The 44,695-nt window shown below is 70.7% G+C and carries 44 protein-coding genes; 32 read left to right on the top strand and 12 right to left on the bottom strand.

Features of this window, described 5'->3' with window-relative positions:
- Positions 1 to 2,594, top strand: a 2,594-nt coding sequence (locus tag VO99_RS25360) for a zinc-dependent metalloprotease (RefSeq protein WP_046115741.1), incomplete at its 5' end; no start/stop codon positions are given.
- A 38-nt stretch (positions 2,595 to 2,632) separates the two neighbouring features.
- On the opposite strand, the gene mpl is transcribed toward VO99_RS25360, so the two are convergent.
- The gene (gene mpl / locus VO99_RS25355) at positions 2,633 to 3,988 is read right to left on the bottom strand and encodes a UDP-N-acetylmuramate:L-alanyl-gamma-D-glutamyl-meso-diaminopimelate ligase (protein ID WP_046115740.1); all 1,356 of its coding nucleotides are present in this window, start codon (positions 3,986 to 3,988) and stop codon (positions 2,633 to 2,635) included.
- A 47-nt stretch (positions 3,989 to 4,035) separates the two neighbouring features.
- Here mpl and VO99_RS25350 point away from each other — a divergent pair, with 47 nt between their 5' ends.
- Both VO99_RS25350 and VO99_RS25345 read left to right on the top strand, forming a co-directional pair.
- The gene (locus VO99_RS25350; protein WP_232315540.1) at positions 4,036 to 4,458 is read left to right on the top strand and encodes a hypothetical protein; all 423 of its coding nucleotides are present in this window, start codon (positions 4,036 to 4,038) and stop codon (positions 4,456 to 4,458) included.
- A 22-nt stretch (positions 4,459 to 4,480) separates the two neighbouring features.
- On the top strand, positions 4,481 to 4,957 hold the full coding sequence (locus VO99_RS25345; RefSeq protein WP_046115738.1) for a DUF6152 family protein: 477 nt from the start codon (positions 4,481 to 4,483) through the stop codon (positions 4,955 to 4,957).
- Positions 4,958 to 5,504: 547 nt separating this feature from the next.
- Here the strand turns inward: VO99_RS25345 and hemL are convergent.
- Together hemL and thiD are read right to left on the bottom strand one after the other, a co-directional pair.
- On the bottom strand, positions 5,505 to 6,800 hold the full coding sequence (gene hemL / locus VO99_RS25340; protein WP_046115737.1) for a glutamate-1-semialdehyde 2,1-aminomutase: 1,296 nt from the start codon (positions 6,798 to 6,800) through the stop codon (positions 5,505 to 5,507).
- 20 nt (positions 6,801 to 6,820) lie between these two features.
- The gene (thiD, locus tag VO99_RS25335) at positions 6,821 to 7,780 is read right to left on the bottom strand and encodes a bifunctional hydroxymethylpyrimidine kinase/phosphomethylpyrimidine kinase (protein ID WP_046115736.1); all 960 of its coding nucleotides are present in this window, start codon (positions 7,778 to 7,780) and stop codon (positions 6,821 to 6,823) included.
- A gap of 178 nt (positions 7,781 to 7,958) precedes the next feature.
- Between thiD and VO99_RS25330 the strand changes: the two genes are divergently transcribed.
- The 6 genes from VO99_RS25330 (at position 7,959) to VO99_RS25305 (ending at position 18,417) form a co-directional block, all read left to right on the top strand.
- Positions 7,959 to 8,111, top strand: coding sequence for a rubredoxin (locus VO99_RS25330; RefSeq protein WP_046115735.1), 153 nt, complete (start codon positions 7,959 to 7,961; stop codon positions 8,109 to 8,111).
- 82 nt (positions 8,112 to 8,193) lie between these two features.
- Positions 8,194 to 8,610 carry a response regulator gene (locus VO99_RS25325; protein ID WP_310733676.1) on the top strand — a complete coding sequence of 139 codons (417 nt, stop codon included), beginning with the start codon at positions 8,194 to 8,196 and terminating at the stop codon, positions 8,608 to 8,610.
- A gap of 27 nt (positions 8,611 to 8,637) precedes the next feature.
- Positions 8,638 to 9,003: a response regulator gene (locus VO99_RS25320; protein WP_046115734.1), complete on the top strand. Its 366-nt coding sequence runs from the start codon at positions 8,638 to 8,640 to the stop codon at positions 9,001 to 9,003.
- Between the two features lie 21 nt (positions 9,004 to 9,024).
- On the top strand, positions 9,025 to 9,573 hold the full coding sequence (locus VO99_RS25315; protein ID WP_046115733.1) for a chemotaxis protein CheW: 549 nt from the start codon (positions 9,025 to 9,027) through the stop codon (positions 9,571 to 9,573).
- A 35-nt stretch (positions 9,574 to 9,608) separates the two neighbouring features.
- Positions 9,609 to 12,095 carry a methyl-accepting chemotaxis protein gene (locus VO99_RS25310; protein ID WP_232315538.1) on the top strand — a complete coding sequence of 829 codons (2,487 nt, stop codon included), beginning with the start codon at positions 9,609 to 9,611 and terminating at the stop codon, positions 12,093 to 12,095.
- Positions 12,096 to 12,126: 31 nt separating this feature from the next.
- A complete protein-coding gene (locus VO99_RS25305; RefSeq protein WP_046115748.1) occupies positions 12,127 to 18,417 on the top strand; it encodes an Hpt domain-containing protein in 6,291 nt (2,096 codons plus the stop codon).
- A gap of 25 nt (positions 18,418 to 18,442) precedes the next feature.
- Here VO99_RS25305 and VO99_RS25300 read toward each other — a convergent pair whose 3' ends face one another.
- Positions 18,443 to 19,918 carry a cryptochrome/photolyase family protein gene (locus VO99_RS25300; protein WP_046115732.1) on the bottom strand — a complete coding sequence of 492 codons (1,476 nt, stop codon included), beginning with the start codon at positions 19,916 to 19,918 and terminating at the stop codon, positions 18,443 to 18,445.
- Entirely contained in the window at positions 19,915 to 21,138 is a 1,224-nt protein-coding gene (locus tag VO99_RS25295) for a class I SAM-dependent methyltransferase (RefSeq protein ID WP_046115731.1), read from the bottom strand. Before VO99_RS25295 ends, VO99_RS25300 begins: the two co-directional genes overlap by 4 nt.
- An 82-nt stretch (positions 21,139 to 21,220) precedes the next feature.
- On the opposite strand from VO99_RS25295, the gene VO99_RS25290 reads away from it, so the two are divergent.
- From VO99_RS25290 to VO99_RS25265, 6 genes are read left to right on the top strand one after another with little or no spacing between them, the layout of a single operon-like run.
- On the top strand, positions 21,221 to 21,805 hold the full coding sequence (locus VO99_RS25290) for a YqgE/AlgH family protein (protein WP_046115730.1): 585 nt from the start codon (positions 21,221 to 21,223) through the stop codon (positions 21,803 to 21,805).
- Positions 21,802 to 22,224: a Holliday junction resolvase RuvX gene (gene ruvX, locus VO99_RS25285; RefSeq protein WP_046115729.1), complete on the top strand. Its 423-nt coding sequence runs from the start codon at positions 21,802 to 21,804 to the stop codon at positions 22,222 to 22,224. Before VO99_RS25290 ends, ruvX begins: the two co-directional genes overlap by 4 nt.
- Positions 22,221 to 22,733 (top strand): bifunctional pyr operon transcriptional regulator/uracil phosphoribosyltransferase PyrR, encoded by a 513-nt coding sequence (gene pyrR, locus VO99_RS25280; protein WP_046115728.1) that lies wholly within the window; start codon positions 22,221 to 22,223, stop codon positions 22,731 to 22,733. Before ruvX ends, pyrR begins: the two co-directional genes overlap by 4 nt.
- Before the next feature lie 5 nt (positions 22,734 to 22,738).
- A complete protein-coding gene (locus VO99_RS25275) occupies positions 22,739 to 23,692 on the top strand; it encodes an aspartate carbamoyltransferase catalytic subunit (RefSeq protein WP_046115727.1) in 954 nt (317 codons plus the stop codon).
- Positions 23,689 to 25,005: a dihydroorotase gene (locus VO99_RS25270; RefSeq protein WP_046115726.1), complete on the top strand. Its 1,317-nt coding sequence runs from the start codon at positions 23,689 to 23,691 to the stop codon at positions 25,003 to 25,005. The genes VO99_RS25275 and VO99_RS25270 overlap by 4 nt, the downstream gene beginning before the upstream one ends.
- 11 nt (positions 25,006 to 25,016) lie before the next feature.
- Positions 25,017 to 25,754 carry a lysophospholipid acyltransferase family protein gene (locus VO99_RS25265; RefSeq protein ID WP_046115725.1) on the top strand — a complete coding sequence of 246 codons (738 nt, stop codon included), beginning with the start codon at positions 25,017 to 25,019 and terminating at the stop codon, positions 25,752 to 25,754.
- 3 nt (positions 25,755 to 25,757) lie between these two features.
- Here the strand turns inward: VO99_RS25265 and gpmA are convergent, their stop codons facing one another.
- The gene (gpmA, locus tag VO99_RS25260) at positions 25,758 to 26,504 is read right to left on the bottom strand and encodes a 2,3-diphosphoglycerate-dependent phosphoglycerate mutase (protein WP_046115724.1); all 747 of its coding nucleotides are present in this window, start codon (positions 26,502 to 26,504) and stop codon (positions 25,758 to 25,760) included.
- A gap of 82 nt (positions 26,505 to 26,586) precedes the next feature.
- On the opposite strand from gpmA, the gene VO99_RS25255 reads away from it, so the two are divergent.
- From VO99_RS25255 to VO99_RS25240, 4 genes are all read left to right on the top strand, one after another.
- On the top strand, positions 26,587 to 27,009 hold the full coding sequence (locus VO99_RS25255) for a rhodanese-like domain-containing protein (RefSeq protein WP_046115723.1): 423 nt from the start codon (positions 26,587 to 26,589) through the stop codon (positions 27,007 to 27,009).
- A gap of 81 nt (positions 27,010 to 27,090) precedes the next feature.
- On the top strand, positions 27,091 to 27,348 hold the full coding sequence (grxC, locus tag VO99_RS25250) for a glutaredoxin 3 (protein ID WP_046115722.1): 258 nt from the start codon (positions 27,091 to 27,093) through the stop codon (positions 27,346 to 27,348).
- 89 nt (positions 27,349 to 27,437) lie between these two features.
- Complete coding sequence (gene secB, locus VO99_RS25245; protein WP_046115721.1) at positions 27,438 to 27,911, top strand: protein-export chaperone SecB; 474 nt, start codon at positions 27,438 to 27,440, stop codon at positions 27,909 to 27,911.
- Between the two features lie 34 nt (positions 27,912 to 27,945).
- On the top strand, positions 27,946 to 28,956 hold the full coding sequence (locus VO99_RS25240; protein WP_046115747.1) for an NAD(P)H-dependent glycerol-3-phosphate dehydrogenase: 1,011 nt from the start codon (positions 27,946 to 27,948) through the stop codon (positions 28,954 to 28,956).
- Between the two features lie 8 nt (positions 28,957 to 28,964).
- On the opposite strand, the gene VO99_RS25235 is transcribed toward VO99_RS25240, so the two are convergent.
- Both VO99_RS25235 and VO99_RS25230 read right to left on the bottom strand, forming a co-directional pair.
- Positions 28,965 to 29,435, bottom strand: a complete 471-nt coding sequence (locus VO99_RS25235; RefSeq protein ID WP_046115720.1) for a tRNA (cytidine(34)-2'-O)-methyltransferase — start codon at positions 29,433 to 29,435, stop codon at positions 28,965 to 28,967.
- A 14-nt stretch (positions 29,436 to 29,449) separates the two neighbouring features.
- Complete coding sequence (locus tag VO99_RS25230) at positions 29,450 to 30,154, bottom strand: ComF family protein (protein WP_052736623.1); 705 nt, start codon at positions 30,152 to 30,154, stop codon at positions 29,450 to 29,452.
- Positions 30,155 to 30,178: 24 nt separating this feature from the next.
- Between VO99_RS25230 and VO99_RS25225 the strand changes: the two genes are divergently transcribed.
- The 8 genes from VO99_RS25225 to VO99_RS25195 all read left to right on the top strand — a co-directional run bounded on the left by VO99_RS25225 (position 30,179) and on the right by VO99_RS25195 (position 36,576).
- On the top strand, positions 30,179 to 31,126 hold the full coding sequence (locus tag VO99_RS25225) for a class I SAM-dependent methyltransferase (protein WP_046115719.1): 948 nt from the start codon (positions 30,179 to 30,181) through the stop codon (positions 31,124 to 31,126).
- A 187-nt stretch (positions 31,127 to 31,313) separates the two neighbouring features.
- Positions 31,314 to 31,817, top strand: a complete 504-nt coding sequence (locus VO99_RS25220; RefSeq protein WP_052736622.1) for a DUF2244 domain-containing protein — start codon at positions 31,314 to 31,316, stop codon at positions 31,815 to 31,817.
- A gap of 2 nt (positions 31,818 to 31,819) precedes the next feature.
- Entirely contained in the window at positions 31,820 to 33,013 is a 1,194-nt protein-coding gene (coxB, locus tag VO99_RS25215; protein WP_232315546.1) for a cytochrome c oxidase subunit II, read from the top strand.
- Between the two features lie 30 nt (positions 33,014 to 33,043).
- On the top strand, positions 33,044 to 34,666 hold the full coding sequence (gene ctaD, locus VO99_RS25210) for a cytochrome c oxidase subunit I (RefSeq protein WP_046115717.1): 1,623 nt from the start codon (positions 33,044 to 33,046) through the stop codon (positions 34,664 to 34,666).
- Between the two features lie 2 nt (positions 34,667 to 34,668).
- Positions 34,669 to 34,797, top strand: coding sequence for a cytochrome oxidase small assembly protein (locus tag VO99_RS31560; protein ID WP_232315544.1), 129 nt, complete (start codon positions 34,669 to 34,671; stop codon positions 34,795 to 34,797).
- 60 nt (positions 34,798 to 34,857) lie between these two features.
- Positions 34,858 to 35,433 (top strand): cytochrome c oxidase assembly protein, encoded by a 576-nt coding sequence (locus tag VO99_RS25205; RefSeq protein WP_046115744.1) that lies wholly within the window; start codon positions 34,858 to 34,860, stop codon positions 35,431 to 35,433.
- Positions 35,430 to 35,654: a DUF2970 domain-containing protein gene (locus tag VO99_RS25200; RefSeq protein ID WP_046115716.1), complete on the top strand. Its 225-nt coding sequence runs from the start codon at positions 35,430 to 35,432 to the stop codon at positions 35,652 to 35,654. The genes VO99_RS25205 and VO99_RS25200 overlap by 4 nt, the downstream gene beginning before the upstream one ends.
- A 37-nt stretch (positions 35,655 to 35,691) precedes the next feature.
- On the top strand, positions 35,692 to 36,576 hold the full coding sequence (locus tag VO99_RS25195; protein WP_046115715.1) for a cytochrome c oxidase subunit 3: 885 nt from the start codon (positions 35,692 to 35,694) through the stop codon (positions 36,574 to 36,576).
- Positions 36,577 to 36,640: 64 nt separating this feature from the next.
- On the opposite strand, the gene VO99_RS25190 is transcribed toward VO99_RS25195, so the two are convergent.
- Positions 36,641 to 36,859: a twin transmembrane helix small protein gene (locus tag VO99_RS25190; protein ID WP_046115714.1), complete on the bottom strand. Its 219-nt coding sequence runs from the start codon at positions 36,857 to 36,859 to the stop codon at positions 36,641 to 36,643.
- A 48-nt stretch (positions 36,860 to 36,907) separates the two neighbouring features.
- Here VO99_RS25190 and VO99_RS25185 point away from each other — a divergent pair, with 48 nt between their 5' ends.
- The 5 genes from VO99_RS25185 to VO99_RS25165 are packed head-to-tail and all read left to right on the top strand — an operon-like array spanning position 36,908 to position 41,018.
- Positions 36,908 to 37,639 (top strand): SURF1 family protein, encoded by a 732-nt coding sequence (locus VO99_RS25185; protein ID WP_046115713.1) that lies wholly within the window; start codon positions 36,908 to 36,910, stop codon positions 37,637 to 37,639.
- On the top strand, positions 37,584 to 38,309 hold the full coding sequence (locus VO99_RS25180) for an SCO family protein (protein ID WP_046115712.1): 726 nt from the start codon (positions 37,584 to 37,586) through the stop codon (positions 38,307 to 38,309). The genes VO99_RS25185 and VO99_RS25180 overlap by 56 nt, the downstream gene beginning before the upstream one ends.
- The gene (locus VO99_RS25175) at positions 38,309 to 39,457 is read left to right on the top strand and encodes a COX15/CtaA family protein (RefSeq protein ID WP_375136419.1); all 1,149 of its coding nucleotides are present in this window, start codon (positions 38,309 to 38,311) and stop codon (positions 39,455 to 39,457) included. Before VO99_RS25180 ends, VO99_RS25175 begins: the two co-directional genes overlap by 1 nt.
- Positions 39,458 to 39,483: 26 nt before the next feature.
- Complete coding sequence (gene cyoE, locus VO99_RS25170; RefSeq protein ID WP_046115711.1) at positions 39,484 to 40,413, top strand: heme o synthase; 930 nt, start codon at positions 39,484 to 39,486, stop codon at positions 40,411 to 40,413.
- Positions 40,398 to 41,018, top strand: coding sequence for an SCO family protein (locus tag VO99_RS25165; RefSeq protein ID WP_046115710.1), 621 nt, complete (start codon positions 40,398 to 40,400; stop codon positions 41,016 to 41,018). Before cyoE ends, VO99_RS25165 begins: the two co-directional genes overlap by 16 nt.
- Positions 41,019 to 41,091: 73 nt before the next feature.
- Here VO99_RS25165 and rpoH read toward each other — a convergent pair whose 3' ends face one another.
- From rpoH to VO99_RS25150, 3 genes are all read right to left on the bottom strand, one after another.
- Complete coding sequence (gene rpoH, locus VO99_RS25160) at positions 41,092 to 42,027, bottom strand: RNA polymerase sigma factor RpoH (RefSeq protein ID WP_046115709.1); 936 nt, start codon at positions 42,025 to 42,027, stop codon at positions 41,092 to 41,094.
- A 132-nt stretch (positions 42,028 to 42,159) separates the two neighbouring features.
- Positions 42,160 to 43,842 (bottom strand): methyl-accepting chemotaxis protein, encoded by a 1,683-nt coding sequence (locus VO99_RS31925; RefSeq protein ID WP_310733675.1) that lies wholly within the window; start codon positions 43,840 to 43,842, stop codon positions 42,160 to 42,162.
- A 100-nt stretch (positions 43,843 to 43,942) separates the two neighbouring features.
- Positions 43,943 to 44,695: ATP-binding protein (locus VO99_RS25150; protein ID WP_046115708.1), on the bottom strand; the 753-nt coding region annotated here is incomplete at its 5' end.

The raw sequence follows: 44,695 nt of genomic DNA, 5'->3' as shown, positions 1-44,695 counted from the left end.
CCGCGGGGGCCTCGGCCCCGGCCGGTGCGTCGGCAGCCGGCGCACCGCCGCCTGGCGCCGCCGCCCGGCCCGACCCCGCCGCGCCGCGCCCCTTCGCCGACGTGATCCGCGAGGGCAAGGTCGACGACGGCTTCTTCCCCGTCTGGCGCAAGGACGAGAAGGTGTGGCTGGAGATCCCCTCCGACCGCTTCGGCAAGCCCTTCCTGCTGACGGCGGGCGTGAGCCAGTCGGTGGGCGAGCGTGGCCTGTACGGCGGCCAGATGGCCAACGGCTGGATGGTGGAGCTGCGCCGCATCGGCAACACCGTGCAGCTGGTGGCCAAGAACACCGATTTCGTCGCCTCCGGCGACCCGGCGCTGGCCCGCACCGTGCGCCAGAGCTTCTCCGACAGCCTGCTGGGCGCGGCGCCGGTGGCCAGCGCCGAGCATCCGCAGCGCAAGTCGGTGCTGGTGGACGCGGCCTTCCTGCTGTCGGACATCGTCGGCTACTCCACCCTGCTGGAAGCGGCCTACCGGCTGCCCTACGGGCTGGATCGCGGGAATTCATGGTTCGAGTCGGCCCGCGCCGATGGCAACAGCACCTCGCTGAATGCCAACCTGCACTTCGTCACGCCGCGCATCCCGGCGCCGCCGCTGGTGCGGCCGCCGACGCCCACGCCGATGCCGTCGCCGCCCACCACCACGCCCGACCCGCGCAGCCTGTTCGTCGGCATCGTCTACAGCCTGCAGCAGCTGCCGCAGCAGCCGATGGCACCGCGGGCCGCCGACCCGCGGTTGGGCCATTTCACCGATGCCTTCACCGACTACGGCCAGGAGCTGAAGCCCAACCTGCGCGTGCACCATGTGGCGCGCTGGCGGCTGGAGAAGAAGGAGCCGGACGCCGCGATGTCGGAGCCGGTGCAGCCCATCACCTACTGGCTGGACCGCAACATCCCGCAGCGCTATCGCGCCTCGGTGGAAGCCGGCGTGCTGGAGTGGAACAAGGCCTTCGAGCGCATCGGCTTCAAGAATGCGGTGGTGGTGAAGCAGCAACCGGACGACGCCACCTTCGACACGCTGGATGCCTCGCATGCCTCCATCCGCTGGTTCGTCGGCAGCGACGTGGGCTTTGCCCGCGGCCCCAGCGTGCGTGACCCGCGCACCGGCGAGATCCTGGATGCCGACATCGCGATGAGCGACGTGTTCGCCCGCGGCGCCCGGCGCTTCGCCACCGAGGACCTGGGCACCTCGCCGGCCAAGCTGCAGTCGTTTGCGCAGCCCTTCGGCCGCCACCAGCACAACGCCTTCTGCGACTACGCCGAGCAGAGTTCCGACGAGGCTGCCTTCGCCTTCGACCTGCTGGCGGCCCGCGCCGAGCTGCCGCCCGACAGCCCCGAGGTGGAGGCCATCGTGCAGGCCTACGTGAAGGACGTGATCATGCATGAGGTGGGCCACACGCTAGGTCTCAAGCACAACTTCAAGGCCTCCACCACCGTCAACCGCAACCAGCTGCAGGACAGGAGCTTCACCGAGGCCAATGGCATCGTCAGCTCGGTGATGGACTACACCCCGTTCAACATCGCGCTGGCCAACGAGCGCCAGGGCAACTACGTGACGCCCACGCTCGGCGCCTACGACTACTGGGCCATCGAATACGCCTACAAGCCCATCCCGCGCGAGCAGGAGGCGCAGGAGCTGGGCCGCATCGCCGCGCGCAGCACCGAGCCGCAGCTGGCCTATGCCGACGATGCCGATGCCGACTCCGGCCGCGGCGGCGGCATCGACCCCTACACCAACCGCTTCGACCTGGGCGACGACCCGCTGGCCTGGTACCGCAAGCGCTTCGCGCTCTCCCGCGAGCTGTGGGACCGGGTGCAGGCCCGCGGCGCGCGGCCGGGCGACGACCCGCAGCGCGAACGCCGGGTGCTGGCCAGCGGCTTCCGCCAGCTGCGCGACATCCCGCAGCTCACCGCCAAGTACGTGGGCGGCATGGTGGTGCAGCGCGACCTGCCCGGCACCACCGGACGGCCCACCTACAAACCGGTGGAGCCCGCCCGCCAGCGCGAGGCGCTGCGCTTCCTGGCCGACAGCGTGTTCAGCGTGGACAGCTTCCGCTTCCGCCCCGAGTTCCTGGCCAGCCTGAGCCCCGACTTCAACGAATGGGAGCGCGGCCAGCCGGTGAGCATCCCCACGCTGGTGCTGGGCCTGCAGACCCAGGCGCTGGACCGGCTGATGACCGCCGGCACCGCCCAGCGCGTGCTGGACCTGCCGGCCTACCTGACGGCCCGTGAACGCAACGGCGCGCTCACGCTCAACGAGGTGTACGGCACGCTGCAGTCGTCCATCTGGCGCGAACTGAAGCAGGGCGGCGAGATCGACGGCATGCGGCGCAACCTGCAGCGCGAGCACCTGAAGCGCGTGCAGGCGCTGCTGACGCGGCCCAGCGACCTGCCGGCCGATGCGATGAGCCTGGTGCGCATGCAGGCCACCGAGCTGCAGGCTCAGCTGAAGGCCAGTGCGGGCCGCAGCGGCGTGAGTGCCGAGACGCGGGCCCACCTGCAGGAAAGCCTGAGCACCTTGAACGAGGCACTGCGGGCCACGATGGTCCGCAGCTGAGGCCGGGCCTCATGCCCGGCGGCGCTGCATGGCGGGCTTCAGCCCTTGTGCAGCGCCTTCAGCAGCTTGTCATGCACACCGCCGAAGCCGCCGTTGCTCATGCACAGCACGTGGTCGCCGGGCTTGGCCGCACGCACCACGGCGGCCACCAGCGCATCGATGCTGTCGTGCACCGAGGCCTGCGCGCCCATCGGCGCCAGCGCTTCGCGCGCGTCCCAGCCCAGGCCGCCGCCATGGCAGAAGCTCAGGTCGGCCTCTTCCAGCGACCAGGGCAGCTGCGCCTTCATCGTGCCCAGCTTCATCGTGTTGGAGCGGGGCTCGAACACCGCCAGGATGCGCGCAAGGCCCACCTTGCGGCGCAGGCCGTTGACCGTGGTGCGGATGGCGGTGGGATGGTGCGCGAAGTCGTCGTAGACCTTCACGCCGCCGGCCTCGCCGCGCAGCTCCAGGCGGCGGCGCACGTTCTCGAAACTGCCCAGCGCCTTGCCGGCCACCTCGGGATCGACGCCCAGGTGCTCGGCCGCGGCGATGGCGGCCAGCGCATTGAGCTGGTTGTGCTCGCCCAGCAGCGGCCAGTCCACCCGCGCGATCTTCAGGCTGCCGCGCAGTACGTCGAAGGCATGCGGCTCGCCGCGGGCGCGCAGCGCGCCGGGCTCCTCGCGCGGCGGGCCGAAACGCACCGTCTCGCTCCAGCAGCCCATCTGCAGCACGCGCTGCAGCGCCGGCTCCCGCGCATTGACCACCAGGCGGCCGCTGGCCGGCACGGTGCGCACCAGGTGGTGGAACTGGCGTTCGATGTCCTCGATGCGGTCGAAGATGTCGGCGTGGTCGAACTCCAGGTTGTTCAGCACCGCGGTGCGCGGCCGGTAGTGCACGAACTTGCTTCGCTTGTCGAAGAAGGCGGTGTCGTATTCGTCGGCCTCGATGACGAAGGGCGCGCCCTCGCCCAGCCGCGCGGAGACGCCGAAGTTCTGCGGCACGCCGCCCACCAGGAAGCCGGGCTTCAGGCCCGCGGCTTCCAGGATCCAGGCCAGCATGGAGGTGGTGGTGGTCTTGCCATGCGTGCCGGCCACGGCCAGCACATGGCGGCCCTGCAGCACGTGCTCGGCCAGCCATTGCGGGCCGCTGGTGTAGGGCAGGCCGGCATCGAGGATGGCCTCCATCAGCGCATTGCCGCGGGTGACCACGTTGCCGATGACGAAGAGGTCGGGCTTGAGCTTCAGTTGCGCCGCATCGAAGCCTTCGATCAGCTCGATGCCCAGGCTGCGCAGCTGGTCGCTCATCGGCGGGTAGACGTTGGCGTCGCAGCCGGTGACCCGGTGGCCCGCCTCGCGCGCCAGGGCGGCCAGGCCGCCCATGAACGTGCCGCAGATGCCGAGGATGTGAATATGCATGGCGAAGATTCTAGGAGGCGGTCCATTGCCTGCCCGGGGAGGCCGCGGTGCAAGGATTGACCTGGATTGCGGAGCACGCCTGGCTGTATCCGGCGCTGGAGGTGGTGCACATCGCCGGCATCGCGCTGCTGGTGGGCCCGCTGGTGCTGCTGGAGCTGCGCGTGTGGGGCCTGGCCGCGGCTTTGCCCGTGGGGCCGCTGGCGCGGCTGGCGCTGACGGTAACGGTGCTGGGCTTCTGCCTGGTGCTGGGCAGCGGGCTGATGATGTTCGGCAGCCAGCCGGCCGAGCTGCTGGCCAACCGGCTGTTCATCGTCAAGCTGGGGCTGGTGATGCTGGCGGGGCTGAATGCGCTGCTGTTCCACTCCCGCGGCGGCCTGCAGCGGCTGGACGGCTTCGCCCGCGGGCAGACCGCGCTTTCGCTGGGGCTTTGGCTGGCGGTCATCATCTGCGGTCGGTGGCTGGCTTATTGACGCTTGCAAGCAAGGAGTACACATGCAACGCAGACAGGTTCTCGCAATCGCCGTGCCGGGCGCGCTGATGCTGGCGCGCAGCGCCTGGGCGCACCACGGCTGGAGCAGTTTCGACCAGCAGCGGCCGTTGTACCTGGAGGGCAAGGCCGTGCAGGTGGTCTGGCGCAATCCGCATGCGGAGCTGACGCTGGAACGCCCGCCGAACCTGCAGCTGCCGGCCGACCTGGCCCAGCGCCCGGTGCCGGCGCAGGCGTCGCCGGTGGACGGCCCGGCGCTGCTTCAGGCCGCCCGGCTGCCCACGCGCAACGACAGGCGATGGACCATCGAGCTCGCGCCGCTCACCCGGCTGCAGGCCTGGGGCATGCCGCCGATCGCCGAAGGCACCGACGTGGCGGTGCTGGGCTTCACCTTCACCGGCGAAAAGGGCGACCCGGTGCTGCGGGCGGAGTACGTGTGGGTGGGCGGCAAGGCCTACGGCCTGAGGTCGTCGCCGGCTTGAGGGCCGGGTGGCATTCGCCGTTGCTCCGGTTGCCTTCGGCCGCACAGGCCGCAGGTGCCGTCTTGTTCGGCCGCCACGCGGGGGGCGGTGCCCGGCGGGACTCATGCTGGGGTGGTCCGGCCCTGCGGGCCGGACTTCGCTGCGGTGCTCGCGCCGAGGTCGCGCGGCCCAACTCGCTCTCGTTCGCTTCGCTCACTGCCGCTCAAACAGTCGGCCGCGAGTCAGTTCACGAAGCGCGCTGCGCGCGCCGACCTCGGCGCTGCGCTCCTCGCCACCCCACAAATCGCCCCACCGGGCACCGCCCCCGCGCGGCTCTGCTCTGCCGGTGCGAAAAGGCTGCTGCCGCCGCCTCGCCGGCAAGCACGCTCTGCCGTGCCGTGCCGTGCAGCGGCCGACGGCGCAGCACGGTAGCGGCAGACCGTGGCGCCGTGCCAAGGCACCTCCGTGCGCAGCACCGACCGCGGAAGCTAAGCCCCCGGGCCGGCCCGCACGGCCCTGCGCAAACAGCGCACACCCGGCATGTCACCTCCGCGCATAAGCACGAGCCTCAACCCTCAGCCAGTGCCTCACCCGCCGCCGCCACCGTCGCCGCAATGTCGTCGGCCGTGTGGGCAGCGCTCACGAACCCGGCCTCGTACAACGCAGGCGCCAGGTACACGCCGCGATCGAGCATCGCGTGGAAGAAGCGGTTGAAGCGCTCCTTGTCGGTGGCCAGCACCGCGTTGTAGTGCTGCGGCAGCTCATTCGCGAAGAAGAAGCCGAACATGCCGCCCTGGTGGTCGAACACCATCGGCACGCCGGCCTTCTCGGCGGCACCTTGCAGGCCCTGCACCAGCTCGGCCGTGCGCGCGCTCAACGCGTCGAAGAAGCCGGGCTTGCGGATCTCGCGCAGCGTGGCCAGGCCGCAGGCCGTGGCCACCGGGTTGCCCGACAGCGTGCCGGCCTGGTAGACCGGGCCCAGCGGCGCCAGCAGGCTCATCACAGCGCGTGAGGCGCCGAAGGCCGCCAGCGGCATGCCGCCGCCGATCACCTTGCCGAACACGCTGATGTCGGGCTGGAAGCCCGGGATCAGTTGTCCATACAGGCTCTGGGCGCCGCCCAGCGCCACGCGGAAGCCGGTCATCACCTCGTCGAAGGCCAGCAGCGCGCCGTGCTGGGTGCACAGCTCACGCAGGCGCTTGACGAAGGGCACCTGCGCCCGCACGAAGTTCATGTTGCCGGCGATCGGCTCGATCATCACGCAGGCCAGCTGGTCGCCGTGCAGCGCGAAGGCTTCTTCCAGCTGCTCCAGGTTGTTGTACTCCAGCACCAGCGTGTGCTGCACCACCTCGGGCGGCACGCCGGCGCTGGTGGGGTGGCCGAAGGTGGCCATGCCCGAGCCGCCCTTGACCAGCAGCGCATCCGCATGGCCGTGGTAGCAACCCTCGAACTTGATGAGCATCGGCCGGCCGGTGGCGCCCCGCGCCAGGCGGATGGCGCTCATCGCGGCCTCGGTGCCGCTGCTCACCAGCCGCACCTGCTCCACGCTGGGCACCAGGGAGATGATCTCCTCGGCCAGCTCGATCTCGCGCTCGGTGGGCGCGCCGAAGCTGAAGCCCTCCAGCGCGGCCTTCTGCACCGCTTCCAGCACCGCGGGGTGGCCATGGCCCAGGATCATCGGGCCCCAGGAGCCGATGTAGTCGATGTAGCGCTTGCCCTCGGCATCGAAGATGTAGGGGCCCTGCGCGCGCTGGATGAAGCGCGGCGTGCCGCCCACGGCGCGGAAGGCGCGCACCGGCGAATTCACGCCGCCGGGGATCACGCGCTGCGCGCGTTCGAAGAGTTCAGCGTTCTTGTCGGTCATGGGTGCTGCAGGCGAAAGGATCAATGCACTTGTCTAGGCAGGTTGCTGCCGTCGGGCTCGCCCTGCGGGCCGGAGCCGGGGTCTTCGCCGGGCTCGCCTTCCTCTTCCTCGCCGGGTGGCAGGGCCCAGAAGAAGCGGTCGGGGATGACGTTGCCCATGCCGGGGCGGAAGCCCGCGTCCAGGCTGTTGTCCAGGAAGGCCAGGGCCTCGCCCACTGCGGCCTGCAGCTCGCTGCCGGCGGCCAGCAACGAGGCCAGCGCGGCCGACAGCGTGTCGCCGGCGCCCACGAAGCTGGCCTCGAAGCGCTCGAACTTCTCGCCGGTGAGCGCGCCTTGCGGCGAGGCCAGCACGTTGTCCACCCATTGCTCGGTGCCCTTGGCCTTGGCCGGCAGCATCACGCCGGTGACCAGCACGAAGCGCGTGCCGTGCTCGCCGGCGGCCACGGCCAGCTCCCGTGCCGAGGGTGGGCGCTCGTTGTCCCAGTCGGGCAGCAGGAAGTCGGTCAGCGTCTTGTGGTTGCCCACCAGCACCTCGGTCTGCGGCAGGATGAGCTCGCGGTAGGCGTCCACGTAGCTCTGGTGGTCGTCCTCCTCCAGCCAGCCGAGGTTGGGCATGTACGCCACCAGCGGCACGTCGGGGTAGTCGCTCAGCACCTCGGCCACGGCGCTCACGCCTTCGGCCGAGCCGAGGAAGCCGACCTTCCAGCCGGCGATGGTCACGTCCTCCAGGATGCCGCGGGCCTGCTCGGCCACCACGTCGCCCTCGATCTCGTGGCGGTCGAAGATCTCCGCCGTGTCGCGCATGACGATGGCCGTGACCACCGGCAGCGCATGGGCGCCCATCGCCGCGATGGTGGCGATGTCGCCGGCCAGGCCGCCGGCACCGCTGGCGTCGCTGGCGTTGAAGCTCATCACGCAGGCCGGTGCGACGCCTTCTTCGGCCACTTCGTCGGCCGGGGGCGGTTGGTTTTGGGGGTTCATGGGGTGGGATCCGGTACGTCCTCTCAAGGGCAGCAGCAGGGTGCCGATAACCTCCAGAGGAGTTTCAAGAATGTGTTGCATGTACCTGCACGGTCTCAGCTTTTGGCAAAACCGCGTGGCTACAATGCCCCTTTATTGTAGTGATTGACTGCATAACGTGAGCGAACCCGCAACCTGGATGTGCCTGATCTGCGGCTGGATTTATGACGAATCCGCCGGCGACCCCGAACACGGCATTGCGCCGGGTACCAAGTGGGCCGACGTGCCCATGAACTGGGTATGCCCCGAATGCGGCGCTCGCAAGGAAGACTTCGAGATGGTCCAGATCTGACGGACCGGCCCAGGAGGGCGGCCTTGCAGTCTGCCCGCCCCGCCGCAGCATCGGCGCCGGCGTGCGTGAAGGAGATTCGCCCGTGAGCGACCCGTTTCCCACCCTGTCCGAGACCGCTGCGCCGCCCACGGCGGCCAAGGTGCTCGTGATCGACGACAGCAACACCATCCGCCGCAGCGCAGAGATCTTCCTGCGCCAGGGCGGACACGAGGTGGTGCTGGCCGAGGACGGCTTCGATGCGCTGGCCAAGGTCAACGACCATGAGCCCGAGCTGATCTTCTGCGACATCCTGATGCCGCGGCTGGACGGCTACCAGACCTGCGCCATCATCAAGCGCAACCCCCGCTTCGCCCATGTGCCGGTGATCATGCTGTCGTCCAAGGACGGGCTGTTCGACAAGGCCCGCGGCCGCATGGTGGGCTCGGAGGACTACCTGACCAAGCCGTTCACCAAGGAACAGCTGCTGCGCGCCGTGGCGCAGCACCGGCGCCCCGCCTGACGCCCCGCCCGGCCAAGGAACAACGACATGACGATCCGCAAGATCCTGGTGGTGGACGACTCCAAGACCGAGCTGTACCACCTGTCGGACCTGCTGGGCCGCCGCGGCTATGCGGTGCGCACGGCCGAGAACGGCGACGAGGCGCTGCGCCGCCTGGGCGAGGACCTGCCCGACCTGATCCTGATGGACGTCGTGATGCCGGGCCAGAACGGCTTCCAGCTCACCCGCTCGATCACCCGCGACCCGCGCTTTTCCGGCGTGCCGGTCATCATGTGCACCAGCAAGAACCAGGAGACCGACAAGGTCTGGGGCCTGCGCCAGGGTGCACGCGACTACGTCGTCAAGCCGGTGGATGCGGACGAGCTGATCGCCAAGATCCGCGCCTTCGACTAGCCCGAGCGCGCACCGCACACGATGGCCAACCGCGAAGCCCTGCGCGAACTGCATGCCCGCCTGGCCGATCGCCTGCAGGCGGCCCGCACGCAGCAGCAGGTGGCGTCCTGGCTGGCGGTGGAGTGCCACGGCCATGGGCTGCTGTTCCCGCTGCAGCAGGCGGGCGAGATTTTCCCGCTGGCCACGCTGCTGCCGGTGCCGCATGCCAAGCCCTGGTTCGTCGGCGTGGCCAACCTGCGCGGCGGCCTGCATGGCGTGGTCGACCTGGCCGCCTTCCTGGGCCTGGGCCGCACCGAGACCGCCCGCGAGGGCACGCGCGACCCGGCCCGGCTGGTGGCGCTGAACGCGGCCGGCGGCCTGAACTGCGCGCTGCTGGTGGAGCGCCTGGCCGGCCTGCGCAACGAGAGCCAGCTCAAGCGCGAGAGCGCCGCTGCCGATGAAGCCCAGGGGCCCGTCCGCCCGGCCTTCGCCGGCGCACGCTTCCGGGACGCCGAAGGGCGCGCCTGGCAGGAGATCCTGCTGTCGGCCCTGGCCGACGATCCTCAGTTCCTTGCCATCGCGGGCCAGTAGCGCCCGAGCACACGAGTCAGCCCCGGGGTGAAGCAATGAGTTTTCTCGATCAGTACAAGACCAAGGGCGATGGACAGGCGGCAGACCCGGCAGGCCCGGTGACCCAGGTGGGCGAGGACTTCGGCCGGCCCACGCCGGAGGCGCCCGACATCGACCTGGACATGGACATCGGCGCGCCGTACCCGGCCACGCCGCTGCCCACGCGGCCCGCGCCGCTGGACGACGACGAGCCGTTCGCGGCCACCGCCACCAACTTTCCGCGCACCGGCGCCGGGCTGGCGCCGCCGGTCTCGGCCGGCCCGGTCGTCGCGCCGCGCGCGCCGGTGGCCAGCACCGCGTCGGCCCCGGCCGCGCGGCCCGCGCCGGCGCCTGCTCCCGTGGCCGGCCCGGCGTCGCTGATCGCCGAGAGCCGGCCGTCCGAGCTCGCGGACGACGACCTGGAAAGCCGCTTCAACGAACCGGTGCCCGCGCCCGCGGCCGGCGATGCCGGCAGCGGCCTGCCGCTGATCGGCCGCTGGCCGGTGTCGCGCCAGCGGAACATGCTGGCGCTGCTGATGCTGGGGGGCCTGCTGATGCTGATCGTGGGCGTGGTGCTGGCGCTGGGGTCGGCCAGCCGCGGCAGCCAGCAGCTCAACGCGGTGGGCCAGGCGCTGGCGCATTCGCAACGCCTGGCGCGGGTGCTGCCGCTGGCGGTGGCCGGCCAGGCCGATGCCTTCGCCGCCGCCGAAGCCAGCCGCGACCAGCTGGGCACCACCGTGCGCAGGCTGGCCCAGCCGCTGTCGGCCGAGCAGGCGGCCACGGTGCTGCCGCTGGCCGAGCGCATCGTTCAGAACACCGGCAGCGTGCTGTCGCAGCAGGAAGGCTTGCAGCAGGCCGGCCAGGCGCTGCGCCGCGTGGCGCGCCAGTCGGGCCAGCTGCTGGAAGCCGCGCAGGCGGTGGTCAGCGGCAAGGTGCAGGCCGGTGCCTCGGCTGCCGAGCTGGCAGTGGCCAGCCAGCTGCCGATGCTCACCCAGCGCCTGGGCCGCAGTGCCGGCGAATACGCCACGCCCGAAGGCCTGGGCCCCGAAGCGGTGGTGCTGCTGGGCAAGGATCTGCCGGCGCTGCGCGACACCGCCAACCTGCTGCTGGAAGGCAATGCCGAACTGGGTTTGCCCGGCACCCGCGATGCCGCGCTGCGCGAGCGCATCGCCACGCTGCTGGCCGCCTACGAGCCGCTGCGCGTGCAGGCCGAGGCGGTGCTGCCGCGGCTGCCGGCGTTGCTGGCCGCGCGCCAGGCCCAGGCCGCCGTGGTGGCCGACGTGGAGCCGCTGCGCCAGGCGCTGGAGGCGCTGCCCGGCGTCAGCGAAGGTGCCGCGGCCGCCGGCCTGGGCGCCGCGCTGCCGCTGATCGGCGGCGGGCTGCTGCTCGCGCTGCTCGGCGGTGGCGGCTTCGTGCGGCTGTATGTGCGCGACCAGGGCGAACAGGCCCGGCTGGCGCAGGCCCAGCGGGCCGAGGCCGAGCGCCAGGAGCAGCAGGCCAAGCGGGTCAACGATGCCAACCAGGCCGCCATCCTGCGCCTGATGAACGAGCTGCAGCTGGTGGCCGAGGGCGACCTGACGCAGCAGGCCACGGTGACGGAGGACATCACCGGCGCCATTGCCGACTCGGTGAACTACACGGTGGAGGAACTGCGCTCGCTGGTGGCCCAGGTGCAGGCCGCCGCCGGCCGCCTGACCGAGACCACGCAGAAGGTGGAGGACACCTCCACCGAGCTGCTGGCCGCATCCACCGAGCAGCTGCGCGAGATCCACGAGACCGGCGAGGCCGTGCTGCAGATGGCCGGCCGCATCAACGAGGTGTCGGCGCAGGCGCAGCAGACCGCCGAGGTCGCAGCCCAGTCGCTGGCGGCGGCCGAATCGGGCCGCGCCGCGGTGCAGGACACCATCGGCGGCATGAACACCATGCGCGACCAGATCCAGGAGACCTCCAAGCGCATCAAGCGGCTGGGCGAAAGCTCGCAGGAGATCGGCGAGATCACCGAGCTGATCTCCGACATCACCGAGCAGACCAACGTGCTGGCGCTGAACGCCGCGATCCAGGCCGCTTCGGCCGGCGAGGCGGGCCGCGGCTTCACTGTGGTGGCCGAGGAAGTGCAGCGGCTGGCCGAGCGCTCGGCCGACGCCACGCGGCAGATCGCCGCGCTGGTGCGCACCATCCAGACCGACACCCAGGATGCGGTGGCCGCGATGGAGCAATCCACCCAGGGCGTGGTGGAAAGCACCCGCCTGTCCGACGCCGCCGGCTCCGCGCTGGCCGACATCGAGCGGGTGACCCGCCGCCTGGCCGAGCTGATCGCCGAGATCTCCGCCCAGGCGCTGAGCGAGGCGCAGGGCGCCAACGTGGTGGCTGCCAACATCCAGCACATCTTCGCGGTGACCGAGCAGACCGGCGAAGGCACCCGTTCCACCTCGCAGATGGTGCGCGAGCTGTCGCGCACCGCCGAGGAGCTGAGCCAGTCCGTGGCCCGGTTCAAGATCAACTGACGCCGCGGGCGCCGAATCCATGTCCGCTGCCATGCCTGCGCACCTGTCGCGCGACCACACCGAAGACCTCACCGCGCTGTCCTGGGTGCATGAAGAACTGCGGCGTTCGCTGGAGCTGGCGCACAAGTCGCTGCGCCGCCACCTGAAGGAGGCCGACGCCGGCACCGACGCCGCTGGCGGCGACCCGGCCCTGCTGCGCCAGGCGCAACAGGCATTCCACCAGGGCACCGGCGCGCTGGAGCTGATCGGCCTGCCGTCGGCCGCCGTGCTGTTGCGCGCGGCGGAGCAGGCGCTGGCGCAGCAGGTGGGCCAGCGCAAGCTGAACGCCGCGGCGGTGGACACCATCGAGTTCGCTTCCTTCGCGCTGCTGGACTACCTGCAGCGGCTGCTGGCCGGCAAGCCGGTGTCGCCGCTGCTGCTGTTTCCGCAGTACCGCGCGGTGCAGGAACTGGCTGGCGCCGAGCGGGCGCACCCGGCCGACCTGTGGCCGGTGGAATGGCGCTGGCGCGAAATGCCGGCCGACGCCGCCGCCGAGCCGCGGCCGCTGGATGCCGATGCCCGCGCCGCGGTGGAAACCCAGACGCTGGCCATGATGCGCCAGCCCGACGGCCCGGCCGCCCGGCAGCTGAGCGACCTGTTCGCCGGCCTGGGCGCCGGCACCCGCCACCAGCATGCGGCCACGCTGTGGAAGCTGGCCGGCGCCTTCTTCGAGGCACAGGCCGCGCGGCTGCTGCGCACCGACATGCACACCAAGCGCATCGCCGCCCGGCTGATGGCGCAGCTGCGTGCCGGCGAGCGGGATGCCCACGCGCTGGCCGCCAGCCCGGCCACCCAGCGGCTGGCGCACGACCTGCTGTTCTTCTGCGCGCAGGCCCTGCCGGCCGCCGAAGGCACGGCCGCGCCGCGGCTGGCCGCGGTGCGCGAGGCCTGGGGCCTGCCGGTGCTGCCGGCGGTGGACTACGAGACCAGCCGGCTGGGCCGCTTCGATCCCGCCTGGGTGTCGCAGGCGCGCAAGCGCGTGGCGGTGGCGCGGGATGCCTGGTCGGCCGTGGCAGGCGGTGAACTGCACCGGCTCAACGGCATCGGCGAACTGTTCGCGCTGGTGGGGGAATCGCTGCGCCGCCTGTTTCCGGGCGGCGAGCGCCTGGCCGCTGCGCTGCACGACGCCGTGGCCGGCACCGCCGACAGCGGCCAGGCGCCGCCGGCCGGGCTGGCGATGGAGGTGGCGACCAGCGTGCTGTACGTGGACGCCTCGCTGGAGGACGCGGATTTCGACCGCCCCGACGAGATCCAGCGCGTGCAGCGGCTGGCCGAGCGCATCGACGCCGCCCGCGGCGGCGCAGCCGCGCAGCCGCTGGAAGGCTGGATGGAATCGCTGTACCGGCGGGTGTCCGACCGGCAGACCATGGGCAGCGTGGTGCAGGAACTGCGTGCCTCGCTGGCCGAGAGTGAAAAGCAGATCGACCTGTACTTCCGCACGCCGCAGGCGGTGGAGCCGCTGATGCCGGTGCCCGGCCAGCTGCAGGCGATGCGTGGCGTGCTGTCGGTGCTGGGCTTCGACCATGCCAGCCAGGCCGTGCTGCGCATGCGCGACGACGTCGATGCGCTGCTGCATGCCGGCGGCGATGCCGGTGCCGACGTGCAGCGCTTCGACCGCCTGGCCGCCAACCTCGGCATGCTGGGCTTCCTGATCGACATGCTGAGCGTGCAGCCGCAGGTGGCCAAGTCGCTGTTCAGCTTCGATGCCGACAGCGGCCTGCTGCGCTCCAACGTGGGCAGCGGCGCGGCGCACCGCATGGCGGCCCCGGCCGTGGCGGCCATGTCCGACGAGGTCGCAGCACCGACCCCGACCGAGCCCGAGGCCACGGTGGTGCCACCGCCGCCGGTGCTGGAGCCCGCCGTGCCCTGGGCGCCGGAGCCCGCCACCGCGCAGCCGCCGCAGCCCGTGCCCGCCGAGCCGGCCGCATTGCCCGATCTGACGCTGGACTGGCCGGCCGAGCCGGCCGATGCGCCGCTGCCGGCGCTGCAGGCCCCCGCGCCGACGTCGCCCGAGCCCGCCGCCACGCTCGACCTGGACCTGCCCGAGCTGCCGTCGCTTGCGCCGCAACCCGAGCCCGAGCCGGCGCCCGTGCCGGCCGCTGCGCTGCCCGTCACCGAAGGCTTCGGCGACGACGACGCCGAGATGCGCGAGGTCTTCCTGGAAGAGGCGCGCGAGGTGTTCGAGGCGGCCGCCGCCGCGCTGCAGGGCCTGACGCTGCACCGCGACGACCTCGGCCGCATGACGGTGCTGCGCCGGGCCTTCCACACGCTCAAGGGCAGTGGTCGCATGGTCGGCCTGAACGCGTTCGGCGAGGCCGCCTGGGCCGCCGAACAGCTCTACAACGCCCGCCTGGCCAGCCACCTGCCGGCCGACGACGACCTGCTGGCCGTCACCGCCGAGCTGCTGGACTACCTGGCCGACTGGGTGCAGGCGCTGGCCGAGGGCCGCGCCGGCGGCCATGCGCCGCAGCCGGTGCAGCAGGTGGCCGACGCGCTGCGGCTGCAGGGCCGGCGCGAGCCGCTGTTCCTGCCCTCGGTGGCCGCTGCCACCGACGACGGCCTGGCCGACAGCCAGCCCGGCGAGCTGCCCGAGCCGATCACCGGCCCGGTGCCCCTGGTGGATGCGGGCGGCCAGTCGGAATACGGCGCGCTGGAAGCCGTGCTCACCGAGCCGGTGGACCGCACCCCGCCGCTGGTGCTGCCGGAGCCTGCCACGCCGCCGCTGGCCGACACCGCACCGCTGCTGGCCGCGGTGCCCGACCTGCCGTCGGCGGATGCGCTGGACCTGGACTTCGGCTTCGACCTGCCGGACCCGACGCAGGCCGCACGCGCCCCAGAGCTGCAGCCGCTGATGACTTCGCCGATGGCGTTGTTGCCCGACCTGGACCTGCCCGGCGAGCCGGAGCCGCTCGCGCAGCCCGACGCTCCGGTGGCCGAGCCTGCAGTGGAACCACTGCCCGAGCCCGAGGTGTCCACCCTGGTGGATGCCTGGCCCGACTTCAGCATCACCCCGCTGTCCGAGCCGGCCGCCGAGCCGCCGCCGTCGCTGGCGCTGCCCGGCCTGCCGCCGGTGCCGGCCGACGACTGGCTGGCGCTGGACTTCGGCACGCCCGAGGCCGATGCGCTGCCCGAGCCGCAGCCGGCGGCCCCGCCGGCCGACGACTACAAGATGGTCGGCGACCTGGCGGTGCCGCAGGCGCTGTTCAACATCTTCCTGGCCGAGGCCGACGAGCAGTCGCGCCGCCTGGGCATCGAGCTGGCCGAATGGGCGCTGGAGCTGCACCGCCCGGTGGGCGAGACGGCGGTCTCGCTGGCGCATTCGCTGGCCGGCAATTCGGCCACGGTGGGCTTTGCCGAGCTGTCCCAGCTGGCGCGCCTGCTGGAACACACGCTGGCCCATGCGCAGGCGCTGGGGCAGGGCGATGGCGCCACCTCGCGGCTGTTCAACCAGGTCAGCGACGAGATCCGTCATCTGCTGCACCAGTTCGCCGCCGGCTTCCTGCGCAGCCCGTCGCCGGAGCTGATCCAGCGGCTGCAGGCCTGCGAGCGGCAGCTGGCCGAAGCCGCCGCCCCGCTGGCCGCGGAGCAGGTGCTGGACACCGGCAGCGGCACGCTGCCTGGCCGTCTGGACGACGGCAGCGACTGGCACCACCTGGCCGCCGACGCGGCCGCAGCGCCCGAGCCCGAGCCCGAGCCCGAGCCGGAGCCCGAGCCGGAGCCGGAGCCCGAGCCTCAGCCCAACCTCATCCCGATCGCCGACGCGCTGCCCGGTGTCGAGGTCAAGCCGCTGGCCCCCGAGCCGGTCTTCGAGGCACCGCGTGCCGGCGCGCTGGCGCTGGACGACGAGGACAGCATCGACGCCGTCGACGCGGTGGATGCCGAGCTGTTTCCCATCTTCGAGGAAGAGGCGCAGGAGCTGCTGCCGCAGTTGGCCGCCCGCCTGCGCGACTGGGCGCAGCGCCCCGACGACCCGGCTGGCGCATCGGCCTGCATGCGCACGCTGCACACGCTCAAGGGCGGTGCCCGCCTGGCCGGCGCCATGCGACTGGGCGAGATGGCGCACCGACTGGAAACCGCCATCGAGCACCTGCTGGCACGCGAGCTGGTGGCCGCGGCCGACGTGGAGGCGCTGCAGGCCCGTGTCGATGCGCTGAACAGCACCTTCGAAGGTCTGCAGCGCGGCGAGCCGGAACCGGCGGTGGACACCGGCTTCGGCTTCACCATCGATGCCTCGCCCGAGCAGGCGCTGCCTGAGCTGCCGCCGCTGCAGCCCGTGCCGCCGGAGCCGCTGCCGACGATGCAGGCGCCCCAGCCGCTGTTCACGTTGCCCGCGCCGCCGCAGGCACAGCCGCAGCCCGAGCCTTCGGCCATCGACTGGTCGCGCTTCGCCGCGCCCGCCCAGCCGGCCGACGTGCCGGCGGCGCCATTGGCCGCGCCGGCACAGCAGGCCCCGGTGCGCGTGCGCGCGCCGCTGCTGGACCGGCTGGTCAACCATGCCGGCGAGGTGTCGATCACCCGCTCGCGCATCGACACCGAGCTGGTGACGATGAAGCATTCGCTGGGCGACCTGACCGAGAACCTGGAGCGCCTGCGCCGCCAGCTGCGCGACCTGGAGCTGCAGGCCGAGACGCAGATCAGCTCGCGCATCGAGGCGGCCAAGGCCGCGCAGAGCTTCGATCCGCTGGAGATGGACCGCTTCACGCGCTTCCAGGAGCTCACGCGGATGATGGCCGAGTCGGTCAACGACGTGGCCACGGTACAGCGCAGCCTGCAGCGCAGCCTGCAGACCGCCGAGGACGAGCTGGCCGCGCAGGGCCGCCTCACGCGCGACCTGCAGGACGACCTGCTGCGCACCCGCATGGTGGAGTTCGAGGGCATCGCCGATCGCCTCTACCGCGTGGTGCGCCAGGCCAGCAAGGAGACCGGCAAGCAGGTGCGGCTGGACATCGTCGGCGGCGCCATCGAGGTGGACCGTGGCGTGCTGGACCGCATGACGGGTGCCTTCGAGCACCTGCTGCGCAACTGCGTGGTGCACGGCATCGAGCCGGCCGAGCTGCGGGCGCAGCGGGGCAAGGACCCGGTGGGCCGCATCACCGTCTCGCTCAGCCATGCGGGCAACGAGGTGGGCGTGGAGGTGCGCGACGACGGCGGCGGTCTCGACCTGCTGGGCCTGCGCCAGCGCGGCATGGAGCTGGGGCTGCTCGGCCCTGACGCGGCGGTGAGCGATGGCGAGCTGGCGCAGCTGGTGTTCGCGCCCGGCCTGACCACCGCCCGCGAAGTGACCGAGCTGGCCGGCCGCGGCGTGGGCATGGACGTGGTGCGCAGCGAGGTCGTGGCCATGGGCGGCCGCATCGAGACCGCGACGAGTTGGGGCCAGGGCACCAGCTTCCGCCTGGTGCTGCCGCTGACCACCGCGGTGACGCAGGTGGTGATGCTGCGTGCCGGCGACCTCACGGTGGCCGTGCCCTCGCCGCTGGTGGAGGCGGTGCGCCGCGTGCCCGCTGCCGAGGTGGCGCAGGCCTATGCCAGCGGGCAATGCCAGGTCGGCGACCAGGGGCTGCCCTTCTTCTGGCTGGGCGCCCTGCTGCACGGCAGCCCGCGCGGCGTGGACGCGTCACGCACGCAGGCGCTGGTGGTCATCCGCAGCGCGCAGCAGCGCGTGGTGCTGCATGTGGACGAGGTGGTCGGCAACCACGAGGTGGTGGTCAAGAACCTGGGCGCGCAGCTCTCGCGGCTGCCGGGCCTGGTGGGCGTCACGCTGCTGGCCTCCGGCGCGCCGACGCTGATCTACAACCCGGTGGCGCTGGCCAGCCTGTACGGCGACGGTGCCCAGGCCGCCGCACGCGAGGCGGGGCAGGGCGGCCAGCCGGCCGCCTCGGCTGCGGCACCCGTCGCACCGCTGGCGCCGCTGGTGCTGGTGGTGGACGATTCGCTGACGGTGCGCCGCGTGACGCAGCGGCTGCTGCAGCGCGAGGGCTACCGCGTGGCGCTGGCCAAGGACGGGCTGGAAGGCCTGGAGAAGCTGGCCGGCGAGCGCCCCGCGGTGCTGCTGACCGACATCGAGATGCCGCGCATGGACGGCTTCGACCTGGTGCGCAACCTGCGCGCCGACGAGCGCCTGCGCGACCTGCCGGTGGTGATGATCACCTCGCGCATCGCCCAGAAGCACCGCGACGTGGCGGCCGAGCTGGGCGTGGACCACTACCTGGGCAAGCCCTACTCGGAAGAGCAGCTGCTGGCCCTGGTGGCGCGCTACGCGGCCGAGGCTTCGCAGCCCGGGTGACTCGGCCCCGCCCGGCCGCCCCGCTTCATGCGGGGCGTTTCACCACCGAGAAGCGCTCCAGGGTCCTGGCCCGCGCCTCGTTGTGGTCCACCACCGGGCGCGGGTAGTCCTTGCCCAGCGTCACGCCCGCGGCGGCCAGCTCGATCGGCGTTGCCAGCCACGGCGCGTGGATCAGCTTGTCGGGCAGCCGCGCCAGTGGCGGCAGGTAGCGGCGGATGAACTTGCCGTCCGCATCGAACTTCTCGCTCTGCGACACCGGGTTGAAGATGCGGAAGTAGGGCTGCGCATCGCAGCCCGTGGAAGCGGCCCACTGCCAGCCGCCGTTGTTGGCGGCCAGGTCGTAGTCGTTCAGGTGCAGCGCGAAGTAGGCCTCGCCGCGGCGCCAGTCGATGCCCAGGTCCTTGCACAGGAAGCTGGCCGTCACCATGCGCAGCCGGTTGTGCATGTAGCCGGTCTGGTTCAGCTGGTGCATGGCCGCGTCCACCAGCGGGTAGCCGGTGCGGCCTTCGCACCAGGCGGCGAACAGCGCGTCGGCGGCCTTGCCGTGGTCCCACTTGATGGCGTCGTATTCGGGCTTGTAGGCATGGCCCACCACATGCGGATGGTGGTGCAGGATCTGGTGGTAGAAGTCGCGCCAGATCAGCTCCGACAACCAGGTGGCCGCGCCCCGCGAGCCCTGGCCCGCCAGCGCATGCGCCTCGCGCGCCAGCTGCCGCACCGACACCGTGCCGAAGCGCAGGTGCGGGCCCATGTAGCTCGGCCCCTTCACCGACGGATAGTTGCGGGCGTCGTCGTAGCGGTCCATCCGTTCGCGGAAGTCGGCCATCAGCTCCAGCGCGCCCACCGGCCCGCTGGGCAGCTTGAGTTCATGCAGGTTGGTGCGCTGGAAGCCGATGTCCTCCAGCGAAGGCACCTCGGAGCAATCGCCATCGGGCCGCGGCGCCAGCGCACCGGCATGGCGCGAGACGGGGTAGGCGCTGAGGTAGAAGTCGTCGACCTTCTTCAGCCAGGCGTTCTTGTAGGGTGTGAACACGCTGTACGGGCTGCCGGTGGCGGTCAGCACCTCCGAGCGCTCGAACACCACATGGTCCTTGCTGGTGTGGAAGCTGATGCCCAGGTTGGCCAGCGCGCCGCGCACCTTGGCATCGCGCGCCAGCGCATAGGGCTCGTCGTCGTGGTTGGTGTACACCGCCTGCACATGCAGCTGGTCGGCCAGCCGCGGCAGCTCCTGCACCGCCACGCCGTGGCGCACGATCAGGCCGGCGCCGTCCACGCCGTGTGCGGCGGCCATCGAGCGCAGCTGGGCGTCCAGGCCCACCAGGCTGTCGCGGATGAACTCCACCCGGCGGTCGGCGCGCGGCAGTTCGTCCAGGATCGTGCTGTCGAAGATGAACACGCAATGCACCTGGCGCGCGGCCTTCAGCGCATGGAAGAGGGCGGCGTTGTCCTCGGCCCGCAGGTCGCGCCGGAACCACATCAGCGCCGCATCCAGCGCCTTCATGCGGGCGTGGCCTCGGGCGCCGGGCTGCGGGCGTCGAGCAGCGTCTCCAGGCAGTGCTCGCGGATGCCGTAGAAGGCCTTGATCTCCGCGATCTGCGCCCGCAGCGCCTCCCGCTTCGCCGCCGGCAGGCCGGGGCGCTTGACCGCCAGGATCATCTTGTTCTTGCTGGTGTGCTCCAGCGAGATGAACTCGAACACCTGCGTGGCATAGCCATGCGCTTCCAGCAGCAGCGCGCGCAGGCTGTCGGTCACCATCTCGGCCTGCTGGCCCAGGTGGATGCCGTGCTGCAGCATCGGCTGCAGCAGCGCCGGGCTCTTCATCTGCGGGCGGATCTGCTTGTGACAGCAGGGCGCGCTGAGGATGATGGAAGCGCCGGCCGTGATGCCGCGGTGCAGCGCATGGTCGGTGGCGGTGTCGCAGGCATGCAGCGCGATCATCACGTCGGTGGGGCCGGTCTCGATGCTGCCCACGTCGCCGAGCCTGAAGTGCAGGCCCGTCAGGTCCAGCTTGCGGGCCGCGCCTTCACACAGCTGCACCATGTCCTCGCGCAGCTCGACGCCGGTGACCTCGGCGGGCCGGCCGCGGGTGTGGGTCAGGTAGTCGTGCACCGCGAAGGTGAGGTAGCCCTTGCCGGCGCCGAAGTCCAGCACCTTCACCGGCGCGCTGCCCTGTGCCAGCGCACTGCCGTCGAAGGCATGGTCCAGCACCTCGACGAACTTGTTGATCTGCTTCCACTTGCGCGACATCGCCGGCACCAGCTTGTGCTGCGCGTCGGTGACGCCCAGCTCGCGCAGGAAGGGCCGGCCCAGGTCGAGGAAGCGGTGTTTCTCGCGGTCATGCGCCACGGCGGCTTCGCGCGGCTGCGCGGTGGGCCGGCGCACCAGCGCGGGCTTGCCCTTGCGGCTGAACAGCAGCTGCACGTCTTCCGCGGTGGTCAGCAGGTGGGCGTGGCCGAAGGCCGGGCCGGCCAGCCCGCGTAGCAGCGCCATCGCCTCGTCCACCGGGTGGTTCTTGGTGATGTCCTTGGTGCGATGGGTGTAGACGAAGCTCAGGTGCGGCTGGCCGCGCAGCAGCACCGGCCGCGCGGTCAGCCGCTGCAGGTCGGCCTCGGGGCCGTGGTACTTGCCCAGCACCAGCTTGGCCAGCGTGCCCGCGGCCAGGCTCTCGGCCAGCAGCGCGAAGAAGCGGTCGGTGGGTACGGTATCGGCAGGCGCGGTCATGGGGTGGGCAGCAGGGGCGGGAAGGCCTTGGCGATTATCGGGCCCGCCATAGCACCGGTCGGGCCGCACTAGAATCCCCCGCATGGCCGACAGCGCCCGCATCAATCTCACGAATCAGTTCCTGATCGCCATGCCCGGCATGGCCGACGAGAACTTTGTCGGCGCCGTGGTGTACCTGTGCGAGCACACCGAACGCGGTGCGCTGGGCCTGGTGATCAACAAGCCGATCGACATCAAGCTGCGCAACCTGTTCGAGAAGGTGGAGCTGCCGCTGGAGCGCGAAGACCTGGCCGACGCGCCGGTGTACTTCGGCGGCCCGGTGCAGACCGAGCGCGGCTTCGTGCTGCACGAGAAGCTCTCCGGCAGCGGCGGCCACTACAACTCCACCATGGCCATCCCCGGCGGCGAGCTGGAGATGACCACCAGCAAGGACGTGCTGGAAGCGCTGTCCAACGGTGCCGGCCCGCGCAAGATCCTGGTCACGCTGGGCTACAGCGGCTGGGGCGCCGGCCAGCTCGAGGAAGAGATCGGCCGCAACGGCTGGCTGACCGTCAATGCCACGCCCGAAGTCATCTTCGACACGCCGATCGCGCAGCGCTACGACAAGGCCTTGTCGCTGCTGGGCATCGACCCGCGCATGCTGAGCGGGGAGGCGGGGCACGCGTGAGCGACCAGCCCGACGCCCCCCGCCCTGCGCCGCCCGCCACCCGTTCCTTTCTCGCTTTCGACTACGGCACGCGCCGCGTGGGCGTGGCCAGCGGCAACACGCTGCTGCGCAGTGCCACGCCGCTGAAGACCATCGCGGCCGAGGGCGACGCGCGCTTTGCCGCCATCGAGAAGCTGGTGCGCGAGTGGCAGCCCGATGCGCTGGTGGTGGGCGTGCCGCTGCACCCCGACGGCACGCCGCACGACAATACCCGCCGCGCGCAGCGCTTCGCCCGCCAGCTGCATGGCCGGCTGCGCTTGCCGGTGCACGAGGTGGACGAGCGCTACAGCACCACCGAGGCCCTGGCCGGCGGCGCCGCCGACGTGGATGCGGCCTCGGCCGCGATCATCCTTGACCAGTTTCTGAGAGCCCAACCATGAGTACTCTGTCCCTCGACGCCGAGGCGCTTTATGCCGAGCTGCGCAACGGCGTGCGCGGGCTGCTGCAGCCCGGCGCGGTGCTGGTGGGCGTGTGGTCCGGCGGCGCCTGGCTGGCCGAGCGGCTGCAGGCCGACCTGGGCCTGCCCGGCGAGCACGGCGTGATCTCCAGCGCCCTGCACCGCGACGACTTCGGCCAGCGCGGCATGGCCGCCGGCGTCGACGCCACCCGGCTGCCTTTCGAGATCGACGGCAAGCACATCGTGCTGGTGGACGACGTGCTCTACACCGGCCGCACCATCCGCGCGGTGGTCAACGAGCTGTTCGACTTCGGCCGCCCGGCCAGCGTGACGCTGGCGGTGCTGGTGGACCGCGGCGGGCGCGAGTTGCCTATACAAGCGGCCTGTGCCGCCGCGCGGCTCACGCTGCCGGCCACGCAGCGCCTGTCGCTGGCCCGTCACGACGACGGGCGGCTGCGCTTCGCGGTGGAAGCGACCGGGGCCGGGGAGTGACACGCATGAAGAATCCGCAACTCAACAAGCACGGCGAGCTGATCCACCTGCTGTCCATCGAGGGCCTGCCGCGCGACGTCGTCACGCAGATCCTGGACACCGCGGGCACCTTCCTCAGCGTGAACGACCGCGACGTGAAGAAGGTGCCGCTGCTGCGCGGCAAGAGCGTGTTCAACCTGTTCTTCGAGAACAGCACCCGCACCCGCACCACCTTCGAGATCGCGGCCAAGCGGCTGTCGGCCGACGTGCTCAACCTGGACATCGCGCGCAGCAGCACCGCCAAGGGCGAGAGCCTGCTGGACACCATCGCCAACCTGTCGGCCATGCATGCCGACATGTTCGTGGTGCGCCACAGCGAAAGCGGCGCGCCCTACCTGATCGCCCAGCACTGCGCGCCGCACGTGCACGTGGTCAATGCCGGCGACGGCCGCCATGCGCACCCCACGCAGGGCCTGCTGGACATGTACACCATCCGGCACTTCAAGAAGGACTTCCGCAACCTCACGGTGGCGGTGGTGGGCGACATCGTGCACTCGCGCGTGGCCCGCTCCGACATCCATGCACTCACCACCCTGGGCGTGCCCGAGATCCGCGCGGTGGGCCCCAAGACGCTGGTGCCGGCCGACCTGGCGCAGATGGGCGTGCGGGTGTGCCACGACATGGCCGACGGCATCCGTGATGCCGACGTGATCATCATGCTGCGGCTGCAGAACGAGCGCATGAGCGGCGCGATGCTGCCCAGCGCTGGCGAGTTCTTCAAGAGCTTCGGCCTCACGCCCGAGAAGCTGGCGCTGGCCAAGCCCGACGCCATCGTGATGCACCCGGGGCCGATCAACCGCGGCGTGGAGATCGACTCCACCGTGGCCGACGGCACGCAGAGCGTGATCCTTCCGCAAGTGACCTTCGGCATCGCGGTGCGCATGGCGGTCATGAGCATCATTGCTGGGAACGAGGCATGAAGATCCTGATCCAGAACGGCCGCGTGATCGACCCGGCCTCGGGCCGCGACGAAGTCACCGACATCGCCATCGCCTCCGACCGCATCGTGTCCATCGGCAAGGCCGGCGACTTCGCGGCCGACCGCCGCATCGATGCCACCGGCCGCATCGTCGCGCCCGGCCTGGTCGACCTGGCGGCCCGCCTGCGCGAGCCCGGCCACGAGCACGAAGGCATGCTGGAAAGCGAGCTGGCCGCGGCGGCCGCCGGCGGCGTCACCAGCCTGGTGTGCCCGCCCGACACCGACCCCGCGCTGGACGAGCCCGGCCTGGTCGAGATGCTGAAGTTCCGCGCCCGCAAGCTGAGCCGCTGCCGGCTGTTCCCGCTGGGCGCGCTGACCCGCGGCCTGGCCGGCGAGGTGCTGACCGAGATGGCCGAGCTGACCGAAGCCGGCTGCGTCGGCTTCTCGCAGGCCGAGGTGCCCATCGCCGACACGCTGGTGATGCAGCGCGCGTTGCTCTATGCCGCCACCTACGGCTACACCGTCTGGGTGCGGCCGCAGGATGCGTGGCTGGGCAAGGGCGTGGCGGCCAGCGGTGCCGTGGCCACGCGGCTGGGCCTGGCCGGCGTGCCGGCGATGGCCGAGACCATCGCGCTGCACACGCTGTTCGAGCTGGTGCGCTCCACCGGCGCGCGGGTGCACCTGTGCCGCATCTCCAGTGCCGCGGGCGTGGCCCTGGTGCGCGCGGCCAAGGCCGAGGGCCTGCCGGTCACCGCCGACGTCAGCATCAACTCGCTGCACCTGACCGACGTGGACATCGGCTACTTCAACTCGGCCATGCGCGTGACGCCGCCGCTGCGCCAGGGCCGCGACCGCGACGCGCTGCGCGCCGCGCTGGCCGACGGCACGCTGGATGCGCTGGTCAGCGACCACAACCCGGTGAGCGCGGACGAGAAGACGCTGCCCTTTGCCGAGGCCACGCCCGGCGCCACCGGGCTGGAGCTTCTCTTGCCGCTGGCGTTGAAGTGGGGCGAGGACAGCGGCGCCGGCCTGCTGCGTGCGCTGGCCACCATCACCAGCGAGCCGGTGAGGGCGCTGGGCGCCTCGCTGGGTTCGCTGTCGGCCAGTGCCGGCCGGCTGGTGGAAGGCGGCGTGGCCGACGTGTGCGTGTTCGACCTCGACGAGCGCTGGCAGGCCAAGCCCTCCGCCCTGAAGAGCCAGGGCAAGCACACGCCGTTCGCGCCCGAGCACACCGGCTTCGAGCTGCCGGGCCGCGTCAAGGCCACATTGGTGGCCGGCACGGTGGCCTACGAAGACAGCACGGCCGTCGCTTGAGCTTCCCGAGGGTGAGTGCGCCACGCGCGGCCTGGCGGCTGCTGCGGGCGCTGCTGCAACTGCTCAAGGGCGTGGCTATCGTTGCGCTGAAGTTCCCGTCGCTGGACGCGGCCGGGCGGCACCGCGAGATCCAACGCTGGTCAGCCGGCGTGCTGAAGGCGCTGGGCGTCGCGCTGGTGGTGGAAGGCCATCCGCGCGCGGGTGCCGGCCTGGTGGTGGCCAACCATGTGTCCTGGCTGGACATTGCCGCGCTGCATGCCTGCTGCCCGCAGGCCCGCTTCGTCTCCAAGGCCGACGTGCTGGGCTGGCCGGTGGTCGGCTGGCTGGTGCGCAGCGTGGGCACCTTGTTCATCGAGCGTGCCAGCAAGCGGGATGCACTGCGCGTGGTGCACCAGATGGCCGAGGCCTTGCAGGCCGGCCAGTGCGTGGCGGTCTTCCCCGAAGGCACCACCTCCGACGGGCAGGGCGTGCTGCCCTTCCATGCCAACCTGCTGCATGCGGCGATCACCACCGCCACGCCGATCCAGCCGGCGGTGCTGCGCTATGCCGACCCGCTGCATGCGGTGAGCCCGGCGGCGGAGTTCGTCGGCAACACCACGCTGCTGCAGAGCGTGTGGAACATCGTCAGCGCCCGCGGCCTCACGGTGCGGGTGCGCTGGCTGCCTTCGCAGGCCAGCGCCCATGCCGACCGGCGGGCGCTGGCGGCGGCGTTGCAGCAGCAGGTCGAGCAGGCGCTGCAGCGCGGCTGAAGATCAGCTCTTCTTGCCTTGTGCGGCCACGGCCGCGGCGGCCTTGGCGGCGGCTTCGGCGTCGCCCAGGTAGTAGCTCTTGATGGGCTTCAGGTCGGCGTCCAGCTCGTACACCAGCGGAATGCCGTTGGGGATGTTGAGGCCCACGATGTCGTCGTCGCTGATGTTGTCCAGGTACTTCACCAGCGCGCGGATGCTGTTGCCGTGCGCCGCGATGACGATGCGCTGGCCGCTCTGGATGGCCGGTGCCAGCGTCTCGTGCCACAGCGGCAGCACGCGGGCCACGGTGTCCTTGAGGCATTCGGTCAGCGGCACCTGGGCGGGGTCGAGCTGCGCGTAGCGCAGGTCGCCGCGCTCGCTGCGCGGATCGCCCGCTTCCAGTGCCGGCGGCGGCGTGTCGTAGCTGCGGCGCCAGACCAGCACCTGCTCGTCGCCGTACTGCTTGGCCGTCTCGGCCTTGTTCAGGCCCTGCAGGCCGCCGTAGTGGCGCTCGTTCAGGCGCCAGTCCTTGACCACCGGCAGCCAGGTGCGGTCCATGCGGTCCAGGCAGTGCCACAGCGTCCAGATGGCGCGCTTGAGCACCGAGGTGTAGGCCACATCGAACTCGTAGCCGGCCTCGCGCAGCAGGTCGCCCGACTGCTGGGCCTGGGCCACGCCGGTGGCGGTCAGCGGCACGTCGGTCCAGCCGGTGAAGCGGTTCTCGAGGTTCCAGGTGGATTCGCCGTGGCGGATCAGCACGAGCTTGTACATGGCGCGGTCGGGCCCGAGGGGCAGAGGGAGGAAAGGGGGCGAATTCTATAATTCGCGTCTTTCGCTCCCTGCTGGCCCACCCGTGCAATTCCTGATCGCCAATTGGTACCTCGTGCTCGTCGCCATCGTCTCCGGCGGGTTGTTGATGCTGCCCACGCTGAAGCAGGCTGCGGCCGGCGGCGGCCCCAACGCCGTGCCCACCGGTGAGGCGGTACGCCTCATCAACCGCGAGAAGGCCACGCTGATCGACGTCAGCGAAGCCGCGGCCTATGCCGCCGGCCATGCCATCGGCGCGCGCAACGTGCCGCTGTCCACGCTGGAATCCGCGCCCAAGGGCCTGCCGGCCAACAAGACACTGCCGCTGCTGGTCATCGGGGGTCCGGGCGTCAACGTCAACCGGGCCGCGGGCATGCTGCGCAAGGCCGGCTATGCCGACGTGCGCACCGTGGTGGGCGGCCTGAACGCCTGGCGCGATGCCAGCCTGCCGATCGAGAAATCGGCCTGAACACCGGCCAGAGCCTGCACGGCGCATGAGGCTTTGGCCAGCGGTGCTGCCCGCGGGGCGGCACTTCATGACAATCGCGTCATGAACACCGTCCGCATGTACACCACCCAGGTCTGCCCTTACTGCATCCGCGCCAAGCAGCTGCTTGCGCAGCGCGGCGTGAAGGAGATCGACGAGATCCGCATCGACCTGCAGCCGGCCGAACGGGACACGATGATCGAGCTCACCGGCCGTCGCACGGTGCCGCAGATCTTCATCGGCGACCAGCACGTGGGTGGCTGCGACGACCTCATCGCGCTGGACCGCGCCGGCGGCCTGCTGCCCCTGCTGGGCGCCTGAGCGGCCCCGCACGGGGCGTCATTCGCGCACGCCATAATCCGCGATCAAGCCCGCAGCCTGCGGGTTTTGTTTTCTTGGATGAACTCACCATGGCCGAGCAAGAACTGACCCCCGTGTTCCAGATCCAGCGCATGTACCTGAAGGACCTGTCGCTGGAGCAACCCAACTCGCCGCAGATCCTGCGCGAGCAGCAGGTCCAGCCGCAGGTCGACATCAACCTGGGCGTGTCGGCCGAGCCGATCGCCGAGGGCGTGTTCGAGGTCTGCGTGACGGCCACCGTCACCACCAAGATCGGCGAGAAGACGCTGTTCCTGATCGAGGCCAAGCAAGCCGGCATCTTCGAGATCCGCAACCTGCCGCAGGACCAGATGCAGGCCATCATCGGCATCGCCTGCCCCGGCATGGTGTACCCGTACCTGCGCGCCATCGTCTCCGACGTCTGCACCCGCGCCGGCTTCCCGCCGGTGGTGCTGTCGGAAGTCAATTTCCAGGCCATGTTCGAAGCCCAGCAGCAGCAGCAAGCCGGCGCGAACGGCTCGGGCATCATCACCAGCCTGAACTGAGCCCCGGGTGCGGCGTGAGGGCGCTGCCATGCGCTTGAACATCGCCGTGCTGGGCGCCGGTGCCTGGGGCACCGCGCTGGCCGCACAGGCGGCCGGGCGCCACCGCGTGATGCTGTGGGGCCGCGATGCCGCGCACCTGGCCCAGGTGGCCGCCAGCGGCCGCAACGAGCGCTACCTGCCCGGCATCGCGCTGCCGGCCTCGCTGGAGTACGAAGCCGACATCGACCGCTGCCTGCAGCCGGCGGGCACCAATGGCTTGGTGGTGGTCGCCACGCCCATGGCCAGCCTGCGCGAGATGCTGCAGCGCGTGCCGCCCGGCGCGCGCGTGGTGTGGCTGTGCAAGGGTTTCGAGGCCGGCACCGGGCTGCTCGGCCATGAGGTGGCGCAGGCCTTGCGGCCGGGCGCCGCCTCGGGCGTGTTGTCCGGCCCCAGCTTTGCGGAAGAGGTGGCGCGCGGCCAGCCCACGGCGCTGGTGGCCGCCAGCTTCGACGCCGCCTTGGGCGAGGCGATGGTGCAGGCTTTCCACAGCGATGCGCTGCGGGTGTACACCTCGGCCGACCCCGTGGGCGTGGAAGTGGGCGGCGCGGTGAAGAATGTGCTGGCCATTGCCACCGGCCTGTGCGACGGCCTGGCGGCTGCCGGCTCGCCTGGCGCCCCGGGGCTCAATGCACGGGCCGCGCTCATCACCCGCGGCCTGGCCGAGATGACCCGACTGGGCGTGGCCATGGGCGCGCGGGCCGATACCTTCATGGGCCTGTCCGGGCTGGGCGACCTGGTGCTCACCGCCACCGGCCACCTGTCGCGCAACCGCAAGGTGGGCCTGTTGCTGGCCGAAGGCCTGCCGCTGGCGCGCATCCTGGCCGAGCTGGGCCACGTGGCCGAAGGGGTATACAGCGCGGCAACGGTCTGCCGCCGGGCGGCTGATCTCGGCATCGAGATGCCGATCGCGCAGGCGGTGGTGGCGGTGCTGGAGGGTCGGCTCACGCCGCCCGAAGCGGTGGCCCGCCTGATGGCCCGCGAAGCCCGCCCCGAACAGGAAGGCTGAGCCGCGCCTCAGCCGCCGCCGGCGTAGCCGTTCTGCCGCCAGGCTTCGAACACCGCCACCGCCACCGCGTTGCTGAGGTTCAGGCTGCGCTGGCCGGGGCGCATCGGCAGGCGCACCCGCTGTGCAGGCGCGAAGCTCTCGCGCAGCGCGGGCGCCAGGCCGGCCGTCTCGCTGCCGAACACCAGCCAGTCGCCCGGCTGCCAGGCCACGTCACCGATGGGCCGGCTGCCATGGGTGGTGAAGGCGAAGCAGCGTGCCGGCTCGGGCTGCTGGTCGGCCACGAAGGCGGCCCAGGAGGCATGCCGGCGCACCTCGGCGTACTCGTGGTAGTCCAGGCCGGCGCGTTGCAGCAGCTTGTCCTCCATCGAGAAGCCCAGTGGCTCCACCAGGTGCAGCTGGCTGCCGGTGTTGGCAGCCAGGCGAATCACGTTGCCGGTGTTGGGCGGAATCTGCGGCTCGACGAGGACGATGCGGAACATGGCCGCATTCTCGGTCAGGCGTCCATGGGCGGCGGCGTGCGGGCGAAGGCCCAGACCTGCACAGCGTGGGCCCCCGCGGCCAGCAAGGTGCGCGCGGCTTCAGCGGCGGTGGCGCCGGTGGTCACCACGTCGTCCACCAGGGCCACCACGTGGCCGCGCAGCGGATGGCTGCGGGCCGCATCCACCGCGAAGCAGCCCAGCACCGCCCGCTGCCGATCGGCGCGGCTGAGCAGGGCCTGGTGGGCGGTCTCGGCCACCCGGTGCAGCAACCCGGGCGCATGCGGCAGCGCCAGTCGGCGCGCCACCCGGCGCGACAGCTCGGCCGCCTGGTTGTAGCCCCGCTCACGCAGCCGCTGGTGGCCCAGCGGCATCGGCAGCACCAGGGCCGGCTGCGCCGCGCCATCGGCCTGCACGGCCGCGGCCAGCAGGCCGGCCAGCGCATCGGCCACGTCCAGGCCCTGGTGGTACTTCAGCCGGCCGATCACCGCATGCCAGGGGAAGGCGTAGTCGGCCACCACGGTGCTGCGCACGAAGGGCGGGGGCGTGGCGCTGCAGTCGGCGCAGGTGGCCACGCCTTCGGGCACGCGGGCGGCACAGCGGCGGCAGCGCGGCCGCGGCGGGGCGAAGCGGTGGCAGCAGTCCGGGCAGATGCGGGCCTGGGCCCAGGCATGGCACACGCAGCACAGCGTCGGCCAGGGCAGGGCGGGGCGAGGGGTCATCGGCTCAATATACTGAGTCGGACCATGTCCCATGCCCTGCCGAACGAGGCCCCGAAGGCCGCCTCGACCGCCCGCAACGTCGATGCCGCCGCCGTGGCCCGGGTGCTGGGCCGCTGGGCCGCGGCCGCCGAGCCGCCCTGGCTGCATGCCGAGGTGGCCCGCCGCATGGCCGAGCGCCTGCCTGTGATCCGCAGCCAGCCCGAGGCGGTGCTGCAATGGTGGGCCCATGCCGGCGCCAGCGATGCGCTGCTGCGGCAGACCTACCCCAAGGCGCGCCAGCTGCAGGTGGAACCCACGCCCGCGCTGCTGGCGCGCAGCCGCCAGGCCGGCAGCGCACCCTGGTGGAGCGCCCGGCGCTGGGCCAGTGGCGGCGCGCAGGTGCTGGGCGAGGCCGAGGTCCCCGCGGCCGCCGGCGGCCTGCTCTGGGCCAACATGGTGCTGCATGCGGCCATCGATCCGCCGGCGCTGCTGTCGCAGTGGCGGCGGGCGCTGGCGGTGGACGGCTTCCTGATGTTTTCCACGCTGGGCCCCGACACGCTGCGCGAGCTGCATGCGCTGTATGCCGACCTCGGCGCCGGCAGCCCCGGCGCGCCGCTGGTGGACATGCACGACATCGGCGACATGCTGGTGCATGCCGGCTTCGCCGACCCGGTGATGGACCAGGAGCAGCTCACCCTCACCTGGGCCACGCCCGAGGCACTGCTGGCCGAGCTGCGCCAGCTCGGCGGCAATGCCGATCCGGCGCGGGCGCCGGGCCTGCGCACGCCGCGCTGGCACCACCGGCTGAAAGCGGCGCTGGCCGAGCGCGCCGGCGCCGACGGCCGCATCGCGATGCGCTTCGAGGTGGTCTACGGCCATGCGTTCAACCCCGCGCCGCGGCCCGCGGTGGCAGCGCAGACGGCCGTCTCCCTGGACGACATGCGTGCGATGGTGCGCGCTGGTGGAAGGCCACCGCGCAAGCCATCTCCCTGACGGTCTCACGAGACCAACACTTGCCGCTAGAATCCCGCGGCTTTTGGCGAGCGCGCGTCAATCCCTGAAGCACGCCACCCTGCCAGCCTTTTTGCACGCAACCTTGATGTCCGTCACACTTGCTCCAAGCTCCTGGCCGGCCCTGCAGTCGTCGGCCGCGGGCCGTGCACCGTGGCGCTGGGGCAGCGTGCTGGATGTGGACGGCCTGCCGGCGCTGCAGTGGGTGTTGCGGCGCAATTGCTCGCTCTCACCGCGGCAGCTGCTCACCGCCTACCTGTCGGTGTGCGTGGTGTCGCTGGCCGTGGCACTCGGCTTCACCTGGCTGGGCGCGAGCATCGTGCTCGGCTTCGCCGGCCTGGAACTGCTGGTCTTCGGCATTGCGCTGCTGGTGCATGCGCGCCATGCCTCCGACCGCGAGACGATCACCCTGCGGGGCGATGCGCTGAGCGTGGAAACCCGCTGCGGCAACAGCGTGGAACGGATGGATTTTCGGTCGGCGTGGGTGCGCGTCGAACCGGTGCACGGTGAAGGGTCGCTGCTCGAGCTGTCGGGCCAGGGCCGCCGTGTGCGTGTGGGCCGCCACGTGCGGCCGGAATTGCGCGGGTCGCTGGCCCAGGAGCTGCGGCGTGCGCTGCGCTCCGAGGGCCGGGCGCACGGCGGCGAAGACGATCTGGGAATGGAGCTCAAGTGACGATGAAGACGACGATGAAGCACCTCGGCCGATGGGGACAGCGGCTTGCAGGCGCCGGGGTGGCACTGGGCGCCACGCTTGCCACGCATGCGGCGCTGGCCCAGGTGAAAGACCTGCCGGGCGGCCCCGGCGTGAACCAGGTCAACCTGCATCCGCCGGTCACCCGCATCGCGGCGGAGCAGATGTGGCTCCACAACTTCGTGATGATCATCTGCGTGGTGATCTTCATCGCGGTGTTCGGCGTCATGTTCTATTCGGTGTTCAAGCACCGCAAGTCGCGCGGCGCCAAGTCTGCCAACTTCCACGAGAGCGTGGCCGTCGAGGTGGCGTGGACGGTGGCACCGTTCGTCATCGTCATCTTCATGGCGCTGCCCGCCACCAAGGTGGTGGTGGCGATGAAGGACACCACCAATGCCGACCTGACCATCAAGGCCACCGGCTACCAGTGGAAGTGGGGCTACGACTACCTGAAGGGCGAGGGCGAAGGCCTGGGCTTCCTGTCCACGCTGGACACCGCGCAGCGCGAAGCTTCCAACAGCGGCAACCCGCCGCCGATGGACGACTACCTGCTGAAGGTGGACAACCCGCTGGTGGTGCCGGTGGACAAGAAGGTCCGCATCATCACCACCGCCAACGACGTGATCCACGCCTTCATGGTGCCGGCCTTCGGCGTCAAGCAGGACGCCATCCCCGGCTTCGTGCGCGACACCTGGTTCCGCGCCGAGAAGGTGGGCGACTACTATGGCCAGTGCGCCGAGCTGTGCGGCAAGGAACACGCGTACATGCCCATCCACGTGAAGGTGCTCTCGCAGGAGGACTACACCAAGTGGGTGGACGGCAAGCGCAAGGAAGCCGCAGCGGCCGCGGACGATCCGAACAAGGAATGGAAGCTGGAAGAGCTGATCGCGCGCGGCGAGAAGGTCTACAACGCCAACTGCGCCGCCTGCCACAAGCCCGACGGCTCCGGCGCCGGCCCGATCAAGGCGCTGGTCGGCTCGCCCAAGGTGCTGGACGAGAACCACGACGTGCAGATCCAGGTGCTGCTGAAGGGCCAGAACAACGGCGCGATGCCGGCCTGGCCGCAGCTGTCGGACACCGAGCTGGCTGCCGTCGCCACGTACACGAAGAACGCCTGGACCAACAAGACCGGGCAGATCGTTCAGCCGAAGGAAGTACTGGCTGCTCGCGGCAAGTAATCGCCTAGGCGGAACGAACGGGGAAACATCATGAGCGCAGTTCTCGACCATCACGGCCATGCGGGCCACGACGACCACGCGCACGACCATCCGCACGGATGGCGCCGCTGGGTCTTTGCCACCAACCACAAGGACATCGGTACGCTATACCTGCTGTTCAGCTTCACCATGCTGATGATCGGCGGCGTGCTGGCGCTGATGATCCGGCTGGAGCTGTTCCAGCCCGGGCTGCAGTTCTTCAATCCCGAGCTGTTCAACCAGTTCACTACCATGCACGGCCTGATCATGGTGTTCGGGGCGATCATGCCGGCCTTCGTCGGCTTCGCGAACTGGATGATCCCGCTGCAGATCGGCGCGTCCGACATGGCCTTCGCGCGGATGAACAACTTCAGCTTCTGGCTGATGATCCCCGCGGCCATCATGCTGGTGGCGTCGTTCTTCATGCCCGGTGGCGCCCCCGCCGCCGGCTGGACGCTGTATGCCCCGCTGACGCTGCAGATGGGCCCGTCGATGGACGCCGGCATCTTCGCGATGCACCTGCTGGGCGCCTCGTCCATCATGGGCTCCATCAACATCATCGTCACGGTGCTGAACATGCGCGCGCCCGGCATGACGCTGATGAAGATGCCGCTGTTCTGCTGGACCTGGCTGATCACCGCCTACCTGCTGATCGCGGTGATGCCCGTGCTGGCCGGCGCCATCACGATGACGCTGACCGACCGCCACTTCGGCACGTCGTTCTTCAGCCCCGCCGGCGGTGGCGACCCGATCATGTACCAGCACATCTTCTGGTTCTTCGGGCACCCCGAGGTGTACATCATGATCCTGCCGGCCTTCGGCATCATCAGCGCCATCATCCCGGCCTTCGCCCGCAAGCGCCTGTTCGGCTACACCTCGATGGTGTACGCCACGGCGTCCATCGCCATCCTGTCGTTCATCGTGTGGGCGCACCACATGTTCACCACCGGCATGCCGGTGACGGGCCAGCTGTTCTTCATGTACGCGACCATGCTGATCGCGGTGCCCACGGGCGTGAAGATCTTCAACTGGGTGGCCACGATGTGGCGCGGCTCGATGACCTTCGAGACGCCGATGCTGTTCGCGGTGGGCTTCATCTTCGTGTTCACGATGGGCGGCTTCACCGGCCTGATCCTGTCGACCGCACCGGTGGACATCCAGCTGCAGGACACCTACTACGTGGTGGCGCACTTCCACTACGTGCTGGTGGCCGGCTCGCTGTACGCGCTGTTCGCCGGCGTGTACTACTGGGGCCCGAAGTGGACCGGCGTGATGTACAGCGAGACCCGCGGCAAGATCCACTTCTGGCTGTCGCTGATCTTCTTCAACATCACCTTCTTCCCGATGCACTTCCTGGGTCTGGCCGGCATGCCCCGCCGCTACGCCGACTACCCGATGCAGTTCGCCGACTTCAACATGATCGCGTCGCTGGGCGCGCTCGGTTTCGGCCTGATGCAGGTGTACTTCTTCCTGTTCGTCGTGGTGCCGATGATGCGCGGCAAGGGTGAACCGGCCCCGGCCAAGCCGTGGGACGGTGCCGAAGGCCTGGAGTGGGAAGTGCCGTCGCCGGCCCCGTTCCACACCTTCGAGAACCCGCCCAAGCTCGACGCCACCGCCACGCGCATCCTGGCGTGAACATGATGGCCGGTGGACCGCGTCAGCAGGAGCAACGCAAGGCCAACGTCAGGCTGGGCATCATCCTGGCGTCGGTGGCGATCATCTTCGCGCTGGGCTTCATGGCCCGCATGTGGCTGATCGGGGGCTGAGCCGTGGCTGACCAGAAGCGGAGACTGCTCGCCTCCACCGTGCACGGGGACAACCTGCGCATGGTGGGCAAGCTGGTGGTCATCGCCGGCCTGATGTTCGGCTTCGGCTACGGCCTGGTGCCCATGTACCGCCACATCTGCGCGGCGCTGGGCATCAACGTGCTGTCGCTGTCGGAGCGCCAGGCCACCTCGTACAACGCCGGCTCGTCCGGCCGCACGAGCAAGGCCAACACGCAGGTCGACACCACGCGCACCATCACCATCGAGTTCGACGCGAACTCGCGCGGGCCGTGGGAGTTCAAGCCGGCGAAACGTTCGGTGCAGGTGCATCCGGGCGAGCTCACCACGGTGATGTACGACTTCAAGAACGTGCAGAACCGGGTGATGGCCGCGCAGGCCATTCCCAGCTATGCGCCGAAGCAGGCCACCGCCTACTTCAACAAGCTCGAGTGCTTCTGCTTCAACGAGTACACGCTGCAGCCGGGCGAGGTGAAGGCCTGGCCGGTCACCTTCGTGATCGACCCGAAGCTGCCGAAGGACGTGACGACGATCACCCTGTCGTACACCTTCTTCGAGGTGCCCGGCAAGCAGGCCGCCGACGTGGTGCAGGCACCTGCCAAGGAGCCGCGCTCGTGAGCCTGAAGGAGGCGGCCGCCCGGAAGGGTTCGTTCCTGCATGCGCTGCGCGCGGTGGCGTGGTCGTTCTTCGGCGTGCGCAAGAACAGTGAATACGAGAAAGACGTGAAGCACCTGAACCCGGTGCACGTCATCGTCGCCGGCCTGCTGGCCGCGGCGGTGTTCGTGACGGCGCTGGTGCTGCTGGTGAAATGGGTGGTGGGCAGCGGCATCGCCGGCTGACCGTCACAAACGATAGAAGGTTCGAGGAGAAGCGAGCATGTCGGCAGCGACACACCAAGGGGCAACGCCTTATTACTTCGTGCCGGGCCCGTCGCGGCATCCGGTGATGGCGGCGATCGGCCTGTTCTTCGTGATCCTGGGCGCAGGCCAGTGGGTCAACGGCCACGGCTGGGGCGCCTATTCGGTGCTGTTCGGCCTGATCTGGTGGGCGGTCACGCTCTTCCAGTGGTTCGGCGATTCCATCCGCGAGAGCGAAGGCGGCATGTACGGCTCGCGCATCGACGTGTCGTACCGCTGGAGCATGGCCTGGTTCATCTTCTCGGAGGTGATGTTCTTCGGTGCCTTCTTCGGCGCCCTGTACTGGGCCCGGGTGCATTCGGTGCCCAGCCTGGGCAGCCTGGAGAACGCGCTGCTGTGGCCCGACTTCAAGGCCGTGTGGCCGAGCGGCGCGCCCGGCGCCACCGCCTCGCCCACCGGCACCGTGGAGCCGTTCAGCACCATGGGCCCGTGGCCCCTGCCCACCATCAACACCGCGCTGCTGCTCACCTCGGGCATCACGCTGACCATCGCCCACCATGCGCTGATCGCCGGCCACCGCGCCAAGACCATCGTGTGGATGTGGGCCACGGTGCTGCTGGGCGTGACCTTCCTGTGCGTGCAGGGCTACGAGTACTTCCACGCCTACCGCGACCTGAACCTGAAGCTCAACTCGGGCGTGTTCGGCTCCACCTTCTTCATGCTCACCGGCTTCCACGGCTTCCATGTGCTGGTGGGCATGCTGATGCTGCTGTTCATCACGCTGCGGCTGCAGAAGGGCCACTTCACGCCGGAGCGCCATTTCGGCTTCGAAGGTGCCGCCTGGTACTGGCACTTCGTGGACGTGGTGTGGCTGGGCCTGTACGTGGTGGTGTACTGGATGTAAGCCGAGGCCGGACCGATCCCGGGCCTTCCGGCCCCGCATCAAGAGCGCCGCAAGGCGCTCTTTTTCATCGCGGCACGCCGGTGGGCTGGATCCAGCCCATCCAGTAGGAAAACAGGATGAACAGGAACAGCGCCACCGACAGCCCCACCCGCAGCGCCAGCGCGCGGGCCATCTTGTTGCCGCGGCCCACCTGCCCCGGCTTGGGCTTGCGCAGCATGAACAGGCCGGCACTTCCGAGCGCCGCGAGGATGCCCAGAAGGACCACCGCAATGACGATTTTCATGGGTCAGGATTCTGGCACCGCGGCCCCGGCCGCCTTGGCAGCACGGCCATGCTGAGCGCCCGTGGCCGGCGGGTGGTGGTGGCCGTGGCGGCGCTGGTGGTGGGCGCGCTCACCTTCCGGCTGGGCCTGTGGCAGCTGGACCGCGCCGAGCAGAAGACCAGCCTGCAGCGCGCCATCGACGAACGCGCGCTGATGCCGATGCTGGACACCGCGGCGCTGGCCCGCACGCCCGAGCAGGCGCAGGCGCAGTTCCACCGCACGGTGCGGCTGACCGGGCGCTGGCTGCCGGCGGCCACCGTGTACCTGGACAACCGGCAGATGAACGGCCGGCCGGGCTTCTTCGTCATCACGCCGCTGCAGCTGGCCGATGGCAGCGCGGTGGTGGTGCAGCGCGGCTGGCAGCCGCGTGACGCGTTGGACCGCAGCCGCGTGGCCGACACGCCCACGCCGTCGGGCTCGGTGGAGCTGACGGGCCGGGTCGCCCCGCCGCCGGCCCGGTTGTATGAGTTCCAGGCGCCGACTGCGGAACGCATCCGGCAAAATCTGGATCTGGAAGCCTATGCGCGTGAAACGGGCCTGACGCTGCGCCCGTTGTCGGTCTGGCAGACCGGCACCGCGTCCGATGGCCTGGAGCGCGATTGGCTGCCTCCGGCCATCGACGTCGCAAGACACCACGGTTACGCCTTTCAATGGTTTGCACTGAGCGCGCTCGTCGCGGGTTTGTATGTCTGGTTCCAACTCGTCCGTCCCTGGCGGCAAGGCAGTCGGCGTGGCGGGTGATCCGCTGAGCTTCACCGTGCATTCGATGCCCGATCCGGGCGCCGCCGTGGCCGATGCGACGGTGCAGCGCCGCACGGCCATGGGCCGGTTGAAGATGCTGATGGTGCTGCTGGTGTGCGCCTCGCCGGTCATCGCCTCGTACTTCACCTACTTCGTCATCCGCCCCGAGGGCCGTACCAACTACAGCACGCTGATCACGCCGGTGCGTGAGCTGCCGGCGGCGCTGCCGCTGGCCGACCTGGATGGCAAGCCCGTGCCGGCCGCCTCCTTGCGCGGGCAGTGGCTGCTGGTCATCGCGGTGGACGCCGATTGCGACGCCGCCTGCGAGAAGCGCCTGTTCCTGCAGCGCCAGCTGCGCGAGATGATGGGACGCGAGCGCGAGCGGATCGACAAGGTGGTGCTGTTCACCGACCGGGCGCCGCTGAGGCCGGAGCTCACCGCCGCGCTCAACACCACGCCGGCCGCCACCGTGCTGCGCGTGCCGGCCGAGGCCCTGGCCGGCTGGTTGGCGCCGGAGCCCGGCCAGCCACTGGATGCCCACCTGTACATCGTCGATCCGATGGGCAACTGGATGATGCGCGCGCCGGTGGAGCCGGACCCGCTCAAGCTCAAGAAGGACCTGGACCGTCTGCTGCGTGGTTCGTCCAGCTGGGACCAGCCGGGCCGGTGATGGTGATGGACCTCGTCGACTGGTCTCCGGTGCTGCACCTGGCGGTGCTGGGCGTGCTGCTGGCTGCCGGGCCGCTGGTGTGGGTGTGGACGCGCCACCGCGGTGCCACGCCCGCGCAGCGCCTGCGCGCGCTGACGCTGCTCACGCTGTTCTTCACCTTCGACCTGATCGTGATCGGCGCCACCACGCGCCTGACCGACTCGGGCCTGGGCTGCCCCGACTGGCCCGGCTGCTATGGCAGCGCCACGCCGCTGGGCGCACGCGACGAGATCCATGCCGCCCAGACGGCCATGCCCACCGGTCCGGTGACCCACGGCAAGGCGTGGATGGAGATGGTGCACCGCTACTTCGCGATGGGCGTGGGCGTGCTCATCGTCGTCATCGCGGTGATGAGCTGGCTGGACCGGCGGCGCCGTGCCGAGCAGGCGCCATCGCCCTGGTGGGCCACGGTCACGCTGGTGGCGGTGTGCCTGCAGGGCGCCTTCGGCGCGCTCACGGTCACCATGAAGCTGTACCCGGCCATCGTCACCCTGCACCTGCTGTTCGGCCTGGGGCTGCTGGCGCTGCTGGCCTTGCAGGCCGAGGCCTTCCTGCCGCGGCCGCTGAAGCTGTCGCGCGGGCTGCAGTGGAGCGCGATGGCGGTGGCGGGGCTGTGCGTGCTGCAGATCGCGCTGGGCGGCTGGGTGAGCACCAATTACGCGGTGCTGGCCTGCCGGGACTTTCCCACCTGCCAGGGCAGCTGGTGGCCGCCGATGGACTTCGAGCATGCCTTCACCCTGCGCCGTGAACTGGGCCAGACGGGCGCCGGCAGCTATCTGCCGTTCGCCGCACTGACCGCCATCCACATGGCGCACCGGCTGATGGCGGCGGTGGTGCTCACCGCCATGGGGCTGCTGGCCTGGCGGCTGCACGCCAGCGGCCAGCCCGGTGCACGCCGGTTCGCGCTCGGTCTTCTGGCGCTGATGGCCTGGCAACTGGCCAGCGGCCTGTCCAACGTGGTGCTGGGCTGGCCCATCCTGGCCGCGGTGGCCCACACCGCCGGCGCGGCCGCGCTGGTGCTGCTGCTCAGCCGGCTGCTGGCGCGGGCGCTGCAACCGGCCCCTGCACGGGCCGCACCGTCCGCCCGCCGCGCCGCGGCCATGGCCTGAAGCGGCTTCCTACAATCCGGGTTCCCATGTCTGTCTCCTCGTCCACCGCCACGCCTGCCGTCGCAGCGCCTGCGCCGCCCGCTTCCAAGGTCCGGCAGTTCCATGCGCTGACCAAGCCGCGCGTGGTGCAGCTGATCGTGTTCTGCGCCGTCATCGGCATGCTGCTGGCCGTGCCCGGCCTGCCCGACCTGGGCGTGGTGCTGGCGGCCACGGTAGGCATCTGGCTGGTGGCGGCCGCCGCCGCCGCCTTCAACTGCGTGGTGGAACAGCGCATCGACGCCAAGATGGCGCGCACCGCCTGGCGGCCGACAGCCAAGGGCCAGCTCACCAACACCCAGACGCTGCTGTTTTCCGCCGTGCTCTGCGGCCTGGGTGGCGCGGTGCTGTACTTCCTGGTCAATCCGCTGACGATGTGGCTCACGCTGGCCACCTTCGTGGGCTATGCGGTGATCTACACCGTGGTGCTCAAGCCGATGACGCCCCAGAACATCGTCATCGGCGGCGCTTCCGGCGCCATGCCGCCGCTGTTGGGCTGGGCCGCGATGCGCGGGGAGGTGGGTGCCGAGGCCTGGATGCTGGTGCTCATCATCTTCCTGTGGACGCCGCCGCACTTCTGGGCGCTGGCGCTGTACCGGGTGGAGGACTATGCGCGCGCCGGCCTGCCGATGCTGCCGGTGACCCACGGCGCCGAATTCACCCGGCTGCAGGTGCTGCTGTACACGCTGGTGCTGTTCCCGGCCACGCTGCTGCCTTACCTGTACGGCATGAGCGGCCTGATCTACCTGGTGGCCGCGGCCGTGCTGGGCGGGCTGTTCATCGCCTACGCCTTCCGTCTGTGGCGCCACTACAGCGACGCACTGGCGCGCCGCACCTTCCGCTTCTCCATCCTGCACCTGTCGCTGCTGTTCGCCGCGCTGCTGCTGGACCACTACCTGGGCCCATGGCTTTCCATCTGACGTTCTCCCGCCGCGCCTGCCTGGCGGGCGCGGCCGCCGCGGCGCTGCTGCTGGCGGGCTGCGACAAGTTCTCCTCCACGCCCAAGGCCGCCTTCACCGGCGTGGACATCACCGGCGCGGACTATGCGCAGAAGCTGTCGCTGAAGGACCCGGACGGCAAGCAGCGCTCGCTGGACGAGTTCAAGGGCAAGGTGGTGGTGGTGTTCTTCGGCTTCACCCAGTGCCCCGACGTCTGCCCCACCACCATGGCCGAGCTGGCCGAGGTCAAGCGCTCCCTCGGGCCGGACGGCGACAAGGTGCAGGGCATCTTTGTCAGCGTGGATCCGGAGCGCGACACGCCGGAGCTGTTGAAGGCCTACGTCGCCAACTTCGACCCGGGCTTCGTCGCGCTGCGCGGCACGCCGGAGGAAACCAAGGCGGCGGCGCGCGAGTTCAAGGTGTTCTATACCAAGGTGCCGGGCAAGACCGAAGGTGCTTACTCGGTGGACCACACCGCAGGCTCGTACCTGTTCGATCCGCAGGGCAAGGTGAGGCTGTTCACCCGCTACGGCAGCGGGGCGCAGGCTCTGGCCTCGGACATCAAGGCGCTGCTGGCCGGGGCCTGAGGCCCCGGCGCAATGCCCCCATGAAAAACGGCCCCTGCAGGGGCCGTTCCGTCGTCTGGCGGGGCAGTGTCGGTCAGCCCGCCACCGGCTCCAGCGCCTTGCGCATCTTCTTCATGGCCGCCACCTCGATCTGGCGGATGCGTTCGGCGCTGACGCCGTACTCGGCCGCCAGCTCATGCAGCGTCATGCCGCCGGAGGTGTCGTCGTTGACCTTGAGCCAGCGCTCTTCCACGATGCGGCGGCTGCGCGCGTCCAGCACTTCCAGAGCGCGGCCGATGCCATCGCCCGACAGCTCGTCACGGCGGCGGTTCTCCAGCACGCGAGTCGGTTCCTGGCTTTCGTCGGCCAGGTAGGCGATCGGGGCGTAGCTTTCCTCGCCGTCGTCGCTGGTCTGCGGCTCCAGCGCCACGTCGCCACCGGACAGCCGGGTCTCCATTTCCAGCACTTCTTCCGGCTTGACGTTCAGCGCCTCGGCCACCGAAGCCACTTCGGCGCTGGTGAGCGTGCTGCGGTGGGTGTCGCCGTCGGCCGCGTCGCTCTTCAAGCCCTGCTTCATCGATCGCAGGTTGAAGAAGAGCTTGCGCTGGGCCTTGGTGGTGGCCACCTTGACCATGCGCCAGTTGCGCAGGATGTATTCGTGGATCTCGGCCTTGATCCAGTGCATGGCATAGCTCACCAGCCGCACGCCCTGGTCGGGATCGAAGCGCTTGACGGCCTTCATCAGGCCGACGTTGCCTTCCTGGATCAGGTCGGACTGCGGCAGGCCATAACCCATGTACTGGCGCGACAGCGACACCACCAGGCGCAGATGGCTCATCACCAGCCGGCCGGCGCTTTCGACGTCGCCTTCGTCACGCAACTTGCGGGCGTAGCGAGACTCTTCCTCCTGGGTCAGCAGGGGAATGCGGTTGACCGCGGAGATGTAGGCGTCGAGGTTGCCGATCGGCGGCACCAACGCCCACGGGTCACGCACGGCGATCGCAGAGGCAGTGGTTGAAGTCATGGTCATTCAGACAAGCTGTTCCGCAGAAGGTTCCGGAATATTAGCACTCGCCTCGGTCGAGTGCTGACGGCGCCGGCTATCGGCCGGATAGCCGGGAGCCACCTGAATGCAACACAAGCCTTCGGCGTAAGCATGCGCTCACATAACCATCGTCGACAGCGGCTGTTCAGTGGTTTCGCCGCCCTGTGCGCGGCTGATCAGATCCGCGGCCGCCCGTGCATGCAAGGTGGCAGGCGGTGTGCCTGCCGACGCGGCTTGCGCACCTTCCAGCCGGAAGGTGGCGACGATGGCCGCCAGCGTCCCGGCCTGGGCCTTGAGCGACTCCGCGGCCGCCGCCGATTCCTCCACCAGCGCGGCGTTCTGCTGCGTGACCTGGTCCAGCTCGGTGATGGCGCTGCTGATCTGCGCCAGGTCGTGGCTCTGGGTGCCGGCCACGGCGGTGATGGCGCCGATCATGTCGCGCACCTGCTGCACGCTGCCCACGATCTCCCCCATGGTGCCGCCAGCGGCATGCACCAGCCGGGAACCGGCATCCACCCGTTCGACGCTGGCGCCGATCAGCGTCTTGATTTCCTTGGCGGCCTCGGCGCTGCGCTGGGCCAGGCTGCGCACCTCGCCGGCCACCACCGCGAAGCCGCGGCCCTGTTCACCGGCGCGGGCGGCTTCCACCGCCGCGTTCAGCGCCAGGATGTTGGTCTGGAAGGCGATGCCGTCGATGGTGGCGATGATGTCGGCGATCTTCTGCGAGCTGGCGTGGATCTCGTTCATGGTGCTGACCACGTCGGCCACCACGCTGCCCCCGCGCTGGGCCACGCCGGAGGCGGAGCCGGCCAGCTGGTTGGCGCTGTGGGCCGATTCGGCCGACTGGCGCACCTTGCCGCTCAGCTCCTCCATCGCCGAGGCGGTGCTCTGCAGGTGCTTGGCGGCCTGCTCGGTGCGGTGGCTGAGGTCGAGGTTGCCGCTGGCCACCTCGGACGAGGCGGCCTCGATGCTGGCCGATGCGCCGCGCACCTGGCCCACCAGCGTGCTGAGCGAGGCCTGCATGCCCGCCAGGCCCTGCATCAGGCGCGCCGGTTCGTCGCTGCCGCGGGTGTCGATGCGGCTGGTGAGGTCGCCGCGGGCGATGCGTCCGGTGATTTCCACCGCATGGTCCAGCGGCCCGCAGACGGCACGCAGCGTGGCCGCCATCAGCGGCAGCACCACCAGCAGCGTGGCGGCCACCAGGCCCAGCCGCATCCAGGCCGCCATCGCGGTGCTGGCGGCGATCTCGGCGCGCAGGATGTTGGCATGGTCGTGCTCGGCCTTCAGCAGCGCGGCGCCGTTGGCCTGCAGCGCGTCCATGGTCTCGGTGGCGCGCTGGGCATAGGCCAGCCCGGCGGAGGCGTCCATGCGCGCTTCCTTCAGCTGCACGGCGATCGGCTCGATCACCGCGGCATAGTCGGCCAGCAGCTTGCCCTGGGCGCTCACCAACTCGGCCAGCGCGGGGTTGCCGGGGTTGTCCTCGGCCAGCCGGGCACCGGCCACCTTCAGGCGCTCGATCTGCTGCTTCCATTGCGTGTGCAGCGGCTCCACGTCGGTGGGGTTGGACACCGCGGTGGCGATCATCGCGGCCTCGAAGCGGCGCACCGCCGACAGCGATTCGCGCAGGTCGCCCACCTGGCTGGAGGCGGCCAGCGCCTGGTCGAAGAGGCGGGCCACGGGGCCGTTGGTGGTGCGGCTGTCCAGCAGGCTCCAGCCGCCCAGCACGAGCATCGACAAGCTGACCAGACCCATCACCCAGTAGAAGCGGCTTCGAACGGAAAGCGAACGCAGATCAGGCATGGCGAAGGCAGCGCGGCGGCTGGCGAAGTACAACGATGACCAGCGTTTCGGCGCCTGCGCGGTCAATCTGTAATCCGCACACCGCTGGTGCGGCATGCACTCATCCGAAGCGCGTTTCCATCGGCTCCAGCTGCTCGTCCAGCACGGCCAGGATCTCGCCCACGTTCACCGGCTTGGTGAGGTATTGCGCCGCGCCTGCGGCCATGGCTTCCTGGATGCGCGCCGAGGTGGCGTCGGCCGACACCACCACCACCGGGATGCGGGCCGTGTCGGGGTCGGCCTTGAGGTGGCGCAGCAGTTCCAGGCCGTCGATGTCGGGCAGGTGCATGTCCAGCAGCACCAGGCTGGGGCGTTCGACACGGATGGCCGCCAGGCCGTCCAGACCGGTGGTGAACACCTCCAGCCGGATCTGCGGCCGCTGCGCCAGGATGCCGCGCATCACCTCCGCATTGGTCTCGTTGTCCTCGACGTAGTGCACGGTGCGGCGGCGGTACACCGCCTCGCCGGGCAGCTCGCCCTCGGCCAGGCTGCGCGGCAGGCTGCCGTCGCGGGCCAGCGGCAGCTGCAGCACGAAGGTGGAGCCCTGGCCTTCCACGCTGCGCGCGCGCAGCGTGCCGCCCATCAGCTCGGCCAGGCGCTGGCTGATCACCAGGCCGATGCCGGTGCCTTCCTCGCCGCTGGTCTCGCGGCCCAGGCGGTTGAAGGGCTGGAACAGCTCGGACAGCTGCTGCTCGCTCATGCCCAGGCCGGTGTCATGCACTTCCAGCTGCACCGTCTGCGCATCCACCAGCTGCGTGGTGATGGTGACGCGGCCGCCGCGCTGGTTGTACTTGATGGCGTTGGACAGCAGGTT

Origin of the sequence: Aquincola tertiaricarbonis, from assembly GCF_000969605.1 — a bacterium.
GTDB classification, from domain to species: Bacteria; Pseudomonadota; Gammaproteobacteria; order Burkholderiales; family Burkholderiaceae_C; genus Aquincola; species Aquincola tertiaricarbonis.
Note: the sequence above shows the minus strand (reverse complement) of the source record. Positions and strands in the feature narration are given on the sequence as shown.

Excerpts from the sequence above, each read along its gene's own strand:
- VO99_RS31925 (WP_310733675.1), bottom strand. The coding sequence starts at position 43,842 with ATGCCTGATCTGCGTTCGCTTTCCGTTCGAAGCCGCTTCTACTGGGTG.
- VO99_RS25185 (WP_046115713.1), top strand. The coding sequence starts at position 36,908 with ATGCTGAGCGCCCGTGGCCGGCGGGTGGTGGTGGCCGTGGCGGCGCTG.
- thiD (WP_046115736.1), bottom strand. The coding sequence starts at position 7,780 with ATGAACCCCCAAAACCAACCGCCCCCGGCCGACGAAGTGGCCGAAGAA.
- VO99_RS25230 (WP_052736623.1), bottom strand. The coding sequence starts at position 30,154 with ATGACCCCTCGCCCCGCCCTGCCCTGGCCGACGCTGTGCTGCGTGTGC.
- VO99_RS25235 (WP_046115720.1), bottom strand. The coding sequence starts at position 29,435 with ATGTTCCGCATCGTCCTCGTCGAGCCGCAGATTCCGCCCAACACCGGC.
- VO99_RS25300 (WP_046115732.1), bottom strand. The coding sequence starts at position 19,918 with ATGAAGGCGCTGGATGCGGCGCTGATGTGGTTCCGGCGCGACCTGCGG.
- VO99_RS25180 (WP_046115712.1), top strand. The coding sequence starts at position 37,584 with ATGTCTGGTTCCAACTCGTCCGTCCCTGGCGGCAAGGCAGTCGGCGTG.
- VO99_RS25315 (WP_046115733.1), top strand. The coding sequence starts at position 9,025 with ATGGCCAACCGCGAAGCCCTGCGCGAACTGCATGCCCGCCTGGCCGAT.
- ctaD (WP_046115717.1), top strand. The coding sequence starts at position 33,044 with ATGAGCGCAGTTCTCGACCATCACGGCCATGCGGGCCACGACGACCAC.
- VO99_RS25190 (WP_046115714.1), bottom strand. The coding sequence starts at position 36,859 with ATGAAAATCGTCATTGCGGTGGTCCTTCTGGGCATCCTCGCGGCGCTC.
- VO99_RS25345 (WP_046115738.1), top strand. The coding sequence starts at position 4,481 with ATGCAACGCAGACAGGTTCTCGCAATCGCCGTGCCGGGCGCGCTGATG.
- secB (WP_046115721.1), top strand. The coding sequence starts at position 27,438 with ATGGCCGAGCAAGAACTGACCCCCGTGTTCCAGATCCAGCGCATGTAC.
- cyoE (WP_046115711.1), top strand. The coding sequence starts at position 39,484 with ATGTCTGTCTCCTCGTCCACCGCCACGCCTGCCGTCGCAGCGCCTGCG.
- gpmA (WP_046115724.1), bottom strand. The coding sequence starts at position 26,504 with ATGTACAAGCTCGTGCTGATCCGCCACGGCGAATCCACCTGGAACCTC.
- VO99_RS25295 (WP_046115731.1), bottom strand. The coding sequence starts at position 21,138 with ATGACCGCGCCTGCCGATACCGTACCCACCGACCGCTTCTTCGCGCTG.
- hemL (WP_046115737.1), bottom strand. The coding sequence starts at position 6,800 with ATGACCGACAAGAACGCTGAACTCTTCGAACGCGCGCAGCGCGTGATC.
- VO99_RS25320 (WP_046115734.1), top strand. The coding sequence starts at position 8,638 with ATGACGATCCGCAAGATCCTGGTGGTGGACGACTCCAAGACCGAGCTG.
- VO99_RS25225 (WP_046115719.1), top strand. The coding sequence starts at position 30,179 with ATGTCCCATGCCCTGCCGAACGAGGCCCCGAAGGCCGCCTCGACCGCC.
- pyrR (WP_046115728.1), top strand. The coding sequence starts at position 22,221 with ATGAGTACTCTGTCCCTCGACGCCGAGGCGCTTTATGCCGAGCTGCGC.
- mpl (WP_046115740.1), bottom strand. The coding sequence starts at position 3,988 with ATGCATATTCACATCCTCGGCATCTGCGGCACGTTCATGGGCGGCCTG.
- VO99_RS25205 (WP_046115744.1), top strand. The coding sequence starts at position 34,858 with ATGGTGGGCAAGCTGGTGGTCATCGCCGGCCTGATGTTCGGCTTCGGC.
- VO99_RS25175 (WP_375136419.1), top strand. The coding sequence starts at position 38,309 with ATGGTGATGGACCTCGTCGACTGGTCTCCGGTGCTGCACCTGGCGGTG.
- VO99_RS25270 (WP_046115726.1), top strand. The coding sequence starts at position 23,689 with ATGAAGATCCTGATCCAGAACGGCCGCGTGATCGACCCGGCCTCGGGC.
- VO99_RS31560 (WP_232315544.1), top strand. The coding sequence starts at position 34,669 with ATGATGGCCGGTGGACCGCGTCAGCAGGAGCAACGCAAGGCCAACGTC.
- VO99_RS25310 (WP_232315538.1), top strand. The coding sequence starts at position 9,609 with ATGAGTTTTCTCGATCAGTACAAGACCAAGGGCGATGGACAGGCGGCA.
- VO99_RS25330 (WP_046115735.1), top strand. The coding sequence starts at position 7,959 with ATGTGCCTGATCTGCGGCTGGATTTATGACGAATCCGCCGGCGACCCC.
- VO99_RS25195 (WP_046115715.1), top strand. The coding sequence starts at position 35,692 with ATGTCGGCAGCGACACACCAAGGGGCAACGCCTTATTACTTCGTGCCG.
- VO99_RS25165 (WP_046115710.1), top strand. The coding sequence starts at position 40,398 with ATGGCTTTCCATCTGACGTTCTCCCGCCGCGCCTGCCTGGCGGGCGCG.
- rpoH (WP_046115709.1), bottom strand. The coding sequence starts at position 42,027 with ATGACCATGACTTCAACCACTGCCTCTGCGATCGCCGTGCGTGACCCG.
- coxB (WP_232315546.1), top strand. The coding sequence starts at position 31,820 with ATGAAGACGACGATGAAGCACCTCGGCCGATGGGGACAGCGGCTTGCA.
- VO99_RS25275 (WP_046115727.1), top strand. The coding sequence starts at position 22,739 with ATGAAGAATCCGCAACTCAACAAGCACGGCGAGCTGATCCACCTGCTG.
- VO99_RS25305 (WP_046115748.1), top strand. The coding sequence starts at position 12,127 with ATGCCTGCGCACCTGTCGCGCGACCACACCGAAGACCTCACCGCGCTG.
- grxC (WP_046115722.1), top strand. The coding sequence starts at position 27,091 with ATGAACACCGTCCGCATGTACACCACCCAGGTCTGCCCTTACTGCATC.
- VO99_RS25290 (WP_046115730.1), top strand. The coding sequence starts at position 21,221 with ATGGCCGACAGCGCCCGCATCAATCTCACGAATCAGTTCCTGATCGCC.